Origin of the sequence: Arthrobacter sp. B0490, from assembly GCF_002929355.1 — a bacterium.
Classification (GTDB): Bacteria; Actinomycetota; Actinomycetes; order Actinomycetales; family Micrococcaceae; genus Arthrobacter_D.
The window spans coordinates 53,852-107,742 of sequence record NZ_PJIR01000008.1 but is presented as its reverse complement, the minus strand read 5'-3'; the positions used below and the strand labels follow the sequence as shown (position 1 = coordinate 107,742).

Genomic DNA, 53,891 nt, shown 5'->3' with positions numbered 1-53,891 from the left:
GCGGAACCGGCGGCGTCAAAGCCCGTGAACAGCACGACGTCGGCGCCGGCGTCGCGGAGCCGCCCGACGCCGTCGTCGTACTGCGCCATGAGCGCGTCGATGTCGATACGCGGCCGCAGGATGTCGTTGGCCCCCGCGTAGATCGTCACGAGCGTCGGCTGCAGCGCCAGGGCGGCGTCGACCTGCTCGTCGAGGATCTGGCGCATCTTCTTCCCGCGGATCGCGAGATTCGCATAGCCCCAGGACGGGTCGGCGAGGATGAGCTGCTCGGCGACGCGGTCGGCCCACCCGCGCACGCCGTTGGGCGAGGCCGGGTCCCAGTCACCCACCCCTTCGGTGAAGGAATCGCCGAGGGCCACATAACGCTGGGAGAAGTTCACGTCCCAAAGAGTACCCTCGGTCGCCGGGACAGCCGCGATAGGCTCGGCGGAGCCACCCGTCGATACCCCTTCCGAAGGACACCATGCCCACCGACGCTTCACCGGGACCGACCACCGACACGGTCGCGGACACCGGATCGGGCGGCCGTCGCGCCGCGCTCATCGTCAATCCGATCAAGGCGACCACGGTCGACGTGGAGGGCGCGGTACGCCGCATCTCCGCCGAGGACGGGTGGGAGGAGCCCCTGGTGATCGAGACCACGGCGGACGACCCCGGGCACGGACAGGCGCGCGAGGCTCTCGAGGCCGGGGTGGATCTGGTCATCGCGGCCGGCGGCGACGGCACCGTCCGGTGCGTGGCCGAGGAGCTCACCGGGACCGGGACGATGATGGCCCTCGTGCCGCTGGGTACCGGCAACCTGCTGGCCCGGAACCTCGACATCGCCGTCGACGACCCGGACGCCGCCGTCGAATCCGCGTTCCGCGGGACCGAGCGGACCATCGACGTCGTGCACGTCACGGTGGACCGCGCGCAGGATGCCCACGTGTTCCTGGTCATGGCGGGCATCGGCTACGACGCCGCGATCATGTCGGACACGCGCGACGACCTGAAGGACAAGGTCGGCTGGCTCGCCTACGTGGACGCCGGAATCAGGAACCTGCCCGGCAAGCCCTCCCGTACCACCATCTCCGTGGACGGGGGCAGGCCCTTCGAGCGCCGCCTGCGCAGCGTGATGGGCGGAAACTGCGGGAAGATCATGGGCGGACTGGAGATCTTCCCCGGCGCCAGGATCGACGACGGCCTGATGGACCTCATGACCGTGGCCCCGAAGGGCAGGCTGGGATGGCTGGCGGTCGCGGGCAAGCTGTTCGCGCGCGGCAAGGGCAAGGACCCCTCCCTCGAGTACTTCCAGTGCCGCACGGCCGAGATCACGCTGCGCGAACCGCTCGAGGTGCAGCTGGACGGCGACCCGCTCGGCAAGGCGACGCACATGGCCTTCGAGGTCGAGCCGGACTCCCTCCGGCTGCGGATGCCGCTCGGCTACAAGGATCCTGCCGTCGTGAGCGAACCGCTGCCCTGAGGATCCTGGGGAAATCTCGAGCCGATCCCGAGTTCCCGGCGGCAGGTGGCCGCATCAGGCCAGTTCGGCCCGCCCCTTGCGCCAGTAGCCCATGAAGGCGACCTGCTTCCGATCCACTCCCACGTCGCGCACCAGGTAGCGGCGCAGTCCCCGGACCACGGCCGCCTCCCCCGCGATCCACGCGTAGAAGGGCTGCGTGCCGGAAGGGCGCCCCGGGTTGACGGTGGACTGCACGATCGCCGCCTCGAGCAGCTGCGGTGTCTCCCAGAGGATGGTCCTGTCGATGTCGACGTCCTCCGGCTCCCTCCCGCCACTCGCTGCGCCGGCACCCGAGAGCGACACCCAGCCCGGCACCCGCACCGCGTCGCGGACGGCGGCTTCGAGCAGTTCTCCGTGGGGGCGCTGCCCGCGGGCGAGCCAGGTGATGCCCACCGAGGAACGCGTACCGATGTGCTGGATGTCCTGGCCGTCCGGTACCTCCAGGAACGCGTGCCCGCCGATGTCCGCGGGGAGCGCCTCGAGGATGGCGCTGATCGCAGGGACGGCGGTCTCGTCGCCGGCGAGGAGCACGTGCTGGGCGAGACCCGGGCTCCACTCGATCCCCCCGTAGGCGCCCGCCGTCGTGCACTGCGCGGCGGACGAGTTCGGGCCGATGATGCACACCCGGTCGCCGGGTCGGGCTGCCGCAGCCCACTCGGACGCGGGCCCCCCGCGGCCTTCCCCGTCGAGGTGGAGGACGAAGTCGACGTCGATCTCCGGCCGGGGGCCGGCGCAGCGCGAGTCGCGCACGGTGTAGGTGCGCATCGCTCCGCGGTCCTCCGCATCCAGGCCCAGCCACCGCTGGTACCAGCTGGACGCGGCACCGCCCGCCATCATCCCGGCGATGTCCGGGCAGGGGCGGCCCGCGGAGGGGATGACGATCTTGATCCGGAGGTCCAGGGTGTCCCCCGCGACGCCGAAGGCCTCGAGGCATGCGCCGCCGAAGGTGATGCGGCGGAAGTTCGCGGTGAGGTGCTGGACGGCCGTGACGACGACGTCGAACGCCAGCACCATGGGCTCGGTGTCCGCGGCGGTGCGCCGCGCTGTCCGGGTCACGTCGGTCATGATGCCTCCACTCGTGCAGGAACGGTGTCCTGCGGGTTGGGTCGGTAGCCCCGCAGCGGCCGGGAGCCGGGGACGGACGCCGTGGTCGTGGCGGCTGCCGGGGCGCCGTGGTGCCTGCCGACGGGGATCACCATCGGCGTCCCCGACACGGGGTCCTCGATGACACGGCAGTCCAGGTCGAAGACACCGGTCACCGTCTCCTCGGTGACGACGGCGGACGGCGCGCCGGCCGCGACGATCCGACCCTCCCGCATGGCGATCAGGTGGTCCGCGTACCGTGCGGCGAGGTTGAGGTCGTGCAGCACCATGACGACGGTGGTGCCGGAACGCCGGTTGAGATCGATGATGAGGTCGAGCACCTCCACCTGATGGGTGACGTCGAGGAACGTGGTGGGCTCGTCGAGCAGCAGGATCCCCGTCTGCTGGGCGAGCGCCAGGGCGATCCAGACGCGCTGGCGCTGCCCGCCGCTCAACTCGTCCACGGTGCGGTCGGCGAGGGCCAGCGTGCCGGTGGCCTCGAGCGCGCTCGCCACCGCGTCGTCGTCCTCGGGCGTCCATTGGCGGAACCAGCCCTGGTGCGGGTAGCGGCCCCGGCCGACGAGGTCCGCGACGGTGATGCCGTCGGGGGCCACCGGTGTCTGCGGCAGGAGCCCGAGCACGCGGGCGACGGCCTTCGTGGACTGCGTGGCGATGTCCGCGCCATTGAGGACCACGGTTCCCGCCACGGGCTTCAGCAGGCGTGCGAGCCCCCGCAGCAGCGTCGACTTGCCACAGGCGTTGGCGCCGACGATCACGGTGACCTTGCCGGCGGGCAACTCGACGGAGAGTCCCTCGACGACGGTGCGCTCGCCGTACGCGAGCGTGAGTCCCGTCGCGGACAGGGTGTCCGCCACCCCCGGATCGACCGGTGTGCGTGGAGCCATGGTCAGCCTCCCTGGCCTGAGCGGTTGGCGGTGGCGAGCAGCCACAGCAGGAACGGCGCGCCGAGCGCGCCGGTCACGACGCCGACGGGCAGCGACGTCCCGGGGACGAGGTTCGCGGCGACGAAGTCCGCGGCGAGCACGATCACCGCGCCCACGAGGGCCGCCATGGCCAGCGACGTCCGGTTGCCGAGCAGGCGGCGGGCGATCGGGCCCGAGAGGAACGCGACGGACGCGACGGGCCCGGCGGCGGCGGTGGCGACGGCGGCGAGGGCCACCGCGGCGGACATCAGCCCCAGGCGTGAGGCCTCGACGCGGAGTCCGAGGCCTGCTGCGGCGTCGTCCCCCAGTTCGAGGCCGCGGAGGCTGCGTGAGAGCACCGCGACGGCCGGCAGCAGCACCACGAGGGCGGCGGCCAGGACCGTGACGCGGTCCCAGGTGCTCGAGTTGAGCGAGCCGCCCAGCCACAGCACCGCTTCGCTCGCCGTGCGCAGGTCGGTGCGGGTGAGAAGGAAACTCACGAGGGCGTGCAGCACCGCGGCGAATCCGATGCCGACGAGGATCAGCCGGTAACCGGCCACGCCCCCGCGGCGCGAGACGAGGTAGATCGCCGCGGCGACCAGCAGGGCACCGAGCAGGGCCGAGGCGGACACAGCGGCTCCCGCGGCGCCGAACAGCACGATCGCCGTCACCGCGGCCGCACTCGCCCCGTAGCTGATGCCGATGATGTCGGGGCTCGCCAGCGGGTTCCGCAGCATGGTCTGGAAGACGGCGCCCGCGATGCCGAAGGCCACGCCGATCAGGAGGCCGATCACGGCCCGGGGCAGCTTGTTCTCCAGGACGATGAAACTCGCCCCCGGGATGTCGGCACCGCCGAGGATGCGCAGGAGGTCCGGGACGGTGACGGTGTAGGAGCCGAGGAGGATGTCCACGGCGAAGAGCGCGACGACGACGAGGGCTGCCGCTGCCAGGCGCCTCCCCGTGCTCCTTCGTCCGCGGGCGCGGATGGCGGCGAGGCCCGCCGCGGGTCGCGGCGCGTGTCCGGGCGCCGCGGCGGCGAGGTCGAGGGACGCGCTCACAGGTGGGCCATCCGGCGGCCCCGCACGAGCCAGACGAAGAAGGGCGCGCCCACGACAGCGGTCATGATGCCCACCTGCACCTCACCGGGCGGCAGGACGACCCGCCCGAGGATGTCCGCGCCGAGCAGCAGCACGGGCCCGAGGAGCGCCGAGAACGGCAGGATCCAGCGGTAGTCGGCGCCGACGGCGAGCCGCACCATGTGCGGGATGACGAGGCCGACGAAGGCGATCGGACCGGCGGCGGCCGTGGCGGCGCCGCACAGGATCACGACGCCGAGGGCCGTGACGCCCCGGGCGAGGTTCACGTTCTGCCCGAGCCCGCGCGCCACGTCGTCGCCGAGGGCCAGGCTGTTGAGGACCTTGCCGGTGGCGAGGGTCAGCACGAGGCCTCCGAGGATGAACGGGGCGACGGCGACGATGACGTCCCACCCGCGCCCCGACAGCGTGCCGACCTGCCAGAAGCGGAAGGCGTCGAGTGTCTCCTGGCTCGAGACGAGGACGGCGTTGGTGAGGCTTCCGAGACCCGCGGCCAGGGCCGCGCCGGCCAGGGCGAGCTTCACCGGCGTCGCGCCCTCACGCCCGAGGCCCGCCACGGCGTAGACCACGAGCGCGGCCGCACCGGCGCCGGCGAACGCGCACCAGATGTAGCCGGACGCGCCGCCGAGGCCGAACACGTGGATGCCGACGACGACGGCGAGCGACGCGCCCGCGTTGATGCCGAGGATGCCGGGGTCCGCCAGGGGGTTGCGGGCGACCCCCTGCAGGGCGGCACCGGCGGCGGCGAGTGCGGCTCCCACGAGCAGGCCGACGACGGTGCGCGGGAGCCGGGAGAGCACGACGGCGTGGTCGCCGTTCGACGGGTCGAAGGCCGTGACGGCGTCGAGCACGGTGCCGACGCCGACCGAGCGGGCGCCGATCGTGAGGGAGGCGAGGCAGAACACGAGCAGCACGAGCGCGGTGAGAACGAGCTTCGCGAGGGTCCGGGGGGTGGAGGACCGGCGGCGGGCGGGAGCCGGTCCGCCGGCCGGACCGGAGCGCAGGGGGGCCTGGATTGCCATGGTGCCTCCCTCAGACGGTCGATCGGTCTGAAGTAAGGCTAGCCTATGCTCCGAGCAATTAAGAAACGGGTTTGTTCCCTAATCAGCGGCACCGGGAGGGCCGGAAGGAGCGCCCTCCGGCCCCTCTCCCGCCTACGCGGCGACCGGCGCGGTACCGTTCCCGAAGGGCCGCCCACCCAGCGCCTCCCTGCCGTGCGCGGTCGTCCAGCCGGCGAGATCCGGGCCCTTCGGCACGATCCGGGTGGGATTGATGTCCTCGTGGACGATGTAGTAGTGCTGCTTGATCTGCTCGAAGTCGATGGTGTCCCCGAAACCCGGGGTCTGGAACAGGTCCCGGGCGTAGCCCCACAGGGCGGGCATCTCGGTCAGCTTGTTCCGGTTGCACTTGAAGTGGCCGTGGTAGACCGGGTCGAAACGCACCAGCGTGGTGAACAGGCGGACATCGGCCTCGGTGATGGTGTCCCCGACGAGGAACCGCTGGGAGGTCAGCCGCTCCTCGAGCCAGTCGAGTGCCGTGAACAGCCGATCGTAGGCCGCCTCGTAGGCGTCCTGGGATCCCGCGAAGCCGCACCGGTACACGCCGTTGTTGACCTCCGTGAAGACCCGCCTGTTGACGGTGTCGATCTCCGCGCGGAGCGCCTCCGGGTACAGGTCGGGAGCACCCTCGCGGTGGAAGTCCTTCCACTCGCCGGAGAAGTCGAGGGTGATCTGCGGGAAGTTGTTCGTCACCACGGCCCCGGTCGTGGTGTCCACGATCGCCGGCACGGTGATGCCGCGTGAATAGTCCGGATCGCGCTTGAAGAACGCCTCCTGCAGGCGCTCGATGCCGAGCACGGGGTCGCGCCCGTCCGGGTCGAGGTCGAACGTCCAGGACCGGCTGTCGTGCGTGGGCCCGGGCGTGCCCAGGGAGATCGCGTCCTCCAGCCCGAGGAGGCGCCGCACGATGATGGTCCGGTTGGCCCAGGGGCAGGCACGGGCGGCGACGAGCCGGTAACGGCCTGCCTCCACCGGGTAGCCGTCGGCGCCGTCGCGGGTGATCCTCGTCTCGATGTACTGGGTGTCCCGCGTGAACTCCTCGCCCGTGGTCACGTAGGACCCCTTGGTGCTGTGCTCGGAGGTTTCGGCCTGCTCGGTGTCGGTCATGCTGCCAGTCTAGGACCGCGGACGCGCAGGAGGCCCGGACGAGAACACGTCCGGGCCTCCTGGCGGATCGATCGGGCCGGCCTGCTACTGCGCCGACTCCCGCCCGTACTTCTCGCGGAGCTCGCGCCCCTCACGGATCAGCTTGAGGCGCTTCTCGGCCTTCTTCTCGGCGGCCTTGGTGTCGCGTGGCGGAAGCTGGATGCTCTCCTCCGCTTCGATGCCACCCTGCAGCTGGCGTCCGCGCTCCATCTCGGCGTCGAACTCGACACCGAACAGCAGCGAGATGTTCGCGAGCCAGATCCACAGGAGCAGGACGATCACACCGGCGATCGCACCGTACGTCTTGTCGTAGCTGCCGAAGTTGGCCACATAGAGGGAGAACGCCGCCGTGGTGATCGCCAGGACGAGCAGGGCGATGAAGCCACCCAGGCTCATCCAGCGGAACTTGGGCTGCCTGACGTTGGGGGCGCCGTAGTACAGGACGGCGATCATGAGGACCGCGAAAAGGACCAGGACGGGCCACTTGGCGATGTTCCAGATGGTCAGGGCGGTTCCACCCAGGCCGATGGTGTTGCCGACGGCCTCGGCGACGGGGCCGGACAGCACGAGCATCAGGCCCATCGCCACGATGAGGACGAGGACGATGACGGTGATGAGCAGCATCTGGGGGCGCAGCTTCAGGAAGCCCCGGCCCTCCTCCACCTCGTAGACGCGGTTCATGGCACGGGAGAACGCGTTGACGTACCCCGAGGCCGACCAGATGGCGCCGAGCAGGCCGATGACGAACGTCAGGCCGGCGGCCTGGTTCGAGGCGAGCCCCTCGATGGTGGGCCTGATGGTGTCGAGCGTGTCCGGCGGGGCGAACTGGCCGATGATCTCCAGGACCTGGTTCGTGGTGTTCTGCGCCTGCCCGAAGAGCCCCAGGAGGGAGAGGAGGGCGAGGATGCCCGGGAAGATCGCGAGGACGGCGTAGTAGGTCAGCGCCGCCGCGAGGTCGGTGCACTGGTCCTTGCCGAACTCGCTGACGGAACGCTTGAACACGTACTTCCAGGCCGGCTTCTTCACGTCCTTCGGATCGTCCGGCTTGCGGGGATCGTTCGGATCGGGGGCGCTCTGGGCCTTCTTCGCGGCGTCGCTCTGCGGCTCGCTGCGCACCCTGCTGTTGCTGCTCACGGATACCTCCGGGGTCTGGCCCCGAAAAAGGGGCGTTCCTGCTGCTGTACGTCTGCTCCAACTGCACCATAAGCTTACTTAGTAGTCCAGTTCCGATCGGCGCGTCGTCGGCGGCACCCCCTGCCCAGGAGAAAACCCATGCGCATCGCAGTCATCGGAGCCACCGGCAATGTCGGCACCGCCCTCCTCTCCAGGCTCCGGCGCGCCGCCGTCGACCGCGAGGCCATCCAGCGCTCCGGCTACGACACGTCGGAGGACACGGGCGGGCTCTCGATCACCGCGATCGCCCGCACCGTTCCCGATACGACGCAGGAGCCGTACGCCGGCGTCGACTGGCACGCCATCGACGTCGGCACCGACGAGGGCAGGGAAGCCCTGACCGTCGCGCTCGCCGGAATGGACGCCGTCGTGCACCTCGCGTGGGCCATCCAGCCGAACCGCGACGAGGCCGCCATGCGCCGTACCAACGTCACCGGTACGGCCAACGCGCTCCGTGCGGCGGCCGGCGCGGGCGTGGGTCATGTCGTGTGCGCCTCCTCCGTCGCCGCCTACTCGCCCGCGGACAAGGACGGCCGCAAGGACGAATCCTGGCCGACCGGGGGCGTCGGGACCTCCCAGTACAGTCGGCAGAAGGCCGACCAGGAGCGGCTCCTGGACGCGTTCGAACAGGAACACCCGGAGATCCCGCTGGCCCGGCTGCGACCGGGACTGATCTTCCAGGACCGCGCGGGCAGTGAGGTGGGGCGCTACTTCCTCGGTCCGCTCGTTCCGAAGGTCCTCCTCGGCGGCCTGCGGTTGCCCCTGATACCGATCCCGGCATCCTTCATCTTCCAGGCCGTGCATGCCGAGGACATCGCGGAGGCCTACTGGCGGGTCGTGGTGCGCCGCGCCTCCGGCGCCTTCAACATCGCGGCCGAGCCCGAACTGACGCCGGAACGCCTCGCCGATCTGCTCGGCGCCCGGCGCGTGATCGGGCTCCCGGTGGGTCTGCTGCGCTGGATCGTCGGCACGAGCTGGAGGCTCCGCATCCAGCGCACCGACCCGGGCTGGATCGACCTCGCGGCGCAGAGCCCGGTGATGGACGTCTCGAGGGCGCGGACCGAACTGGGGTGGGAGGCCACGCGCTCGTCCCGGGAGGCTGTCGCACAGGTCCTGGCGGGCATGCGTGCGGGCAGGGGCCAGGGCGGCTCGCCCAAGCTGTACCCGCGCTCGGAGGCGTAGCCCCCCGGGTGGTCAGGGCGCAGACACCCGGGGGACGTGCTCGGCGCCGACCAGCGGGATGCCTTCGGGCAGCTGGTCCGGCATGCCCGGCAGGCCGATCGTGAACTCCGCGCCGCCCTCCGCGAGGTTGCGCACGCTGATGGATCCGCCGTGGGCCTCGGCGATGCGGCGGCAGATGGCGAGCCCCAGGCCGGTTCCCGAGGCCTGCACGAGCCCGTTCTCGGAGCGGTGGAACTCCTCGAAGACGCGCTCGAGATCACCCGCGGGCACACCGATGCCGTTGTCCCGCACGTGGACCAGCGTCCTGCCGGTCGAGGCCTCCACGGTCGTCGCGACGGTCACCTCGCCCGTGCCGTCCGTCCTCCCGTACTTCATCGCGTTGCCCACGAGGTTCTCCATGAGCTGCAGGAACAGCCGCTCGTCGGCGTAGACCGGATCGGACGCATCCACCGTGAAGCGGACGTCGGGGAGCTGGGTGCCCGGCAGGGCGGTCCGCAGGTCGATGATCCCCTCGGCCACCCGGCCGACGTCGATCCGCGACGCGGTGAGCCGCTCCTCCTTCGCGAGGCTGTAGGCGAGCAGGTTGCGGATGAGGGTCCTCATGCGCAGGCTCGCCTGCTGGAGCCGCTCGATGCTGGCCCGCTGTTCGGCGGGTGACAGGTCCGGGTCCTCGAGCAGCTCGAGCCAGCCGTCGAAGACCGTGAGCGGCGTCAGGAGGTCGTGCGCGACGACGGACGCGAAGCGGCCGAGATCGCGCTGGTACACCCGCTCCCCCGTCACGTTGCGCATGACGACCACGGCGCCGCGCTCGCCGGGCAGGGGGACGGCGTCGACGGACAGGTGCGTCACCGCGCCCGTACGGTGGGTGAGGTCGAGATCCATGCGCTCCGTGACGGTCCCCTCCAGCGCCAGGGTCAGGGGGTTGTCCGCCGGGGCCAGGGGCTCGCCCGCCGGGGTGGTGACCTCGTAGTCCCGCCGCCACACCTCGCCGGGCCGTGCGGTGTCCGGCCCGAGCCAGCGCTCGCTCGCCTCGTTCTGGAAGATCAGGCGGTGATCCGGCCCCGCGACGAGGACGCCGTCGTTCATCCGGTCGATGACGAGATCCCGAAGGTCCGCGGCCGCCTTCGCCTCGTCCGTGGCGCGATAGAGACGCGCGATCAGGCGTCGCCGCTCGTCCATGCTGAGGGCGAGGATCGCCGAGAGGGAGAAGGCGATGAACATGAAGGATTGCGCCACATACGCTGCGGTTCCCGGTCCGAGCTCCTGGAACGGCCCGAGGCCCGCGAGGGTGAAGAAGACGAGGAAGGCGCCGCTCACGAGGCCGTGCAGCATGGCCCATCCCGCGCGGAGCCGGAGTCCGGCCCACATGTGGACCGGGATGGTGGCGTACGCGACCGGCAGGGCCGTGGCAGAGCCGAAGGTGGCGACGTAGAGGACGACGGAGACGAGGACGAGGACGGCGTACTCGGCGCGGCGTGCGCCGGCGACCGGGGAGTGCGCCTCGCCCTCGGCACGGGCCCTGATGCCGGCGGCGAGCACGATGCCGAGGGATCCCAGCGCGGTGAGGGACACGGAATGCCGGACAAGCCAGGGGATGAAGGCCGCGACGGGTTCGGTCGCGCCTTCGAGGGCACTGCCGACGACGATGAACAGGGCGCCCACCGAGCAGGCGACGAGGGCCACCGTGCCGAGCCGGAGATAATCCCCGACCGACTGCACGGTGAGACTCGGCACCAGGCGCCGGAAGAGTCGGGCGGCCACGCCCGTCTGGACCATGCTCCCGAAGGCGACCGTGAGCGCGAGCGTCGGGCTGAGACCGGTGGCCAGGTTGACGGAGGCGACGATGGGAAGGGTCGCGGCCAGGGCGAGGGCGAGATCCTGCCGCGTCCGCGAGGCCCAGAGGCCCCACAGGAAGCTGATGCCGGCGGCGGGCCAGACGAGGGCGAGGCTCGAGGACTCGAGATGGGTATGTCGACCGAAGACTGCTGCCACCGCGAGCAGGACGGCGAACACCACATGGAGCGACACCGGATGAAGCGCCGTCAGCTTCCGCGCGACCACGTGCATGCGCCCCACCCCGCCACCTGTTCCGAGAGACCATGTCCTGTCACGATCGGACCAGGACCGGCAGCGCGGCTGAGACCGGCCACCGTTGGACAGCATACGTGCTGCCCCCTCGCAACCCGGGGCACTCCGGTCCGCTCAGGGGCCGGACGGCCCAGCCGGTGCGGCGGACGGGCCGGTGGAGGCACTCCCGCGGGACGACCCGGGCCGCCGCACGCAGCGGGAGGGCACCCGAAGGCGCCCTCCCGCTGCCGACCGGAGGGCCGGCGGTGCCGGCAGGCTATCCGAGGGTCGCCGTGTCGATGACGAAGCGGTAGCGCACGTCGGAGGACAGGACGCGCTCGTAGGCCTCGTTGATGGCGTCGGCGGCGATGACCTCGATCTCGGGCGCGATCCCGTGCTCGGCGCAGAAGTCGAGCATCTCCTGCGTCTCGCGGATGCCGCCGATCCCCGAGCCCGCGAAGGAACGCCGCTGGTTGAACAGCGTGAACACGTGCAGGGGAAGCGCGTCCGCGGGAGCGCCGACGTTGACCATCGTCCCGTCGAGACGGAGCAGCGACAGGTAGGCGTCCAGGTCGATCTTCGCGCTCACGGTGTTGATGATGAGGTCGAAGCTGCTCTCGAGCTGCTTGAACGTGTCCGGGTCGCTCGTCGCATAGTAGTGCCCGGCGCCGAAGCGCTTGCCGTCGTCCTGCTTGCTCAGGCTCTGCGACAGCACGGTGACCTCGGCGCCCATCGCGGAGGCGATCTTGACGGCCATGTGCCCGAGTCCGCCGAGTCCGACGACGGCGACCTTCTTGCCGGGTCCCGCGTTCCAGTGCGCGAGCGGCGAGTAGGTGGTGATGCCGGCGCAGAGCAGCGGTGCAGCGGCCTCGTAGGGGATGCTCTCCGGGACGGACAGCACGAAGTCCTCGACGACCACGATGTGGGTCGAGTAGCCGCCCTGGGTGATCGTCCCGTCGCGGTCCACTCCGGCGTAGGTGCCGACGTTCCCGTTCAGGCAGTACTGCTCCTCGCCCTGCCGGCAGTTGGCGCACTCGCGGCACGAGTTGACCATGCAGCCGACGCCGACGCGGTCACCGACCTTGTGGCGGGTCACCTCGGTTCCGGCCTCCTCGACGACTCCGACGATCTCGTGGCCGACGGTCAGCGGGTACTGCTGCGGCCCCCACTCGCCGCGGACGGTGTGGATGTCGGAGTGGCAGATGCCGGCGTAGGCGATCTTGATGAGCACGTCGGTCGGGCCGACGTCGCGACGCTCGATGGTCGTGGGGACGAGCGGATCCGTGGCGGACGGGGCTGCGTAGGCTTTGACGGTTCTCATGCGGTTCCTCCTGGAGGATGGGGACGGCGCGCGGGCTGCGCACCGCGGGGCTGGAAGGGTCACGGGGCGGCGCGGGTCGGCGCGGTCCGGTGGGCGGGAGCGTCAGGGCGTCCGACGAAGACGAGGCGGGTTGCACGGGCGGGGAAGGGTCGGGGTCCGCCGCGATGAGCGGGCACTGACGGAGGAGCGGCCCGACGACGGCATGCTCCCCTGTCGATGGTACGTGCCGCGGGCCCGGGCGCGCTGGACGAATCCTCCGGCGGTCAGGAGCCGGGCCCGAGGGCGAGCCAGCGCCTGGCCTCCGCCTCGGTCGCGAAGAACCTCGTGGGATAGGGCGGCGCATGGAGTTGCTTGTAGTAGGTGGCGATGACCCGGTCGCCGTCCTCGCCGACGATGGCGAGCGCGGCGACGTCGAGCCGCCCCGCGAACACGTCCAGGGCCTCGTTCGTGAGGGACACCATGTCGTTGTTGCGCGCGAGCATCGGGGGGCGCCGGGACGGTTCCAGGGCGGCGACGGCGGCGACCAGCGACTCCGCCGCCTCGGTCGTCACGCTGGTGCCCGGGTCCCACTCGACCAGCAGGAGGCCCTCCTCCATCCGGGCCGTGAACGGATCCGGGTCCACCGACTCCCGGCTGGTGGTCTCCCCGCCCTCGGCCTTCCCCGTCAGCCATGCGATCGCCTCGGCCTCGACCGTGAAGTACCTGCTGGGGGTCGCCGACCGGTAGTTGAAGGCCGTCAGCACCTTGCCCACCTCGTCGACGCCCACCACGCCCGTGCGCAGCGAGCAGGTGTCCTCGATGAGGAGGCGGCGGGCGTCGAGCGTGATCGCGGCGACCAGCCCGATGTTCACCAGGAGCGGTCGCCTCCCCGCGGGCGACGCCGCCGTCACGGCAGCCATCGTCGATCGCACGTCGTCCGCCTCGATGGTGACCCCGGCCCCCCATCGCAGGCGCAGGAAGGCGCCGTCGTCCGTCAGTGTGTAGCGTGAACGCTCCCCAGCGTGCCCAGGCATCTGCATCCGTTCGAGTCGAGGCCGAGTTCCGATCGTAGGCGCAGGACTGCCCCGGCGATACCCACCGCCCTCCGGGGCGGCCGCGCGTTGTGGCACCGCCCGCATCCGGGGAGGATGGGACGAGCCGCCCGCAGAGACCGAAGGAGCTTCCATGGACTACACGTTCGATGTCCTCGTGATCGGGGGTGGACCCGCAGGGATGGCGGCGGCCACGCGTGCCGCCGAACTGGGGGCGCGTACGGCCGTCGTGGAGCGCTCGGCGCTCGGAGGGACGTGCGTGAACTCGGGCTGCGTCCCCACGCGCGTGCTCGCCAAGACCGCGCGCCTGTTCCGCGAGGTCCGGACGGCGTACGACTACGGCATCGTGGTGGACACGCCGTCCGTCGACTGGGACAAGACCGTGCAGCGCGTGCGTGCGACCGTCGCGCGCGTGCTCGATGCGAAGGGCTACGGGCCCACCATGGGGCGCCTGGGCATCGAGCTGATCGAAGGCGACGCCGAGCTGACCGGTGAGCACTCGGTCGTCGTCGACGGCCGGGAGGTGTCCGCTGCCTCGATCATCCTGTGCATCGGCGGAAGCGGCCGCCGCCTGCCCATCGAGGGCGCCGAGTACGCCGTCCTGCCGCACGAGGTGCTGGACCTCCCCAGCCTTCCCGGCACGGTGGGCATCATCGGCGGCGGCCACACGGGCGCGCAGATGACCACCATCTTCGACGCCCTGGGGTCGGAGGTCCTCCTGCTGGACCTCGCACCGCGGATCCTCATGACGGAGGACGACGACGTCGCAGCAGCGGTCACGGACGCCTTCACCGGCAAGGGCGTGCAGGTGGAGACCGGCATCAGCGGGGTCGACGCCATCCGGGAGGAGGGCGACCGCCTGAGCCTCGTCTGGCAGCAGGACGGCGCCCTACGATCGCGGTCCGTGGACGCCGTGGTCATGGCCGCGGGGTGGCCGGCGAACCTCCCCGGGCTGGGCCTCGAGGCGGCCGGCGTCCGGACCGCCCGCTCCTTCATCCCGGTGGACGAGTACCTGCGCTCGAACGTCCCCCACATCTTCGTGGCCGGCGACGCCAACGGCAGCAGCATGCTGGTCCAGGCGGCCGTCTTCGAGGGCGAGACCGCGGCCGAGAACGCCGTACTGGGCGCCACGCGCACCACGCCGCACCACCTCCTGCCCGAGGGAGGGTTCACGGATCCGGACTACGCCGGCGTCGGCCTCACCGAGACCCGGGCGAGGGAGCGCGACGCCGAGTGCCATGCCGTCACCGTCCCCTACGCCGCGGTCGAGCGTCCCATCATCGACGACCGCGAGCAGGGGTTCCTCAAGCTCGTGATCGACCGGCGCCGGGAACTGATCCTCGGGGCGCACGCCGTCGGGGAGAACGCCGTGGAGGTCATCACCGCTGTGGCCTCGGCGATGGCGGCGGGCACGGACCTCGCGACGCTCGCGCGCGTGAAGTTCGCCTACCCCACGTACAGCGCGGTGATCGGGCACGCGGCACGGGCCGCCCTGCGCAGGTGAGGAGGACCGGGGGCAGGCCCGTCACCCGTCGAAGGCGCTCCCGAACAGGAGCGTCCCCCGCGGCACGGCGCTCCCGAACGCCACGTACTGCACCAGGTCGGGGTGGACCCCGGCGTACGTGAGCCCGCCCGATACGAACCCGTAGCGGGAGTAGACGGCAGGGTCCCCGATCAGGGCGCAGCCCGCGGCACCCGCGCGGCGCAGGTGGTCGAGGCCGCGGGTCACGAGGCGGCGCCCGATCCCCCGCCGCTGCAGGTCGGGGTCGACGGAGATCGGTCCGAGGCCGAACCACGCGCCCCCGGTCCCGGACACCCGCACCGGGGAGAACGCCACGTGCCCCACGACCGAGCCGCCGTGCTCCGCGACGAGCGAGAGCGTCAACGCGCCGGACTTGCGGAGCGCCCGGACGATCCCCGCTTCGGTGCCGGAGCTGAAGGTCCGCCCCTCGAAGGCCCGTTCGGTGAGCCGGTGGATCGGATCGGCGTCGGCGGGCAGCTCGGGCCGGATGACCACGGGGACCGGAGGGGCCGGGAAGGGAGCCGTCATGGACCGAGGGTACAGCGGGGCCCGGGACCGGGTCCCGGCCGGTGGAGCCCGCCGGCGTCCGGCACGGCGGATCCTGCTCGAGGGGCGCCCGCGACCTGGCGCATCGGGTGAGCACCCCTGCACCCGATTCACACGCCGCGGTGTGTTCTCCCCCTCGGACCGCGCTGCTACAGTGGCTCCACCCGAAGGGTACGGTCTCTCATTCCTCATACCCGGCAGGAAGACGACGGCGATGACCGACAGGAAATTCAGCGCTACCGAGAAGTCGACGAGCAAGCACCCGCAGGACTGGGGGCGCGCCATGGCTGTGGCCATCTGCCGCCTCGCGGACATGGCGCGCGAGGCCGGAGACCCGGTACACCACGAGGCCCTCATCGGCGAGGACCTCCGCCTGTTCGTGGAGGACTCCGAGCATGGCGTGGACATCACGATGTCCTGGACTCCCCGCGATCAGGGCACCCCGCTGCCCGCGACCAACGGCTCGACCACGGGGCACGGGCGCGGAGGCGCCGGCGCTCCCGGGCACGGGGCGGCCGATCAGCCCTTCGATCCGACCGCGGGAAACACCGCCGGAAACACCGTGGCATTCGGCCAGTAGTCCAGTGGGGCGGGCGCCGCACAAGTAATAAGCAGACTTACAATACGCGGGGTAGGGTGAAATGGATTCACCCGGTCAACCACGCGGAGGACAGCATGAGCGAACGAAAGAACCCCGATCCCTCGAATGCCGGAAATCCGGATCCGGACGAGATGAACCTCACCGGCCTCGAACCGGGTGGGGGCGTCCCCCCGGGCGAGACGCCGCCGGGCGAGGCGAGCACCACCTGGCAGCAGCCGGACATCGAGGACAAGACGCAGTCGAAGGGCGTCACCGGTCTCTGGCTCGGCGTCATCGGCCTCGTCGTCCTGCTGGTCCTGGTCTTCATCATCGGGAACATCGTCGGCATCTTCCAGATGTTCTAGGCACCCCGGAAGCCCCCTTCCGCTCACGCGGACGGGGGCTTCTCCGTGCCCCGTCCGCCCGGGTCAGGAGGCGTCGGCGCCGTCGCGGAGCTCGTAGTAGTCGATCAGTGCCGACTCCTCCTCCGGCGACAGTTCGATGCTGCTGGCGGCACCCGGCGCGTCGGAGATCTTGCTCTTCGTCCATGCGAGGTAGAGCGCATCGCCCTCGAAGCGCGAGTTCGCGAGAGGCACGAAGTGCTTGCGCGAGTTCAGCAGTCCGAGCGAGACGGTGATCCACGCCGGGATGCCGGATTCCTTCTCGAGATGCACGTCGTTCACATCGCCGAGTTTCTTGCCGTTGCTGTCCCAGGCCGTTGCCGCCTGGAGCTTGTTGATTTCCGACTGGGCCATCGGGTTCCCTTCGTAGGACGAGCTGTGATCCGCTCCCCATTCCAGCCCAGATACGGCCGGAGGGCAATCGGCCCCTGCGTCAGGCCTTGTCCGCGGCCTCGCCGAGCATCGGCAGGAAGCGGTCGAGGGCCCAGACGAGGCTCAGGGGATTGGCGGCCGAGATCGACAGCGTGAGGGTGTTGTCGCTGTCCGCGACCAGTGCCCCGCGCTCGACCGCCGGTATCTGGCCGAGCAGCGGATCGCTCGCGATGGCCCCCTTGGTGGCCTCGTCGGGCACCCAGGTGACGAAGATGTCGGAGGCGAGTTCGTCGGCGCGCTCCGCGGACCACGGGATGAAGAACTCCTCCGAACCCTTCGTGTTCTCCGTGACGACGTCGGCCTGGACCATGCCGAGTTCCGTCAGGAACCGGGGCCGGTTGTCGTTCGCGGTGTAGACGCTGACCCCGTCGGCGCTGCCGGGTGCGAGGGTGCCGTAGATGAACGACTTCCCCTCGAGCTGCGGGTACTCCGCAGCGGCGTCGTCGATCGCCTGCTCCGTCTCCGCCACCAGCTGCTCGGCGTCGTCGGTGCGGCCCAGGGCCTCCCCGATGATGCGGGTGGAGTCCTGCCAGCCGGTGCCATAGGCGATCTCCGGGTAGGCGACCACCGGTGCGATCTTGCTCAGGGTGTCGTAGTCCTCTTGGGAGATCCCGGAGTACGCGGCGAGGATGACGTCGGGGTCGGTGGCCGCGATGTCCTCGAACGCGATGCCATCGGTCTCGGAGTACTGCGCGGGCGCGCCCTCCGTGCCGATGGCGGCGCCGAGCTCCTCGAGCTTCGCGTCCTTCCAGGGGGTGGACCGGTTCTCGTTGCCGCCGTAGGTGTCCGCGGGCATCCCGACGGGGACGACGCCGAGGGCGAGCGACACGTCGGCGTTCACCCAGGAGACGGTGGCTACGCGCTCGGGCTTCTCGGTGAGGGTGGTCTCCCCGAAGGCGTGCTCGATCGTGACGGGGAAGGCGCCGGCGTCCGCCGGGGCACTGCTGCCGCCCGTGATCGCGGCGCCGCCGTCGGCAGGACCGGTGGAGCAGGCGGACAGCGCGAGGACGGAGACGGCGGCGGCGGCGATCAGGCCGCGCAGACGGGAGGGGGCCATGAGGCTCCTTGGCTTCTATGGGGCGTGCGTGGCCTCGCTCGAGGCCTCAGGATGAATAGAAGTAAGGCTAGCCTAAGGACTCGTCGATTACGAAATACTTTTGTTTCGTAATGCCCGGCACCTCCGCCTACTGCGCCTCGCGTGCCTTCCGCGTCTCCCTGTCGTTGGCCTTCTGCAGCGCCTGGACGAGTTCGTCCTTGGACATGCCTGAGCGACCCGGTACGTCGAGCTTCTTCGCGAGGTCGTAGAGGTGCCGCTTCGAGGAGTTGGCATCCACGCCACCGGCGGTCGGCCGGGCAGCAGCCCCGCTCCCGGCGGCCTGCTCGTCCGAGGGCCCCTTCTCCGCCTTCGGCTCCCAGTGGTCCCCCACCTTCTCGAAGCCGTGCTTGAGGGAGGCGAACGCCGTGCGGCGGGCACGCTCGCCGTCGCCGTACTGCTCCTCGGCGGAGTCGAGGGTCGCCGCGAACGTGTCCTGGGCCTTCTCGCCGGACCGCTGCAGCGTGCTGGGAAGCGTCTCCTCCCTGACCTTGCCGTCCTTCGTGAAACGGGACATCGGCTGCTTCCTTCCGGGCGAACAGGTGTCCGGCCTGCCGGGGCGGCCGGGCTCGTACGAGCACGGTACCGCAGGGCGGCGGGCTTCTTGAAGCGGGTTCCGCACCGAAACGTCCGGCGTCGGACCCGTCAGCCGAGGGACGCGAGGTAGCGGACGAGCTCCTGCGGCGCGGACTTCGGCGCCACGGCCTCGACGGCGGCGTTGTAGTTGGTGTTCGTGTTGACGTCGTAGGTCAGCACACGGCCGTCGGCGGTCTCGATGAATTCGATACCGCACACCTCGAGGCCGTTGCGTCGCGCGAACTCCTCGAACTGCGCGATCACGGGGTGGCTGAATCCCTCGCGCAGGCTGAACAGCTGCTGGTCGGGTTCGGGGGCGATCGTGGCGCCGGGCGGCATGATGGGCCGGCCGGTCACCGGGTCGATCGCACAGGCATCGGCGGGGCAGAGCTGGAAGCCGCCGCGCGCGGTGTCGGCCTTGATGGCGTAGACGAACCTCCCGCCCACGATCTCGGCGCGGGTGATGAAGGGCTCGGCGGCCTCGATGAATTCCTGCACGAGCGTGATGCCGTCCTGCGGCTCCTCGAACCCGTCGGAGCCCACGTACTCGGCCAGGTCCTCGTGCGAGTCGAACTTCCGCACGCCGAGGCCCTTGCCGCCCTGGTTGTGCTTGATGATGAACGGCGTCCCGAAGTCCTGCGCGGCCTCGAGGATGCGGTTCCGTCCGACGGCGGCCACCGTGCGCGGCGTCGCGATGCCGGCGGCCCTCAGCGCGGTCAGCTGGTCGACCTTGCTCATCTCGAGTTCGAGCACACGCCGTCCGTTGACGGTCCGGCGCCCGTGGGCCTCGAGCCAGGACAGGACGGATCGGGCGTAGTCCTTCGACATCGCGTGGTCACGCGTGTGGGCCGAGGCGCTGATGCGGGACCAGAAGATGCCCTCCGGCGGCGTCTCGTCGAGGTCCAGCACCCCGTCCGTGAGCAGCCATTCGACCACCTCGACGCCCTCGGCCTCGAAGGCGCGGGCGAACGGCGGGAACCATTCCGGGTTCTCGTGCAGGGCGTAGACCGTGGTCACGGGGGTCCTTCCGTCGGAGAGGTGGGTCCGGCTGCATAACCCGTGTGCCCGGGCACCTATTCCGGGCGACCAGCGCGGCCAGCCGGTCCGGTCCCCCGGCGGGCGCCCTCGTCGACCTCCCCGGAGTCCCCCCCTGCAGGCGCGTCCGATGAGTTCCGCCGCCGGCGTCCGTCTACAGTTCGATCTGGGAATCACCGGCACGTCCTGCGTCCCGGTGCTGCCGGGCTGTCCGCCACCTGCGAGAGGGAACACCATGCGCACACTGATCGTCACCGAATTCCTGTCGCTCGACGGCATCATCGACTCGCCGGGCGGCGGCGACCACCCGCACGCCGGCTGGACCTTCAGGGACATCGAGTTCGACGAGGCGGCGTACGAGATCAAGGGACGCGAGCAGGAGGAGGCCACCGCCCTGCTGCTGGGCCGGGTCAGCTACGACGAGTTCGCGCCCGTCTGGCCGACCATGGACGAGTTCGCCGAGTACAACGCCATGCCGAAGTACGTCGTGTCCAGCACCCTGACCGACCCCGCGTGGAACAACACGACGGTCCTGCGGTCCCTGGACGACGTCGTCCGCCTCAAGCAGGAGGACGGCGGCGCCATCCTGGTGCACGGCAGCGGCACCCTCGCGAAGAACCTCGCGGCCGCGGGCCTCGTGGACCGGTACCACCTGCTGGTGTTCCCCGTGCTGCTCGGGTCCGGCAAGCGGCTCTTCGACGACGCGCCGCAGGCCGCCAAGACGAAGCTGTCCCTCGTGGAGAACGCCGTCTACCCGAACGGCATCTCGCTGGCCGTGTACGACGTCGTCCGCTGACCGGCGGACCGCCCGCGGCGGTCAGTCCTCGATGAAGATGCCGTTGCCCGGTCCGAGCGGCAGATCGAGGAAGAAGAACACCGTCAGGATGGCCACCCAGGCGAGCCAGAACGGCACGACGAAGGGCAGCATCCGGGCCATGAGAGTGCCGAGGCCCGCGTCCGGCTCGTACTTCCGCAGCATGGTCAGCAGCACGATCATGTACGGATTCAGCGGCGTGATGACCTGGGTGGCGGAGTCGCCCACCCGGAACGCTCCCTGGATGAACGCGGGCTCGTAGCCGAGCAGCGCGAACAACGGGACGAAGACCGAGGCCATCAGCGTCCACATCGAGGATCCGGAGATGATGAACAGGTTCAGGACGGATGCCAGCAGGATGAACGCGAGCACCGCCGGGTAGCCGGTCAGGCCGATGGTCTCGAGCCCCGAGGCCCCGGCGACCGCGATCCACGAGCCGATGCCGGACCAGTTGAACAGTGCGATGAACTGGCCGAGGATGAACGCGAGCACCAGGAAGCCCGCCATGTCCTTGATGGCCTCGCCCATGACCCGGGGCACGTCGCGCCCCGTGGTGATCGTGCCGACGAGCCGCCCGTAGACGAGCCCGGGGACGGTGAAGAGCAGGAACACGATGAAGACGATCGAGCTCAGCAGGGGCGAGCGCGGCAGGAACCCGCCCGTCTCGTTGCGCCACGGCGAGTCCGGGATGATCACGGCGACCAGGATCACCAGGGCGACGATGCCTCCCACGATCAGCGCCCAGCGCAGGCCCCGGGCCTCCCGCGGCTCCAGGTCGGCCCTGAGGGTCACGGGCGCCGCGGCCCCCTCGCCGTCCTCGTCGATCTCGTCGACGGGCACGTTCTGCCGGGTGAGGCGGGGTTCGAGCACCCTGTCGATGATGAACCCCGCGAGCAGGATCAGGACCACCGAGGACGCGACGTTGAAGTAGTAGTTGGACAGCGGCGTCACGGGCGACCCGGGGTTGGGTAGGTTCTCGGTGACCGCCGTCGTGATCCCCGCGAACAGGGCGTCGAGGCTCGTCACCAGGAGGTTGGTGGAGTAACCGGCACCCGCGGCCGCGAAGCCGCCGAGCAGGCCCGCGACGGGATGGCGTCCGGCCGCTTTGAAGACGAGCGCCGCGAGCGGCGGGATGACGACGAACGCGGAGTCCGACATGACCGATCCGACGACACCCACGAAGCCCACGGCGTAGGCGAGGGCCCACCGCGGTGCCGAGCCGAAGACCCGGCGGATCAGGGCACCGAGCAGGCCGGACTTCTCGGCCACGCCGACCGCGAGCAGGATGGGCAGCACCGTGGCCAGCGGCGGGAAGCCGAGGTAGTTCGCCCCGATGTTCTCGGTCAGCCACGTCAGGCCCTCCGCGGTGAAGAGTCCCTTGATGACCGTCACCTCCTCGGCGCCGGGCACCTGCACCGTCACGTTCCCGAGTGCCATCCCCGTGGTGACCACCGCGGTGATGCCGAAGAGGATCAGGAAGAGCATGAACGGGTCGGGCAGCTTGTTGCCGATCCTCTCCACGCTGGTGAGGAACCGGTCCGTCGGTCCTGGTCGGGTCGCTGCGCTGGATGACATGCGTTCTCCTCGGCGGTCGGGCGGTGATTCAGCGGGGGATCAGGCGAAGTAGCCGGGCACGTCGATCGCGCCGCCCTGCGTCTCGAACTCCTCGTGGACGGCCGCGCGCAGGGACTCGTCGACGAGGTAGTCCAGGGCCGTGAGCGCCAGCCCGACGGCGCCGTCCAGCGCGCCCTGCTCGGCGGCGGCACTCCCGGCAGCCTCGGCGAAGCCGCGCGTGTGCAGGGCGGTGGACGGCTCCGCGATGCGGATGAGCGGGTGGATCCCGGGGACACGGTAGCTGACGTTCCCGAAGTCGGTGGACGCGGCGAGGGTCTCCGAGACGACGCCGAGGGGCAGCGGGGAGCGGCCCCTCCGCTGCTGCGCCGCGACCCAGCGGCCCGTGAGCGCACCGTTGGTGCGGATGGGCAGCGACGGAGGGTGCTCGTCCCACTGCAGCTCCACGGCCGTCCCCGTCATCAGGGCCGCGCCGCGGGCGACGTCCTCGAGCCGCGCGCTGAGGTCCCTCAGGGTCGCGGGCTGCTGCGAGCGTGCGTAGAGCTTCATCACGGCGCGCCCGGGGACGATGTTCGGGCTCTCACCGCCCTCCGTGATGTTGGCATGCACGCGGTCCGACGGCGGCAGCTGCTGCCGGAGCAGCCCGATGCCCTGGTAGGCGAGGCTCGCGGCGTCGAGCGCGTTCCGGCCCATGAAGGGCTGCGCGGACGCGTGCGCCTCGACCCCCGTGAAGGTGAGGGTCAGCAGGCGACGCCCGAGCCAGACCTGGTCGGCGAGATCGTAGCCGTAGGGGTGCACCATGATGGCGGCGTCGACGTCGTCGAACGCCCCGTGGCGCGCCATGACCTCCTTGCCCGAATGGCCCTCCTCCGCCGGCGTGCCGAGGAACAGGACACGGCCCGGAAGCCGGTCGGCGTGCGCGGCCAGGGCCAGGAAGGCGCCGAGGCCTGCCGCCGCGATGACGTTGTGCCCGCAGGCGTGGCCTATCCCGGGCAGGGCGTCGTACTCGGCGAGGATCGCGATGGTGGGTCCCCGGTCCGCACTCCCCGCCTCCGCCCGCACCGACGTCTCGACGCCGTGCTCCCCCAGCCGCGCCTCGATGCCATGGCGCTGGAGCTCCTGCTGGAGCAGTCCCGCGCTGGAGTACTCCCTGAACGCGGTCTCAGGATGGGCGTGCAGGTGCCGGACGACGTGCCGCAGTCGCTCGGCGACCGCCTCCACCCCCTGCTCGACGGCCTCGGTCAGCTCGGCGGGTGCGCCCGCGTACGGTGACGGCTCCGGGACCGCCTCGGCCAGGAGGGAGCGGGTCCGCTCGTCGATCGATGCCAGGTAGGCCGTGTCCGGCCGTGCGGGTTCAGTCATTTCCGTAGCTTAGGCAACGATCAGCAGCCTGCGCAGTTCTCCGCGTGCGTGCCGGGGACGACGCGCGGGCGTGACCGGAGAAGATAACCTTCCCGAAACATCCGGGCAACACCGCTCCCCGATCATGGAGGAAGCGGCCCGTCGTCTCAGCGGGCAGCACCGAACCAAGGAGCACCGATGACCGCCATCGCCACCCACACCACCGCCCGCATCCTTGATCTCGCGGCCCTCGGCACCGGGACGTTCGTCGAGGCCCGCCGCAGGGACGAGGTGCACTACCGCGGGTACGTCGAGGACACCGCGCCCGCCCTCGGCGTCGCCTGGATCCGCGACGACATGACCGGCCAGCGTGCGATCCTCCACCTCGACGAGTACAGCATCTGGCACATCGGCGGCTGAGCGGGGCCCGATCGGTGCTCCTGCCCGACGACGGGCCTCCGCATCGATTCCCGTCGAGGCCGACGCGGTGAGCCGCCCGGCGCCTCCTAGACTGGAGGGATGACTGCAACCCTCGTGGCGAAGGACCTGTCCGGGGGCCACGCCCACCGCACCCTCTTCTCGAAACTCGACCTGACGGTCGCACCCGGGGACGTCGTGGGCGTGGTGGGCGCGAACGGCGCCGGCAAGACGACGCTCCTGCGCCTGCTCGCGGGAGCTGACACCCCGCTCGCCGGCACCGTCCGCACCACGCCTCCCGGTGCCTTCGTGGGCTGGCTCCCGCAGGAGCACGAGCGCCTCGACGGCGAGACCGTCGCCGCGTACCTCGGGCGCCGTACCGGTACGACGGCTGCGACGACGGCCATGGAGGACGCGGCTGCCGCACTCGGCAGCGGGGCGAAGGGCGCAGACGACGCCTACGCCGTGGCCCTCGACCACTGGATGGCGTCCGGGGCCGTGGACCTCGAGGACCGCATGCCGTCCGTGCTGGCGGATGTCGCCGGGGGCATCGATCCCGCGTCCCTCACCTCCTCCCTCTCCGGAGGGCAGCTCGCCCGGGTGGCCCTCGCGGCCCTGCTGCTCAGCCGCTTCGACGTCGTGCTCCTCGACGAGCCGACCAACGACCTCGACCTCGCCGGCCTCGAACGCCTCGAGGCGTTCATCCAGAACCTCCGCGGCGGAGTGGTCCTCGTATCCCACGACCGTGAGTTCCTCGCCCGCTGCGTCACCACCGTCGTCGAGCTCGATCTCGCGCAGAACAGGGTGGCCGTGTACGACGGCGGCTACGACGCCTTCCTCGAGGAGCGCGCCGTGGCGCGGCGGCACGCCCGCGAGGCGTACGAGGAGTACTCCGACAAGAAGCAGGACCTCGTGGGCCGGGCCCGGACGCAGCGCGAGTGGAGCTCCCAGGGTGTGCGCAACGCGATGAAGAAGAATCCCGACAACGACAAGATCCGGCGCAAGGCGAGCGCCGAGTCCTCCGAGAAGCAGGCGCAGAAGGTGCGGCAGATGGAGTCGCGCATCGCGCGGCTGGAGGAGGTCGAGGAGCCGCGCAAGGAATGGCAGCTGCAGTTCACCATCGGGTCGGCGCCGCGCTCCAGCGCCGTCGTCGCGACCCTGAACAACGCCTCCGTCACGCAGGGCGGCTTCACCCTCGGTCCGGTCTCGCTCCAGGTCGACGCCGGTGAGCGCATCGGGATCACGGGCCCGAACGGCGCCGGCAAGTCCACCCTGCTGCGCCTGCTGCTCGGCCACCAGCAACCCGACGACGGCGCCGCCGCCCTCGGGTCGAGCGTCGCGGTCGGGGAGATCGACCAGGCACGCGGTCAGCTCTACGACGCCCTCCCCCTCGGCGCGGCCTTCGAGGCGCTCGTACCGGAGCTGACGCAGGGCGAGGTGCGGACGCTGCTCGCGAAGTTCGGGCTCAAGGCGGACCAGGTGCGCGCCGTCGTCGGGTCCCTCTCCCCCGGCGAGCGCACCCGCGCCGGGCTCGCCCTGCTGCAGGCGCGCGGCGTCAACCTCCTCGTCCTCGACGAGCCGACCAACCACCTCGACCTCCCGGCGATCGAGCAGCTCGAGGACGCCCTCGAGTCCTACACGGGCGCGCTGCTGCTCGTCACGCACGACCGCCGACTGCTGGAGAACGTCCGCCTCGACGGACGCTGGAGCCTCGAGGGCGGCCGGGTGACGGTCGGCTGAGGGCCTGCTGCCGACCGGTCTGCTCCCGCGCCCCTCCCGGCCGCTTCCGTGACACCATGGACGTAGAAGCGGTATCTACCGCTCTCCGGACGAGGGGTGCCGTACCCGGTGTGCGACAAGACGGCCCGTAGGAGACAGTCATGGCCTGGATCGTCCTCGTGATCTCGGGAGTCCTCGAAGCCGTCTGGGCGACCGCGCTCGGCAGGTCGGAGGGCTTCAGCAAGCTCGGGCCGACGGTCGTGTTCGGCATCGCCATCGTCGTGAGCATGGCCGGCCTGGCCTACGCCATGCGGACCCTGCCCGTCGGGACGGCCTACGCCGTCTGGGTCGGGATCGGCGCGGCCCTCACCGTCGTCTACGCGATGGCCACGGGTACCGAGCCCGCCTCGCTGCTGAAGATCGTGTTCCTCCTCATGATCGTCGGCGGCGTCATCGGGCTGAAGCTCATCCACTGACTAGACGCCGATGAGCCCCTCGACGGATGCCACGAGGATCCGCAGGGACCGGGCGTCCGCCAGGGAGAACCCGCGGGGCCGGTCGGCGACGACGCAGAGCGAGCCGATGTGCCAGCCGCCCGGCCCGAGCACGGGATAGCCCGCATAGAAACGGAGGTGCGGCGCCCCGACCACGAGGGGATCCGACGACACCCGGGGGTCGTGCAGTGCGTCGGTCACGATGAACGGTCCCGCCCCGTCGATGGTGCGGTGGCAGAAGAACGCGTCGTGCGGGCCGGCCGGCTCCAGGCTCCCCGAGGCCGACGTGACGACCCGTCGCTTCCTCGTCCCGAGGGCGAGCGAGGAGGAGCAGCCCGGGAAGCGGCGCGCGGCCTCCGCCGTGATGGCGTCGAACTGCTTCCCGTTGGCGCCGCGCAGGAGCCCGGCCCGGTCGAGCGACTCGGCACGCAGTTCCTCCGCCGCCGCGGCGCTGGCGAGGGGCCGGATCAGATCCGCGGGAAGCACGTCCGAGTCGCTGTAGGACCCGAAGGCCTCCGCGCCCCGCCAGGCCCGATCGGTGCGCAGCGGTGCCCGCCCCGGAGGCGCCGGCCTCTCCTCGACCAGGAGGTTCACCGCACGGGAGATCAGGTCGCGGTCCGTCCGCGGAGCCGGGGACAGGCCGTTCAGGTAGCCGTCCACCAGGATGCCCTCGCCCGTCCCGCCGAGACCGACGTAGACGACCCACACCTCGAAGGCGTCCACGCCCGCGTCGACGAGGACCTGCCGGGTCAGCCACTGCTGGGTTATTGCCTTCACTGCGGATCCGCCCTGATCGGCGCCAGTACTGACCGGGATTCGGCGCGGCCTCCGACCCGGATGTGTCGCTTCTCCAGGTTTCCTCGATGCCCGCTTGAGGTGCGTCGGTGACCTTGCGCCAAAACTGAGCCGGGGCGGCGGCTGACTTGAGATGCGTCATGGAGGATCGAGGGAGGATCGACCCGGTCCGCGACGAGGAGCTTCCGACATGCAGCACGACGACACCCGGACGGCGATGGATTTCGCCGGGCTGTCCGGGTACGAGACCTGGATGCATTACTGCGCCGCGGGCGGACCCACCGACTACCTGGAGTTCGACGCCTACCTGCACGGCCTGCACACGCTCGACGGCGAGGACGCGGACCTGGTCTCGCAGGCCGTCAACGAACTCATCGACGACGTGTGCACCGCCGAGGAGGCGGGGTTCTGCCGCGCCCCCTACTCGTGGCGCCCGCCGGAGGAGGCCTGTCCCGCCGTCGTGCACGGGGACGACGGGTTCGACGACGGGTTCGACGACGGGTTCCCGCTCGGACTCCCGGTGGAGGGCCTGGCGGCACCGCACACGGCGGCGACGTTCGGCTCGCGCCATCTGGTGGGACTCGACGTCGGCGCGCTGTCCTGCAGCCCGGGCATCCCCCTGCCACCCGGCGCTCCCCTGGAACTGCTCGGCGACATCCTCGACAGCGGCGTCATCGGCCGCGCCCTCTCCGGCGACCGGACGTAGCGGCCGGACGTAGCGGCCGGAGGGAGCGGCCGGAGGGAGCGACCGGACGTAGCGCCCGGACGGAGCGGCCGGACGGAGCGGCCGGAGGGATTACCGGCCGGGTTCGCGCTCGAGTGCGGCGTCGTGCTCGGCGTGCGCCTTGCGGATCATCTCCATGAACACGGTCTCGTTGCGGATGAGGCGCTTGTACTTCTCGGGGAGCTTCCTGAGGTCCTCCTCCTCGGCGCACAGCCGCTCGAAGATCTTCTCGCGCTCGGCGATGTCCGTCTCGTAGTTGAGGTCGAGGTATTCGGCGGCGTGGCGCTTGGCACCGGAGATCGCGTTCTTCGCCTTGCCCTTGGGGCTGAGGACGGAGGCCAGGACGGTGACGATCAGGACGCCGAGGATCACACTGAGGGAGAGCCCGGTGCTGATCTCGACGACATCGACGTGCTCCCCGTTGTTGATGAACGGCAGGTTGTTCTCGTGCAGGGCGTGGAGGATGAGCTTCACGCCGATGAACCCGAGGATCACGGCGAGGCCGTAGGACAGGTAGATCAGGCGGTCCAGCAGCCCGTCGATGAGGAAGAACAGCTGCCGCAGGCCCATGAGGGAGAAGGCCGTCGCCGTGAACACGATGAACGTGTTCTGCGTCAGGCCGAAGATCGCCGGGATGGAGTCGAGGGCGAACAGGATGTCGGTCGCGCCGATCGCCACCATGACGAGCAGCATGGGCGTCAGGACCCGCTTCCCGTCCTCGATGGTGAACAGCTTGTCGCCGTCGTAGTGCTCCGAAGCCGGGAGGAAGCGCTTGGCGAGCCGGATGATGAGGCTCTCGCTCTCGTCGTCGTGCCCGCTGGGCTTGAGCAGGTTGCCGGCGGTGATCAGCAGGATCAGGCCGAAGATGTAGAACACCCAGGCGAAGCTGTTGATCAGGGCGGCCCCCAGGAAGATGAAGCCGGTGCGGGCGATGAGCGAGAAGACGATACCGAACAGCAGGACCTTCTGCTGGTCCGCCCTCGGCACCTTGAAGCTCGACATGATGATGAGGAACACGAAGAGGTTGTCGACGGACAGCGCCTTCTCCGTGACGTAGCCGGCGAAGTACTCGGTGCCCATGGTGGGCCCGCCGAAGACCAGCACGCCGACGCCGAACAGGAGCGCGATCCCCACGTAGATCGAGGACCAGACGGCGGACTCGCGAAGGGTGGGCGTGTGCGCCTTGCGCACGTGGAAGAAGAAGTCGAACAGGAGCAGCCCCACGATGCCGATCACCGTGGCGGTCCAGACGTAGATCGGTACTTCCATGGGGTCTCCTCGGGGTTCTGCCGGCCTCGGCCTGTTGTGCTCGCGTGTTCAATTGTGCCCGTCCGAACCCGCAACGCCCCTAGAATGGCGCAGACCGCACGATCATGACGAGGAGATGCGATGAGCCCGATGATGCGCGCCGCGGTGCTTCGCGCCGCCGAACTGCCCGCCCCCTACACAGGGAGCAACCCCCTCTCCCTGGAATTGGTTCCCGTGCCCCGGCCCCGTGCGGGCGAGGTGCTGGTGCGGATCGCCCGCGCCAGCCTGTGCCATTCGGACCTGTCCGTCATCAACGGCTCACGGATCCGCCCGCTGCCCATGGCCCTCGGACACGAGGCCGCCGGCGTCGTCGAGCAGGTGGGCGACGGCGTGGAGGGGGTGCGCGCCGGGGATCGCGTGGTCCTCGTGTTCGTCCCCGCCTGCGGCTCCTGCCGCGCGTGCACCGCGGGACGGCCCGCCCTCTGCTACCGGGGCGCGGAGGCGAACGGCACCGGCGACCTCCTGCACGGGCCCGCCGTCCTGAGGACCGCCGACGGCGAGCGCATCAACCACCACCTCGGTGTCTCGGCGTTCGCCGACTATGCCGTCGTGGCCCGGGAATCGGTGGTGGTGATCGACGACGACGTGCCCTTCGACATCGCGGCCATGTTCGGCTGCGCGGCCCTGACGGGTATCGGCGCCGTGCTGAACACCGCAGCGGTGAAGGAGGGGCAGTCCGTCGTCGTGTTCGGGCTCGGCGCGGTGGGACTCATGGCGGTGATGGCCGCGGCCCAGGTGCCCGGCGCCACCGTCATCGCCGTCGACCCCCTGTCGTCCAAGCAGGACCTCGGGTTGCGCTGCGGTGCCCAGTACGCCGGCGCACCGGCGGACGCCGCCGCGCTGGTACGGGACGCGACGGACGGCGGGGTCGACGTCGTGATCGAGGCCGTGGGCAGCGCGCGCGTCATGGAGACCGGCCTGCAGCTGCTCGCCCGCGGCGGCGCGCTGGTGTCCGTCGGCCTGCCGCACCCGGACCAGCAGCTCACGACGCAGGCGCTCCAGTTCGCCGGTCTCGGCCGCCGCCTGCTCGGCTCCTACATGGGCGACGCCGTGCCCGAACGCGACATCCCGGCGTACCTGGACCTGTGGCGGCAGGGCCGCCTTCCCGTCGAGCTGCTCCACACCGACACGCGCCCCCTGTCGGACCTGAACGAGAGCCTCGACGCGCTCGCGGAGGGCCGCGTGGTCCGGAGGCTCTTCACCCTGGACTAGGGGCCGGCTTCCCGGTCGCGGGGAATTCGGAAGCATGCTTACCATGTGGCAGCACGTCTATCCGAAGGAGAACGACAATGCAGCAACGCTCACTCGGCGGAATCCCGGTCAGCGCCCTCGGTCTGGGCGGCATGCCCATGTCCATCGAGGGCCGCCCGGACGAGGACCGCTCGATCCGCACCATCCACGCCGCCCTGGACGCGGGTGTCACCCTGATCGACACGGCGGACGCGTACCACCGCGACGCCGACGAGGTGGGCCACAACGAGTCGCTCATCGCGAAGGCCCTGGCCGGCTACGGCTCGGACGGTTCGCGCGTCCTCGTCGCCACCAAGGGCGGACACCTGCGACCCGGCGACGGATCCTGGACGCTCGACGGTCACCCGGACTACCTCAAGGACGCGGCGAAGGCCTCCCTGAAGCGGCTCGGCGGAGACGCGATCGGCCTCTACCAGTACCACCGCCCGGACCCGGAGGTGCCCTACGAGGACTCCATCGGCGCCCTCAAGGAGCTGCTCGACGAGGGTGTCATCCGCATGGCGGGCATCTCGAACGCCACCGTGCACCAGATCCGCAAGGCGAACGAGATCCTCGGCGGGAAGCTGGTCTCCGTGCAGAACCAGTTCTCGCCCGCGTTCCGGTCCAGCATGGACGAACTGCAGTACTGCGGCGAGAACGGCATCGCCTTCCTGCCCTGGAGTCCCCTGGGCGGCATCAAGAAGGCAGGCGGACTCGGCGAGCAGTTCACGCCGTTCCAGCAGATCGCGGACCAGCGCGGCGTGAGCCCGCAGCAGGTATGCCTCGCCTGGGAACTGGCGCTCGCCGAGACGGTCATCCCGATCCCGGGCGCCTCGCGCCCCGAGAGCATCGGCGACTCGGCACGGGCCTCGGAGCTCGAGCTCTCGGCCGACGAGATCGCCGTGCTCTCCAGCACCGACTGATCCCCTGCACGGACGCCCGCGCCCCTCCGGAGGCCGGGCGTCCGTGCGCCGGGCTAGCCTCGCTCCACCGGACCGGCGCCGGGATCCATGGCGACCGCGCGGACGGGTGCTCCGTCCGCGCCCTCGAGTGCCAGCGGGAGCACCGAGACCAGCGGACGGTCCCAGTCCACCGCGTCGAGGTTCGCGAGATTCTCGACGATCACACCGCCCGCGCCGAGGAACACCGTATGGAACGGCAGGACGCCCCCGTTCCGCAGGGTGGAGTCGGGGTTGAGGGTGTCGACGCCGACCACCGTGACGCCTGCCGCCAGCAGGGCCTCGGCCACGTCGACCGCGAGGACCGGATGCTCGAGGTAGCGGGGCGAGCCGAAATGTCCGGACCAGCCGGTGTGGAACAGCACCATCGCGAGACCGGCGAGATCCTGGAGCTGGTCGGCGACGGCCTCCCACCGGATCACCGCGTGCGGGTCGGGGGACCCGCACCGCACGATCCGCGCCCGGCCCACGAGCCGTGCGAGGTCGATGCCGTCCACCGCCTCGCCCCCGAGGACCGAGTGCAGTGGTGCGTCGAGGTGCGTGCCGGTGTGCGACCCGGCGTGGAGGGACGCCACCTGGTACCCGTCCTCGGCGACGGTCGCCACCGTGGTCACGGTGACCTCGGGATCGCCGGGGTAGACCTGCATCCCGGTGCGGATCGGCTGGGACAGGTCAGTGATCCGCATGTGTCCGCCCGGTCTCGGGCAGGTCCAGGAGGTGGACGTGCGGCCGCCGCGTGCGGTCGATCCGCCGGGTGGCCACAGCCCAGCCGAGGTACAGCAGGGCGGAGAGCACGAAGGTGGGGATGGTGGCCCCGATCGGGCTGGGGACCACGTACGTCAGCAGCAGGGATGCGCCGGCCCCGATGATCCACACCAGGACGGCCGCCACGTTCACGCCGCCGGTGTACCAGTACTCGCCGTCGCGGCCCCGCAGGATGTCCCGGCCGTAGTGGCGTGAGCGCACGAAGTAGTAGTCCACGATCATGATGGCGAACACGGGGATGAACATCGCGCCGATGACCGTCAGGAACGCCGTGAACCGGTCGAGGAGGGCGAGCCAGGTGGAGCCGAGGATCGAGACCGCCCCCAGGACGATCGCCGTCGGGAGGAACGTGATCCTGCGCGAGGGCGCCATGTTCACCACGGAGGCCACCATGCCGTAGACGACCATGGTGTTGGTGGCCATGACGGACAGGAAGATCACGACGGCCAGCGGAGCCCCGAACGCGGCGACGATCACGGTGGGATCGAACGCGACCGCCTCGCCGCCCTCGAGCACCACGTACCCGATGGCGGTGGCGCCGAGCGTCATGGCGAGCACGGTGGACAGGGTGTACCCGATGCCCGAGCCGATCATCCCTGCCGCCTGGGTCCGCGCGAGGCGGTTGAACTCGGCGGACAGGACGGTCCAGGAGATCGCGGTCGCGATGACGACGTCGAGCGCGGCGACGGGGGTCCACCCGGCGGCGGCATCCTGCGGGATGGCGGAGAAGTCGGCCGGGCCGTGCGCGAGGAACGCGGTGGTGAAGATATAGGCCATGAACGCGAGGATCACGAGGGCGAGCCACGGTTCGACCCGCGCGATGCCCGCGTGGCCGAAGATGGCCAGGCACACCACGAGCAGCTGGCACAGGACCGAGAACAGGACGGGGCTCGAGAAACCGGTGGCCTGCTCGACCAGGAAATTCACGGTGACCCCGGCGAGCATCGCCTGCACCCAACTCCACCCCATCAGGGTCACCACGTTCGCGGCGACCGGCAGGAAGGACCCGCGGAGCCCGAAGGACCCCTTGGTGAGGGACATCGTGGGCAGGCCCGTGCGGGTGCCCATATTGCCGACGAGCACGAGGACCGACCCGCCGATCAACGTGCCCAGGACGATCATGCCGACCGCCAGGCCCCAGTTGATGCCGGGGACGAACAGCGTCCCGGTCAGCAGGGTCGTGACGACGAGGTTGGCCGCCAGCCAGATCATCCCCATGCGCACCGTTCCGAGGGTGCCCCGGAGGGGCCCGTACCCGTCGGAGTTCTGGTCGAGGTGGTCGGACAGGCGCCGGTAGGCGGACGGGCTGGTCGTCATCACGCACCCTCTTCCGGGGCGTCGGCGGGGATCGGGCTGAGGTGCTCGTGGACGGCTTCGACGGCCGTCCCGGAGCGGCGGAACACGATCGTCTCGCGTTCCCGGGTCGTGTCGGAGACGCCGTCGACCGAGGTGGTCGTCCGGACGTCATGGGTGAACACCGCCGTATCCCCGAGGAGCTGCACGCGCGCGTTGCTGCTGATGCACCCGGTCACGCGCCAGCCGTCGGCGAGCCACCCGGCCCAGAGCTGCTCGTACGCGCCCCTGCTGTCGAGCCGCCGCTGCTCGGTGTGGAACACGAAGGTCGCATCCTCGGCGAAGGAGCCGAAATAGGCGCGCGTGTCGGTGGCGCGGAAGGCGTCGACCAGGGCGGTCGCCGCCGTGAGGACGTCTTTGTCCGTCAAAAACTCGTTGGGCATGGGGCCTCTACTGTCTTCTTGTTGTCTCCCAGTGAACATTTGTTGTCTCGTGATCATGAGTGACGCAGACCACGGATGTCAACGGGCGGTCACCTTCGAGCCCCTCCGGGTCGGGCCGCCGCGCCGGGTGCACGCAGGAGGGCGTCGGTACCGATGTGCCTGCCTGCGGCCGGCCGCCGTCGTTCCTGCCTTTGCCAGCCCGAGCGGGCGTTCCATCGGCGTGTCGCCCATCGCCGCGCATCTCGCCGTCGAAGAACCAGGAACGACAGCGTGGTCGGCCTCCCGGCAGGCGGACCCTGCGCGCCCGCAGGTGCGCATTGCTAGGGTTGCTCCCATGTCCTCGAACCCCGTCGCCCTCATCACCGGCGCGTCCCGCGGCATCGGCCGCGCCATCGCCGACGAGCTCGCCTCCACCCACCACCTGCTCCTCGGTGGCCGCGACCTGACCGCCCTGGCGGACCTGTCGTCGTCGTTCCCGTCGGCGGAACCCTTCGCGGCGGAACTCCGCGACGCCGGACAGGTGGCCGCCGCGGTCGCCGGGATCCCCCGGATCGACGTCCTCGTCCACTCCGCCGGGGTCCTGCGCATGGGCTCCGTGGCCGAACTCTCCGACGACGCCTGGCGCGAGAGCTTCGAGGTGAACGTCTTCGCGGTCGCAGCACTGACGCGGGCGCTCCTGCCCGCCCTGCGAGCGGCCCGCGGCCAGGTAATCACCATCAACAGTGGCTCCGGCTTCAGTTCGGGAGCGGGTTCGGCCGTGTACAGCGGCACGAAGTTCGCACTGCGTGCCTTCACGGACGCCCTGCGGGACGAGGAGCGCCAGCACGGCGTACGGGTGAGTTCCATCCACCCCGGTCGGGTCGCCACGGACATGCAGGAGGAACTGCACGCCTGGGAGGGCAAGGACTACCAGCCGGAGGCGTGGATCCAGCCGGACCAGGTGGCCAAGGCCGTCCGGCTCGCCGTCGACGCGACGCGTGAGTCGACGATCGAGTCCCTCAGCATCCGCCCCTCGGGCATCTCCCTCGGCTGAACCCCCTGCAGGCTCGCCTGCGACCCGGATTCGGCTGACACAGAGGCAGAACGGGTGGCCCGCGGGATCGAGGAACACGCGGAACGTGGTTCCGGGCTGGTGCTCGTGCTTGCTCGCACCGAGGGCCATCACGGCCGCTTCCGCCTCGTCGAGGTCGTCCACCACCAGGTCGAGGTGTGCCTGCCGAGGTCGCTCGGAGGAGGGCCACGCGGTGTAGTGCTCCACCTTCTGGAAGCACAGGCTCTGCCCGTAGTCCGCCCGGATCTCGGCCCAGTCGTCCTCCACGTCGCTGGTCCAGCCCAGCATCTCACCGTAGAAGGCCGCGAGCGCTGCGGGGTCGGGGCAGTCGAGGACAGTGGTGGGGAATCGCGCAACGGTCATGAGGCCGAACCTGGTCCCTCCTGCGGAAACGGCCGTCCTCGGGACGGCGCAGCGGCGCGGCAGTGCAGCCAGGGGGACCGGTCAGGGACGGGGAACCACGCGTGGCTTGCCGAACTGCGTCTGCACCCCGGGCGAGAACAGGACCGACTCGGGCGGACCCTCCACGCGGAGCCCCGCCGCGGCGAGGAGTCCGTCGTCGAACTCGGTCAGCGTGGCGGGACGGAGCGGCCACGGGGTGTGGGTGTTCGGGATGTAGAGGGTACGCCCGCCGAGCGTGCTGTGCAGCCCGAAGCGCGCCGTGAGCTCCAGCGACAGCGTGTCCTCCGCCGTCGCTTCCGGGTCCGGCCGCACGGCGAAACGGGACCCCGCCTGGTTGCGGTACCGCTCGACGGCGTACCCGTACTCCTGCTGCGTACCCGTCCCGTGTGCCAGCGGTGAGCACCTCGACCAGACGTAGGGGATGCCGCCGGCCCTGGCGGCGAGCACGACGGCGAGGCGCGAGGCGTCGAGCGTCACGAAGACGACGCCGCGGGTGCCGTCCGGTCCTCGTGAGTACAGCCGCACGTTGATCTCGGTGAAGGATCCGAAGTAGGGCACCGGCAGGCCCCTGCCCAGCCCCGCGCCGATCATCCGGAAGCCGATGAGGCCGACCCACGAGGACCCGTCCACCTCGTCGGGCACGACGCCGGGCGGCATGTAGGCGGCCACCGCGCGCACGTCGATCCGCCAGTGCAGGAACACCGCGTCCGCCCAGTACTGGTCCATGATGACGGGGCGCGGCAGCTCGGGGGCGAGGTGCCACGCCGGGTCCTGGTAGTCGGTGCTCACGGGCATCCTCCGAGTATGCGTCCTCCGGGTGCGTTCCACCCGGTCCGGGCGGCTCGGAGGCCGGAACGCCGCACCGTGCCCGGCCTAGAAGGCATAGCGGATGCGGCAGTAGGGCAGTTCGGTGGCGGCGAGGCGGAGGAACTCGTCCAGGTAGCCGCGCTTCTCGTAGGCGATGTAGCGCACGTTGGCGAAACCGTTCTGGGAGCGCTTGGTCTCCTGGAGGTCGGGCCGCCAGAGGATCTCCTCGGCCTGGGGATGCCATCCCAGGTTGACCTCGTGCAGCTGCTGGTTGTGCGTCAGGAAGATGACCTCCGCGGCGAGCTGCTGCTTCGCCGCCGGCGACAGTGCAGAGTCGACCTGCCGGAAGAGCTCGCGCCAGTCCTCCTGCCACCCGGGAGTGATGATCACCGGGGAGAAGTTGACGTGGACCTCGTAGCCCGCCTCCGCGAAGTCGTTGATGGCGGAGATCCGTTCCCCGACGGGCGTGGTCCGGACGTCCACCGTCCGGGCCAGCCGCTCGGGCATGAGCGAGAAGCGCACGCGCGTGCGTTCCTGCGGATCCCAGGTCAGCATGTCCCGGTTGACGTACTTCGTGGCGAAGGAGAGCTTGGCGGTGGGCAGGTCACGGTAGAGGTCCACGAGGTCCCGCACGTTGTCGCTGAGGAGTGCGTCCACGGAGCAGTCGCTGTTCTCGCCGATGTCGTACACCCATGCGTGCTCGTCGCACTGGTTGGGCTCCAGCTTGATGCCCTGACGTGCCACGTGGCGCTCCAGGTAGCCACTGATCTGGTCGATGTTCGCGAAGACCGTGATGGGATTGCTGTAGCCCTTGTGGCGCGGGACGTAGCAGTAGGCGCAGGCCATCGCGCAACCGTTCGCGGTGGACGGCGCGATGAAGTCCGCCGACCGTCCGTTGGGCTTGGCGGTGAGGCTCTTCTTGACGCCGACGATCAGCGCCTCGGTCTTGATGCGGACCCAGCGGCGCACGTTCGCCTCGTCACCGCTCAGCTCCGGGATCCGCCAGTGACTGGCGACCTCGACGACGTCGGCGTCGGGCCACCGGGCGAGGATCTCCTTGCCGCGCGGGAGTTCGGCGGCGGCCGGTTCCACGTAGATCCGGCTGATCTGGAGCAACTTGCTGGCCTGGAGCATACGACCTCTCGACGGTGGGGCTTTGCCTCGACGATATCCACTGCCACCGACACTTCTGGCCTGCCGGCTCCGGTCCTAGAGTGAGGGGACGGAGCCACCCGGGCGCCGTGAAGGGGGCAGGACATGGCCGAACTCCGTACGCAGCCGACGCAGCAGGACCCGGTGGAGTTCATCGGTACCGTGGCGCATCCGACGCGCCGCAGGGACGCCGAGGTGCTGCTCGACCTGATGGGCCGGGTGACGGGTGAACCCGCGGTGATGTGGGGGCCGACGATGATCGGTTTCGGGCAGTACCACTACAGGTACGCCTCGGGTCACGAGGGCGACGCCCTGGCCGTCGGCTTCTCCCCGAGGGCCTCCGCGCAGGCGCTCTACGGGCTGCTGGCCGCCCCGGAGGCCGAGCACCTGCTGCCGCGACTCGGCCGTCACCGGCGCGGCGCCGGGTGCCTGTACATCACCTCCCTCGCAGGCGTGGAACTCGGGGTCCTCGAGGAGCTCGTGCAGCGCGGCCACGAGTTCATGGTGACGGAGAATTTCACCTGACGGACGGGGTCCGGGGGCCCGGCGGACGATCACCGGCCCGTACCGGAGCTCGTGCGTGACCGGACCTGGAACGGTAGTACACTAACCGTTAGCGCCCTAATGGTGCGGTGAAATCCGGAGGACGAATGACGACGACCCTTGACGACGATCTGCTGCTCGAACGGCAGTTGTGCTTCGCGCTGTCGGTGGCCTCGAGGAGCGTGGTCGGTGCCTACCGCCCGGTGCTCGAGCAGCTCGACCTGACCCACCCGCAGTACCTCGTGATGCTCGCGCTGTGGGAGAAGAGCCCCCGGACGGTCCGCGACCTGGGCCGGGCACTCGCCATGGAGTCCGCGACCCTCTCCCCCATGCTCAAGCGGCTCGAGGCCCAGGGCCTGCTCACCCGCACCCGCGTCCCCGGCAACGAGAGGGCCCTCGCCGTCGGCCTCACGCAGGCGGGCAGGAACCTCCGCTCGGCGGCGCGCCAGGTGCCCGCCACCATGATGGAACGGCTGGGACTGACACGCGAACAGGTCGAGGCCCTCAACGACGCCATGCACTCCATCATCCGCGCCACGGGGACGGAACTCCCCGGCTCGCCGCGCACCGACGCCGTCCGCACGACACCAGGAGAGACCCCGAGATGAGCAACAAGGAACCCCTGTCCTCACGCTTCATGAGCGCCACGGGGAAACTGCGCATGTTCTTCGGGCCGGCCGCGCGTGGCACCACCACCGGGCCGATCGTGTACCGTGACGACGAGGCACAGCGGCGCCGGCAGGAGGAATTGCAGCAGTGGACCGTGGTGCGCAATCCGGACGGGTCGACCTACCTCACCACCAAGCGGGAGCAGTAGCGGCCGCGGGGCTGCCCGCCGGCGGCGGACCGCGCCGCGGGGTCCTTCGGGCGAGCTGCGGAAGTCCTGCGTCGGACTTGGCATGAACAGTGCGCTTCGGATGGCAGACTGTCCCTGACAATGTCGTGTGCCCATGGGAACTACTGGGCGCTTTCCTGACCCAGCAAAGGTCTCTCATGAGTACACAGTGCCCGGCTGCTCCGACGTCCCTCGACGCGGCAGCCTCTCCCCGGACCGCGCTCCTCGCGCCGGGCGGTCTCGCGCAGGACGCCGGCGCCGCGGCCGATCATCTCGCCCTCGAATCGACCGAACTCCTCGACACCCTCGAGCAGACCATCGCGCGCCTCGCCCGGGCGCACGGCGCGTGCGTCCCCCCGGCCGGAGACCGTTCGGCCGACGACGAGGCCTTCGACTGGGTGCAGCAGTCCCTCGAGGACATCGCGGCGACCCTCCGGGGGCTGGCACTCGGACGGGCCGCCGAGTCCTGGGTGGGCAAGACGCCGTAGCGGGCCCTCGGCGGCGCGGAGCGCGGCGGGGCGGAGCGCGGCGGGGCGGAGCGCGGCGGGGCGGAGCGCGGCGGGGCGGAGCGCGGCGGCAGCGGTCCCGCAGGAACGCCGTCGACCGCCCGGCTCGTGAACCGGAGCGGCCGACGGCGCCTTCAGCGCCTGATCAGATGGACTGGCGGGCGCGGATGCCCGCCCTGCCCATCGCGTCGGTGTAGGCGGACTGGATGTCCTTCAGCCACTGCTCCTGGCTGGCGGGAGTCCCCTTGAAGGCGCGCTCGCCGGGGGACCGGACTTCGTAGATCTTGAATCCGCGCTTCGCGATGGCGCGATTCTCCAGCTTCATGAGGCGACGCGCGGCCTTGTGGGCGTCGGCTCCGTGGGCGACGAGCGCGGAGGCGCGCGGCACCTGCTGCAGGAACGTGAGCAGCGGCTTCACGCCGTCGGCGATCTGCTCCATGGTCAGGGCCCGCTCCTTGCCTTCCGGCAGGTACCACGGGTAAGCGTTCCATGGCATGACCGCATCCGGCTGCAGGCCTACTGCCTCGTAGATCCCCGCCATGCGGATGGAACTCGGGTCGTCGTTCTCGAACGAGACGAAGCCCGAGGGCAGCGACGCTCCCGGGCTGGAGAAGAGACTGACGATCTTGCAGCCATCCACGTCGTGGATGGGATCGATGTAGGGGACCACTGATCCGGGCTTCGACTCGGCCAGCGTGTCGCACAGCCGGTTCACGTCCTCTATCCGTGGATCGTAGCGTTGTTCCCATTGCTGGTCCCGATACGTGGGGTCTGCCATGCGCTGTACCAATTCTGCCTCCTCGCGGACGGCGCCAGAGGTGACGCGAACGTGTCCGCAGGCTTCCAGCCTACGCCAGTGTGACTCCGATGCCGGGGGCCTGGCCGATGACAGGCCCTGGACGGGCCCGTCGGTCGTGCCTCGGGGGCGGAGGCCCAGAGGTCGATGTCGGACTCGACGGCGTATTCGTCGATGCTTCTGGGTTCCTCGGCCGTGAGGTCCAGGCGCTCCACCGCGGTGAGGCCGTCCTCGAGCTGAGCGACGCTGGAGGCCCCGATCCAACGACGTCCCCGCCGCCGCCCGCGCATCCTCCGGCACCCCGCCCGGGTACCGGTCCGTCACGACACCGCCGGCAGCAACAACCCACTCACCCCCACCCGCCGATACGGCATCGAAGCATCACGATCATCAGCAGGGTGACAGGTCATCGGTGGCTCCTCCGTTCGGGGAGGGGGAGGCGGGGCCGGCGGATGCTGACGGCACGCGACCGTCGTCGGGCCTGGACGACGGTCGCCACGGAGCGACTCGTGGCGCCCGCCGGGATCAGGAGAGGGTGGACGCGTACGGGTCCCAGTCCTCGGGCAGCGGATCGGCAGCGGTCGCCGTGCTCGAGAGCGAGACGAACTCGCCGGTCTGGATGCTCTCGGAGATCGAGACCATGGCGTCGAGCACGTGGTACGCCGTCTCGCCCTGGGCGCGGTGGGGACGGCCCTCGCGCAGGGCGCGCGCCATCTCGAGCACACCGCTGCCGCGGGTCGACGTCGCGCCGACCGCGGGGACGACCTCCGGCGCGTCGCTTCCACGGCGCGTGAGGAGGAGGTCACCCGTGAAGTTGTTCGGGTCGGGGAACGCGAGCGTCCCCTCGGTCCCGGTGACCTCCACGAAGCCGGCCCGCTTGAGCGGCGAGTCGAAGCTGAAGATGCTCTGCGAGGACTCGCCGTCCGCGAACTGGGCGATGGCGCTGACGTGCGAGGGGACCGTGACGTCGAAGACCTCGCCCGCCTTCGGGCCCGAACCGATGGTCCGCGTCCCGCGTGACCTGGAGCCGAACCCGGCCACCTTCGTAATGGCACCGAAGGTCTGCACGAGGGTCGTCAGGTAGTAGGGCCCGATGTCGAACAGCGGCCCCGCGCCCTCCTGGAAGAGGAAGGCGGGGTTCGGGTGCCAGGACTCGGGGCCCGGGGACTGCATCAGGGTCAGCGCCGTCAGGGGGACTCCGATGTCGCCACGCGCCACGAGGCGCAGTGCGGTCTGCAGTCCCGCCCCGAGGAACGTGTCGGGTGCGCAGCCGAGGCGCATCCCGGCGGCGTCGGCGGTCTTCAGCAGCCCGATGCCGCTCTCCCGGTCCAGGGAGAAGGGCTTCTCGCTCCACACGTGCTTGCCCGCGTTGACGGCCGCGGTGGCCACCTCGACGTGCGCGGCGGGGATGGTCAGGTTGACGACGATCTCGACGTCGGGGTGGTCCAGGGCGTCCTGCACGCCGCCGGAGGACGGCACCCCGAACTCGGTCGCACGGGCGGCTGCCACCTCCTCGAACATGTCGGCGACGACGTGCACCGTCACGTCCGGGAAACCCGTCAGGTTCGTCAGGTACTCCTTGCTGATGACCCCCGCGCCGATGACGGCGATGCCGACGGGCCCGGTCCGCTGCGCTCCCGTTCGAACGCTCATTTTCGTCCTTCGTTCAGGTACGTGAGGCTGTCGGCGACGGCGGTGAAGATGTCGCCCTCGAAATCGTCGAGTTCGACGACGGCGGCGTCCAGTCCGGGGGCGGCGTCGAGGACGTCCCAGACGCGCATCCTGCCGGAACCGACGGCGACCTGCTCCTTGTCGTTCCTGGTGAGCGGGCCGTCCTTGATGTGGACGAAGCGCACGCGGTCACCGAGGCGGCGGAGCAGTGCCACGGGATCCTCACCGCCGACGGCGGCCCAGTAGGTGTCCACCTCGAGGACCACCTCGGGGTCGAGGTGACCGGCGAGCACCTCGAGCGCGGACGTGCCGTCGATCCGCTCCTCGAGCTCGAATTCGTGGTTGTGGTAGCCGACGGTGATGCCGTACCCGGCGCCCTTCCGGGCTGCCGCGTTGAGGGCGTCCGCCGTGGCCCTGATGTCCACCTCCGTCGTCCAGTGGGACCGCTCCACGTGCGGGTCGATCACCGTACCGATGCCGAGCTTGCGAGCCGCCTCGAAGATCTCGTCCTGGTCGGCACGGAGCAGCGGCGCATGGCCGGACGGGGCTGTGAGTCCGTTCTCCGAGAGGGCGGCGGCGAGTTCGTCGGCGGTGGCGACGAAGTTGTAGGGCTCGACGGCGGTGTAGCCGAGCGCGGCGACGCGCCCGATGGTGCCCGGCAGGTCCTCCCCCAGTGCTGTCCGCAGTGTGTAGAGCTGGAGTGAGTACGTCACGGAGAATTCTCCTCGCTGAGAAAAGGGGTCACTGAACCGGTTCAGGCACTACACGAACCTAGGGGATCTGCGGGAGCGGGTCAAGCAAATCCCGGGGCTATTGTGGGAGCCATGGCCAAGGAAACCATTGCCGGTCTGGCGAGGAGGCTGGGCATCTCGAAGGCATCCGTGTCCTACGCCCTCAACGGCCAGCCGGGTGTCAGCGAACTGACCCGGCGTCGCGTCCTCGACCTCGCCGAGGAACTCGAGTGGTACCCGAGTTCCTCGGCGCGCGCCCTCTCCCGGTCCCGGGCGGGCGCGGTGGGGATGGTCCTGTCCGCCGATCCCCTCCTGATCGACACCGAGCCGTACTACATGGCGATGCTGGCCGGGATCGAGACCGCGCTGGCGGCGGGGGACGTGGCCCTCATGCTGCGGATGGTGGGCAAGGATCCGGCGCAGGAGCGCGCCACCTACGAGCGCTGGGCCGGCGAGCGGAAGGTGGACGGCGTCCTGGTGTTCGACCACCTCCACGACGATCCACGTCCCGCCCTCCTCGACCGGCTGGGCATGCCGTTCGTGCTGCACGGCGCGCCCGGATCGGCGGGGCCGGCCGCATTCTCCGGGACGACGACGGACCACGCCGTCGACGCCGCCACGATCGTCCGCCACCTCCACGACCTCGGGCACCGTCGGGTCGCGCACGTGTCCGGGCCGCGCACCTTCCTGCACGAGGAGGAGCGGATCGGGGGCGTGGCGGCGTGTGCCGCTACGCACGGGATGGAGGTGGTCCCGTTCGAGGGGAACTATGCGCTCGGTGCGGGGCACGACGCCGTCGTGTCCCTTCTACGGGATCCCGGCGACCGGCCGATCACTGCGGTGGTCTTCGGCAACGACCTCATGTCCATGGGCGGACTGCTCGCCCTCCGTGAGCTCGGACTGCGCTGTCCCGAGGAGGTCGCGCTCGTCAGCTGGGACGACTCGCTGCACTGCCAGCTGGCGTCGCCGGCCGTCACGGCGCTGTCCCGCAACCCCGGCATGCAGGGGCGGGTGGCGGCGGAGCTCCTGCTGGCGCTGCTGGAGACCGGCACCTTCCAGACCCGGCCCATGCCGGTCAGCGAACTCGTGGTGAGGGCCAGTACCGCCGCGGGATGACCGTGGCCGGTCAGATCCCCGGGTCGCCCGGTCAGGGATCCGCCGGCAGGATGCCCTCGTCGCTGTAGGGGGCGCGGGGCACGGGAGGCAGTTCGTCGATGAGTTCGTTGACCGCGTGCGAGAGGATGTCCGCCTGCTCCGCCGGGAGCGGCACGAGTCCCTGCAGGTGGGCTTCGAGCTCGGTCTGGCCTGCGACGCCGGTGTACTCGAAGTACCGCAGCCACACCTCGTGCAGCATCAGTCCCGAGGACTCGATCGCGAGCAGCGTGAGCCGGCGCTGCTCCTCATGCGTCCGGCGGCCGCTCGTCGACTCCCTCATCCGATCCCCGCAGGGGCACGGATGATGCTTGGGCAGGCAGGGTCCGGTGCGATTCTCACGGTGACAACTTCCGACCCCGCGCAGGGGTGAGTAGGCATCGCGGCTAGTGGCTGAACCGGACGAGGAGCCTGGAACACAGCACTCCTGGCTCCAGTGTATGTCGCCCGAGGCCGGAGCGCGGGTCCAGCCGGGGCTCGCGGAGGGTAGAGATGTGTGAGCCCGGTGCTGCCCGTCGGGTGCCGTGCGCCGGCGGGATACGCGGCGGCCCCGCCTCCCGCCGGAGGCCCTGGCTACAGCGCGATGAGGGCGTCGATGATGTCGCACGTCTCTGTCCGGGTGGTGTAATCCACCCGGACGTCGATCAGGCGGATGGTCCCGGTCGCGTCGGCGACGATCACCGTGGGGAAGGGGATGGCCGCCGTGCGGTCCATGTTGTACCCGGCGACGTCGATGCCGAGCGCCGCCCGCGCATGGACCGACTCGGGGCTGGGCACCGTCACGATGCCCAGGTGTGCTGCCAGCGCATTGCCCTTGTCCGAGAACATCGTGAAGCGGAGTCCCGCGTCGCGGGCCGCACGCATCGCGGTCGAGGGCGCCTGCGGGCTGATCGCGACGAGTCGCGTACCGAAGGCCTCGACGACCGGACGGAGCTCGTGCTGGTAGGTCTTCAGTGCGATGCTGCAGTAGGGACACCACGCGCCGCGGTAGAAGACGATGATGGCCGCTGCAGCCCCGAGGGCCTCGCCGAGCCCGATCCGGTGCCCGTCCCGGTCGTACAGGTGCGCGTCGGGCAGCCGGTCCCCCACCTGCGCGATCCCGCCGGGTAGCCCTGCCCGGCGCAGGTCCTCCTGTTCGCGGGCGAAGACCGCGGCCAGTTCCGGACCGATGCGCGCCTCGAAGGTCGGCGTGAACTCCTCGACCTGCGACGCGATGGTGCTCGTGAATGCCGGTGTCTGCATGATCCAATCCCCTCAGCACAACCGCCGCGGGAGCCTCGAACCCGCGGCTGGACCCATTGTCGTCCACGGTCCAGGAAATGCCCAGCGCCTCGCCGGTGAACGGCCAGGATCGACTCCCGGGCCGGCCCCCGCCGCGGTCAGCCGGAGGAGCCGGGAGGCTGGCAGCGCGGACACCACCAGGTACGACGCCGGCCCGGGTCCCCCGGCACCTCCGCACGGACGAGCACTGTCGTCCCGCAGCGCAGGCAGGGCCTCCCGGCCCGGCCGGCCACCCAGTGCTGCTCACCCCTGCGGGTGTTCCCCGTGGTGACCTGGTGCGCGCCGGGCTGCGTGGCGGAGAAACGGAGACAGCGGGCACCGAGTGCCACCAGGGCGGGTACGTCGACGTCGGCCATGACCGTGTCGGGGTGGAGCCCGCGCAGGAAACAGAGCTCGTTCGCCCACAGATTGCCGAATCCGGCGACGTTGCGCTGGTCGAGCAGGGCCGCGGTCACGCGCTCGCCCGGGTCGCGCCGGAGCCGGCGGGCCGCGTCGTCCGGCGACCAGTCGTCCCGCAGCGGGTCCGGCCCGAGGTGCCCGACGACATCGTGCTCGGCGCGTGTCGGCAGCAGGTCGACGACGGGGAGGTCCAGCCCGTAGGCCGTCGGCCCGTCGGCCACCTCGAGGATCACGCGCGCCTCCGGCAGCAGTCTGCGCGGCAGCCTCCGGCCCGGCGCCGTGACGGTCCAGGAGCCCTGCATCAGCAGATGGGTATGGAGCGTGAGTCCGCCGTCGAACCGTGTCAGCAGGTGCTTTCCGTGCGTGACATGCTGCAAGACCCGCCGGCCGTCCAGCGCGGCTGTCGCGTGCGCCGGGACGCGCAGGTCCCCCCGCAGGAGGGTGCGGCCGTCGAGCGACCGCCGGAGGCGCACGGCCAGGCGGAAGACGCTGTCACCCTCGGGCATGATCCCCTCCCGCCGCCTGGCGCACCGCCGTCGGTCGGCCGGTCCGTAGGAAGGGTAGCGCCCGCCACGGACAGGGGAAGCGGGCTGCGTCGTCCCGGGCCGCCGAAAGCAACGTGGCGCCCACCGCCGGAGGGTGGTTGCGACTTCCGTTCCCGGTGACGGACCGATACTGTGGGGATCTGCCGGGCCCTGCCCGTCACGCGCGGTCTTGAAGCGGGCCCGGTAGCTCTGTCCACCCCGTATTACCGAACAGGCCCCCATGAACAGCAGACTGTCGCCCTCAGAGGACTTCCCCCAGGATCTCACCGCACTCGATCTGGCCGAGGCGGAGGTCCTGAACAGCAGGATCCACCGCGAGCTCGACCATGAGTACGCCGAGGACGGCGAGGCCGCCCCGGAGACCGAGTTCCGGCACGAGGAACTGACCGAGGAACTGGATCGGCGCGACCGGCAGCCCGGAGCCACCGGCGCGGGCGCCGACCTCGCCGCTACGGAGCTTCGCACTTCCTGACCCTGCCGGCGGACCGGCAGGCGGAAAACTCCCCTCGCCCACGTCGGTGAGGTGGTCTAGATTCGAAGGCAACGCAATCCAACGATCGGAGAAGAGCATGAAGAACAAACTTGTTTTCGCGGCAGGGATGGCCGCCGGTTACGTCCTCGGCACGCGGGCCGGCCGGGAGAGCTACGAGCAGCTCCGGTCGAAGGCGCAGAAGCTGTGGAACGACCCGAAGGTACAGGACAAGGTCTCGTCGACCACCGACACCCTGAAGAGCAAGGCGCCCGCGGTCCAGGACTCCCTCAAGGGCGTGCTGAAGAAGGGCGGGAGCTCGAAGGACGGGGCGAAGTCCCCGGACACCCCGGGCAAGGACATCGGGGCGAGCGGGGACCTCCCCCTCGACGTACCGCCGGTCGTCACCGCCATGGACGCGGGAAGCACCGGGACTGCCGGCACCACCGGCCCGAGCGGCGGCGATCCCCGCCACGTCGAGGACACGCCGTTCGGGGCACAGGACGAGGACACCCGGCCCGACCTCAAGGGGTAGGGCTCGCACGAGGAAGGGAGGTCCGGCTCGCGCCGGGCCTCCCTTCCTCCTGTCAGACGCCCTCGCTCACGGCTTCCTCCGCGTCGAGGCAGACCGCGCAGTCGGCCTCCACGAGCATGGCGTTGACGGCGACGGCGACCCGGTACGCGTCGCCTGCGGCGGGTACCAGTTGGGCCGCCGGGTCCGCCGCATTGCCGACGGCCCACACCCGGTCCACCGAGGTGCGCCCGATGTCGTCGGTGGAGACGCAGCCGTCGTCCCGCAGCTCGCATCCGAGGGCGTCGATGAACGGCAGGGCGGCATCGGCGCCGGGCTCGCAGAACACGGCGGCACACGGGTGCTGCGACCCGTCGTCCAGGCGGACGCCGCGCAGCGCCCGGGAGGTGTCGTCGTCCCCCGCCTCGAGCACCAGGCCCTGGACGCGCCCCTCGGCGATCCGCACCCCGCGGGAGCGCAGGCGCCGCTCGTCGTCCTTCGACAGCGGTTCGAGGGCGTGCGGGAAGAACGTCACGTCGTCCGACCACTGCCGCACCAGCAGCGCCTGGTGGAGGGACGTCGGGGAGGACCCCAGCACGCCGAGAGGCCGGTCCCTGACCTCCCAGCCATGGCAGTACGGGCACTGCAGCAGGCCCCTGCCCCAGGCCTCACGGGCTCCCGGCACGTCCGGCAGGACGTCGCGGAGCCCCGTGGCCAGCACGAGGTGCCGCCCCTGGACCGATCGGCCGTCCGCGGTCGTGACGGACCAGCCCTCCTCGACCTCCCGGGCCCCCTCGGCGCTGCCGTGGAGGAATTCCACGCCGTACGGCTCGAGGTCCTGCCGCCCCAGCGCCACGAGGGTCCTGGGCGCCGTGCCGTCCCTCGTGAGAAATCCGTAGGCCGCGTCGGCGGGGGCGTTGCGCGGCGTTCCCGCGTCGATGACGAGGACGTCCCGCCGGGCCCGTCCGAGGACGAGCGCGGCGCTCAGCCCCGACACCCCTCCGCCCACGATGACGACGTCGTACGCCTGTTGCCTCTCCATCCGTCCATCCGATCACGCGGCGCGGCGGGGCCGCCGCATCAGATTGTCCTTGCCATCAGGCTGCCGGCCCTGCTGTTCCCCGGCCGTCGGCCGCGAGGCCCAGCGATGCGACGAGCGAGGCGAAACGCCGGTTCCGGGCGAGGTCCTCGACGAGGACGGCCTTGCCGTCCGCGTCCGCGAGCGGGATCCGCCAGTTGGGGTACTCGTCGCTGGTGCCGGGCTGGTTCTGGGTGCGGCGCTCCCCCACCGCGTCCGCGAGCGCCACGCCCAGCAGCACCGACGGGGTCTGGGCGATGAAGCCGTGGAGCGCCTCGACGGTCTGCCGCACGTCGGGCGATGCACCCTCCAGGAGGCCGCGCCGGCGCAGGAGGGCGAGGAACTTGTCCTGGACGGCGCGGTCCGCCGCCTGCTCCTCGGCCACCGGACGGCTGAGCAGGCCCAGCCTCTCGCGCAGCACCACGTGCTCGCCCGCCAGGTAGCCCGCGCTCGGGGGGAGGTCGTGCACCGTCACGGTGGTCAGGCAGCCCGCCCGGTAGGCCTCGGGCGGAAGGGGGCCGTCCTCGTCCTGCTCGAACCAGAGGATCGAGGTGCCGAAGACACCGCGCTCGCCGAGGTACTCCTGCACCCCCGGCTCGAAGACGCCGAGGTCCTCGCCCACCACGACCGCCCCGGCCCGCTCGGCCTCCAGGACGAGGATGCCGATCAGCGCCTTGTGGTCGTAGTAGACGTAGGCGCCCGCGCCCGGCGCCTCCCCCTGCGGGATCCACCACAGGCGGAACAGCCCCAGGATGTGGTCCACGCGGATACCGCCTGCGTGCCGCAGGATGTTGCGGAGCATGTCGCGGAAGGCGGCGTAGCCGGAGGCGGCGAGGCGTTCCGGGTGCCATGGCGGCTGGCTCCAGTCCTGGCCGTGCTGGTTGAACATGTCCGGCGGGGCACCGACGCTGATCCCGGCCGCGAGCACGTCCTGCAGCGTCCACGCGTCGGCGCCGCTCGGGTGGACGCCCACCGCGAGGTCGTGGACCACGCCGATGGGCATCCCCGCATCGGTGGCCTCGAGTTGGGCCTCCTGCAGCTGTTCGTCGAGGAGCCACTGCAGCCACTCGTGGAACTCGATGCGGGCCGCATGGCGCTCCGCGTACTCCCCGGCACCCGCGGAACCCGGCCGCCCGACCTCGTCCCATTCCGGGGCGCCCGGAGGGTAGGTCTCGGCGAGCGCTGACCAGAGCGCGAAGTCGGACAGCCCCTGCCCCTGGTGCGCGCGGTAGGCGTCGAACGCGTGCTGGCGCTGTTCCGGGCGCGGGTGGGCGAACACGAGTTCGAGCGCCTCGAGTTTCGCCGCATAGGAGGAGTCCCGGTCGAGCAGCTCGGTCGCGGTGTTCGCCTCGGCGAATCCGGCGGCGAGCGCGCCGATCCGCGCCCGGGCGGCGTCGTCGAGCCTCGCGTACTCGGGGATGTCCTCGACGCGCAGGTAGAGGGGGTGGAAGTAGCGTCGCGTGGTGGGCAGGTACGGGGAGGGCTCCACGGGAGGGACGGGCTCTGCGGCATGCAGGGGATTGACCAGGACGAAGCCGCCGCCGTGCCCTGCTGCGGCCTGTGCCAGCCGGCCCAGATCGGAGAGGTCGCCGATACCCCACGATTCGGAGGAGCGGACGGAGTAGAGCTGCGCCATGAGGCCCCACGTGCGGGAGTCCGTCAGCGCCGCCGTCGTGCTGAGCCGGTCCGGTGTGACCACGAGGGTGCAGGACGTCTCCCGCCCGTCCACACGGGCGGAGACCGTGTGCCAGCCGAGCGGCAGTGCATGCGGCAGCAGGCCTTCCCGCCGCTCGAGGTCCTGTCCGTCGACGGTCCGGGCTCCGACGGCTTCGCCGACCGTGCCGGTGTAGTGCACGCCGTCCTCGTCGACGGCCCGGAGCTCCACCTCCGCGCCGGCGGGCACGTGCAGTATCACCGGATCCGTGTCGCTCTGGCGGACGACGACGACGGCAGGGAGCACCGAGCGCCACGGGCCGTCCTCGACGTCCGTCAGCGACTGCCCGACGGCGGCATCGGAGGAGGCGTCGACGCCGAGCGCCGCGAGGACGGCGACGAGGGTCTCCGGTGCGACGCGCGCGGGGCGACCGTCCCACCCCTTGAACCTCGTCCCCACGCGATGCGCCTCGGCGAGGCGCTCGAGGGGCGTGGGTTCCGCGGGGGCTGCTTCTTCGTGCTGCGTCGTATCGGCCATGCCTCCAATCTAGGCATGCAGAAGCAGGCGGTACATTCGGCGCCACGCCCGAGCACGGATTTGACGTCGCCATCCGGCCGCCAAGTGCGGCCCGGCCGGACCGCGATTCCTCCTGGGGAGGAGCGACGCCCTACCAGGTGTCCTTCGTGTAGGTGCTGTTGAGCCGGGCGATCAGCAGTCCGAGCGTCTCGACGTCCTCGGGGTCCCAGCTGTTCATGAGCGCGGTGAAGGCGGTGCGCCTGCCCGCCTGGGCGGTGGCCAGCTGCTGCTGGCCCCGCGCCGTCAGCAGGACGCGCTGGGAGCGGGCGTCCTGCGGGTCGAGCTGGCGGCTGACCAGCCCGAGCCGTTCCAGTCCGGCGAGCTGCCGGCTCACGGAGGGCTTGCCCACCCCGATGCTCGTCGCGATGTCGGTCGCCCGCAGTGATCCTTCGCGCTGCAGCAGGGTCAGGATGCCGTAGGCGGCGGGTTCCATCTCCGGGTGCACGTTCTTGGCGAGCGCGTGGGACGTGGTCCGTTCCCGGCGCCACAACACGCTCGTCTGCTCCTCCAGCACCTCGATGGCGCGGTCGAATTCCACCCCGTCGGTATCTGCTGCTGCGTCCATGGAGGAAGCGTATAGATGCCGAGGGCACCTATGGTCGTATTCGCTGGAAAAGTTCCAAGATTTCGGTGGTCAGGGCAGGCCGTGCGTGCTGACGAAGTCCTGGTGCATCCTGGTCTGGGACAGTGCGGAGAGCAGCTGGAATCCGTGCAGGCCGTCCCATCCCGCCGTCCAGGTGAGGCGCGAGGCGATCTCCCAGACGGTCGGCCCCGACGGGCCTCCCCCGCTTCCGGCCAGGACGGACGCCACTTCCCGTGCCCGTTCGAGCTGGTGGTCGGCGCACGCGGCAGCCCGTTCGCCGAGTCCGGCGAACAGGTAGCCGTGGCCGGGGGCGGCCTCGTACCCGCCGTAGGGGAGGATGCGCTCCACCGACGCCAGGTAGTCGGCCAGCGGATTCGACGGCGTCGCTCCCCCGAGGCCGAGGCCGGGGAACACCGTCGGCAGCACGTGGTCCCCCGTGTAGAGGATGTCCCGGTCGTCGTCACGGAGGCAGAGGTGGCCGGCCGTGTGGCCGGGGGTGGACATCACCGAGACCCGGAAGCCGGCGACGGCCAGGAGGTCCCCGTCATCGAGTTCCCGGTCGACGACCAGCACCAGTTCTTCGGGAGACCGGTCGACGTCCTGCGCCAGTTCCCTGCGGCGCCCCGCCGGGACACCCCAGTCCGCCAGGCGTCCGAGGGCCTCGTCGACGTCGAACTGCCGGACCCGGTGCCGCTCGAGCGCCCGGCGCTCGACAGCGTGCATCGCCAGCGGTGCGCCGGACGCTCCCCGCAGGCGGGCGGCCATCCCCACGTGGTCCGGATGCAGGTGCGTGCCGGTGATGCCGGTGACGGCCCCGGCGCCCACCGCGCCGGGGGCGATCTCCGCGAGCGCGGCGGTCAGCCGGTCCCAGTTCGAGTCCGAGTCCCATCCGGGGTCGATGACGTGGACACCGCCGTCCGCGTCCCGCAGCAGGTATGTGAAGGAGTAGGCGAGGTGACCGCCCGGCATGGGTTGCGCCAGGGCCCAGACGTCGTCCCGCACCCGGTCGAGCGGAGGGAGATCACCTCGCTCGAGGGCGTCGACCTGCTGCCTGCTCGTGCTCCGCATTCGTCCTCCCGGGTAGCCTGCTCCAACGGTAGCCCCGGCCGCACACCCGGCGCGGCAGGGCAGACCCGCGGGGGCGTTGCACCGGGGCTGGGCACCCGGCGCGGCGGCAACGGAGCATCGGCCGGCACGGAACGTCGGCTGCCCGCACCGTCGGCGGTCCGAAGCCCCTCCGGAGCCGACCCCCCGGCGCCCGGGTCAGCCGCCGAACAGGGCCGCCACACGGGTGAGCGTCTGGAAGACGCCGTAGGCGAGGGGCACTCCTACGAGCGCCCAGACGGCGGCGATGCGTGCTCCGGTCATGTCAGGCCTCCTTCGCGAATTCTCGGGGTGCTTCCGGGACGGGTTCGTGGAAGCGGGGATCGACCGGCCTGACCAGGAGGTTGGCGATGAACCCCACGATCAGCAGGCCCACCATGGTGAGCAGCGCGGGCTGGTAGGCGCCGGCCGTCAGCTCCCCCGGGGTGCCCTGCGCGTCGAGGAACGCATTCACGATCAGCGGTCCGGCGATGCCGGCGGCCGACCATGCGGTGAGCAGACGGCCGTGGATCGCACCGACCTGGTACGTACCGAAGAGGTCCCGGAGGTACGCCGGGACGGTGGCGAAGCCGCCGCCGTAGAACGAGATGATGACGAAGGCCAGGACGACGAACAGCAGGGTGGTGGACGATCCGGCCAGGGCGAGCACCGCGTAGAGGACAGCTCCCACCCCGAGGTAGACCATGTAGATGCGCTTGCGGCCGATGAGGTCCGACGTCGTCGACCAGACGAAGCGTCCGCCCATGTTGCCGATGGACAGCAGGCCCACGAAGCCGCCGGCCACCGCGACGGAGACCGCCGTCGTGCCGTCCGCGCCGCGGAAGAAGTCCTGGATCATGGGAGACGCCTGCTCGAGGATGCCGATGCCTGCCGTGACGTTGCAGAACAGGACGATCCACACGAGCCAGAACTGGCGGGTCCTGATCGCGTTCGCGGCGGACACGTTGTCGGTGGTGACGAGCGGCTTGGACTTGAGCTGTGAGGGGTCGAAGCCCTCGGGCTTCCAGCCGTCGGCCGGCACCTTGATGGTGAACGCGCCGAACATCATGTAGACGAAGTACACGACGGCGAGGGTCAGGAACAGCTTGCCGACGGCGTCGCCGCTGGCCACCCAGCCTTCCGCGCCGGAGTTCGGGTCGTACATGCGCAGCAGCTGCGTGGACAGCGGGCTCGCGATGAGGGCGCCGCCGCCGAAGCCCATGATGGCCATGCCTGTGGCGAGGCCCGGACGGTCGGGGAACCACTTGATCAGCGTGGACACCGGCGAGATGTAACCGATGCCGAGGCCGATACCGCCGATGAAGCCGTACCCGAGGTAGACGAGCCACAGCTGGTCGGTGAAGATGCCGAGGGCTCCGACCAGGAAGCCGGAGGTCCAGAACACGGCCGACGTCGCCATCGCCTTGCGGGGCCCGTTGCGGTCCACCCAGGTGCCGAGCACGGCTGCGGACAGCCCCAGCATTACGATGGCGATCGAGAAGATGATGCCGATCTGCGTCAGGGTCGCCTCGAAGTGGGCCGTCAGCGCCGTCTTGTACACGCTGGTCGCGTATGCCTGCCCGATACACAGGTGGACCGCCAGCGCGGCCGGCGGGATGAGCCAGCGGTTGTATCCCGGTGGCGCGATGGTGTGCTCGCGGTCTAGCCAGCTCATCGATAACCTCTCTGTCAGCATGAGTGGCCGACGCCGGCCATCGTTGATACAGGCAATTATGCTGTGCGTCACACCCGCCGGTCGCCATTCCGCGACAGGTGGTCATCCTGGCGCGCCGAGTGGTATACCGGAGGACGGAATAGCCAGCCGGCTTAGTACTCCCACCTAGACTGGCCCCATGGCCATCACAGAGCAGGTTCCCGATACCAGATTGAAGCGCGGCATCTCGGGCCCGCTGCTGTACCTCTTCATCCTCGGGGACGTCCTCGGCGCGGGCGTCTACGCGCTCGTGGGCGTGATCTCGGCCGAGGTGGGCGGCGCCATCTGGGTCCCCCTCATGGTGGCCCTGGCCCTGGCCCTGCTGACCGCCGGATCCTATGCCGAGCTCGTGACGAAGTACCCGAAGGCCGGCGGCGCCGCGGTCTTCGCCGACCGCGCGTTCAAGAAGCCGTTCATCTCGTTCCTCGTGGGCTTCTGCATGCTCGCCGCCGGCGTGACCAGCGCCGCGGGCCTCGCACAGGCCTTCGCCGGCGGGTACCTCACGACCTTCATCGACGTGCCGGCCGTGCCCGCCGCCCTGGTGTTCCTCGCCCTCCTGGCCCTGCTCAACATGCGCGGGATCAAGGAATCGGTCCGCAGCAACGTCGTCATGACCGTCGTCGAGGTCTCGGGTCTCGTGCTGGTCATCGTCGTCGTGGGCATCTTCGTGGCGGGCGGCAACGGAGACATCTCGCGCGTCAGCGAGTTCCCTCC

General features: G+C 70.7%; 56 protein-coding genes, 1 pseudogene and 1 riboswitch (2 of these 58 running past the window's edge). Of the genes and pseudogenes, 21 read left to right on the top strand and 36 right to left on the bottom strand.

Features of this window, described 5'->3' with window-relative positions; genetic code table 11:
* Positions 1-380, bottom strand: partial view of an SGNH/GDSL hydrolase family protein gene (locus CXQ97_RS13295; RefSeq protein ID WP_104181344.1) — the beginning only. It extends 403 nt beyond the left edge of the window; only the first 380 of its 783 coding nucleotides appear in the window; its start codon is at positions 378-380; its stop codon lies off the left edge, out of view.
* Between the two features lie 83 nt (positions 381-463).
* On the opposite strand from CXQ97_RS13295, the gene CXQ97_RS13290 reads away from it, so the two are divergent.
* Positions 464-1,462: a diacylglycerol kinase family protein gene (locus CXQ97_RS13290; protein WP_104181343.1), complete on the top strand. Its 999-nt coding sequence runs from the start codon at positions 464-466 to the stop codon at positions 1,460-1,462.
* A gap of 54 nt (positions 1,463-1,516) precedes the next feature.
* Here the strand turns inward: CXQ97_RS13290 and CXQ97_RS13285 are convergent, their stop codons facing one another.
* The 6 genes from CXQ97_RS13285 to CXQ97_RS13260 all read right to left on the bottom strand — a co-directional run bounded on the left by CXQ97_RS13285 (position 1,517) and on the right by CXQ97_RS13260 (position 7,939).
* Positions 1,517-2,566, bottom strand: coding sequence for a siderophore-interacting protein (locus tag CXQ97_RS13285; RefSeq protein WP_258062565.1), 1,050 nt, complete (start codon positions 2,564-2,566; stop codon positions 1,517-1,519).
* Positions 2,563-3,489, bottom strand: coding sequence for an ABC transporter ATP-binding protein (locus CXQ97_RS13280; RefSeq protein ID WP_104181342.1), 927 nt, complete (start codon positions 3,487-3,489; stop codon positions 2,563-2,565). Before CXQ97_RS13280 ends, CXQ97_RS13285 begins: the two co-directional genes overlap by 4 nt.
* A 2-nt stretch (positions 3,490-3,491) precedes the next feature.
* On the bottom strand, positions 3,492-4,457 hold the full coding sequence (locus CXQ97_RS13275) for an iron chelate uptake ABC transporter family permease subunit (RefSeq protein ID WP_258062575.1): 966 nt from the start codon (positions 4,455-4,457) through the stop codon (positions 3,492-3,494).
* A gap of 104 nt (positions 4,458-4,561) precedes the next feature.
* The gene (locus tag CXQ97_RS13270) at positions 4,562-5,623 is read right to left on the bottom strand and encodes an iron ABC transporter permease (RefSeq protein WP_104181341.1); all 1,062 of its coding nucleotides are present in this window, start codon (positions 5,621-5,623) and stop codon (positions 4,562-4,564) included.
* A 132-nt stretch (positions 5,624-5,755) separates the two neighbouring features.
* The gene (locus CXQ97_RS13265) at positions 5,756-6,766 is read right to left on the bottom strand and encodes a glutathione S-transferase family protein (RefSeq protein WP_104181340.1); all 1,011 of its coding nucleotides are present in this window, start codon (positions 6,764-6,766) and stop codon (positions 5,756-5,758) included.
* A gap of 84 nt (positions 6,767-6,850) precedes the next feature.
* On the bottom strand, positions 6,851-7,939 hold the full coding sequence (locus tag CXQ97_RS13260) for a YihY/virulence factor BrkB family protein (protein ID WP_258062564.1): 1,089 nt from the start codon (positions 7,937-7,939) through the stop codon (positions 6,851-6,853).
* 138 nt (positions 7,940-8,077) lie between these two features.
* Here CXQ97_RS13260 and CXQ97_RS13255 point away from each other — a divergent pair, with 138 nt between their 5' ends.
* Positions 8,078-9,160 (top strand): NAD-dependent epimerase/dehydratase family protein, encoded by a 1,083-nt coding sequence (locus tag CXQ97_RS13255; protein ID WP_104181339.1) that lies wholly within the window; start codon positions 8,078-8,080, stop codon positions 9,158-9,160.
* Positions 9,161-9,172: 12 nt separating this feature from the next.
* Here the strand turns inward: CXQ97_RS13255 and CXQ97_RS13250 are convergent, their stop codons facing one another.
* From CXQ97_RS13250 to CXQ97_RS13240, 3 genes are all read right to left on the bottom strand, one after another.
* Positions 9,173-11,227 (bottom strand): ATP-binding protein, encoded by a 2,055-nt coding sequence (locus CXQ97_RS13250; RefSeq protein WP_104181338.1) that lies wholly within the window; start codon positions 11,225-11,227, stop codon positions 9,173-9,175.
* Between the two features lie 277 nt (positions 11,228-11,504).
* Positions 11,505-12,548, bottom strand: a complete 1,044-nt coding sequence (locus CXQ97_RS13245) for an NAD(P)-dependent alcohol dehydrogenase (RefSeq protein ID WP_104181337.1) — start codon at positions 12,546-12,548, stop codon at positions 11,505-11,507.
* Positions 12,549-12,811: 263 nt separating this feature from the next.
* Positions 12,812-13,561, bottom strand: coding sequence for an STAS/SEC14 domain-containing protein (locus tag CXQ97_RS13240; RefSeq protein WP_104181336.1), 750 nt, complete (start codon positions 13,559-13,561; stop codon positions 12,812-12,814).
* A 151-nt stretch (positions 13,562-13,712) separates the two neighbouring features.
* On the opposite strand from CXQ97_RS13240, the gene CXQ97_RS13235 reads away from it, so the two are divergent.
* Positions 13,713-15,083, top strand: coding sequence for an NAD(P)/FAD-dependent oxidoreductase (locus CXQ97_RS13235; RefSeq protein ID WP_104181335.1), 1,371 nt, complete (start codon positions 13,713-13,715; stop codon positions 15,081-15,083).
* A gap of 21 nt (positions 15,084-15,104) precedes the next feature.
* Here CXQ97_RS13235 and CXQ97_RS13230 read toward each other — a convergent pair whose 3' ends face one another.
* On the bottom strand, positions 15,105-15,629 hold the full coding sequence (locus tag CXQ97_RS13230) for a GNAT family N-acetyltransferase (RefSeq protein ID WP_219815419.1): 525 nt from the start codon (positions 15,627-15,629) through the stop codon (positions 15,105-15,107).
* 232 nt (positions 15,630-15,861) lie between these two features.
* Here CXQ97_RS13230 and CXQ97_RS13225 point away from each other — a divergent pair, with 232 nt between their 5' ends.
* Positions 15,862-16,227: a hypothetical protein gene (locus CXQ97_RS13225; RefSeq protein ID WP_104181333.1), complete on the top strand. Its 366-nt coding sequence runs from the start codon at positions 15,862-15,864 to the stop codon at positions 16,225-16,227.
* A 95-nt stretch (positions 16,228-16,322) separates the two neighbouring features.
* Positions 16,323-16,592: a DUF6480 family protein gene (locus tag CXQ97_RS13220; RefSeq protein WP_104181332.1), complete on the top strand. Its 270-nt coding sequence runs from the start codon at positions 16,323-16,325 to the stop codon at positions 16,590-16,592.
* 63 nt (positions 16,593-16,655) lie between these two features.
* On the opposite strand, the gene CXQ97_RS13215 is transcribed toward CXQ97_RS13220, so the two are convergent.
* The 4 genes from CXQ97_RS13215 to CXQ97_RS13200 form a co-directional block, all read right to left on the bottom strand.
* Positions 16,656-16,982, bottom strand: a complete 327-nt coding sequence (locus CXQ97_RS13215) for a PRC-barrel domain-containing protein (RefSeq protein ID WP_104181331.1) — start codon at positions 16,980-16,982, stop codon at positions 16,656-16,658.
* Between the two features lie 79 nt (positions 16,983-17,061).
* Positions 17,062-18,117 carry an iron-siderophore ABC transporter substrate-binding protein gene (locus tag CXQ97_RS13210; RefSeq protein ID WP_104181330.1) on the bottom strand — a complete coding sequence of 352 codons (1,056 nt, stop codon included), beginning with the start codon at positions 18,115-18,117 and terminating at the stop codon, positions 17,062-17,064.
* Positions 18,118-18,244: 127 nt separating this feature from the next.
* Complete coding sequence (locus CXQ97_RS13205; RefSeq protein WP_104181329.1) at positions 18,245-18,670, bottom strand: ChaB family protein; 426 nt, start codon at positions 18,668-18,670, stop codon at positions 18,245-18,247.
* 128 nt (positions 18,671-18,798) lie between these two features.
* Entirely contained in the window at positions 18,799-19,746 is a 948-nt protein-coding gene (locus CXQ97_RS13200; protein WP_104181328.1) for a RimK family alpha-L-glutamate ligase, read from the bottom strand.
* Between the two features lie 253 nt (positions 19,747-19,999).
* Between CXQ97_RS13200 and CXQ97_RS13195 the strand changes: the two genes are divergently transcribed.
* Entirely contained in the window at positions 20,000-20,560 is a 561-nt protein-coding gene (locus CXQ97_RS13195; RefSeq protein WP_104181327.1) for a dihydrofolate reductase family protein, read from the top strand.
* A gap of 21 nt (positions 20,561-20,581) precedes the next feature.
* Here CXQ97_RS13195 and CXQ97_RS13190 read toward each other — a convergent pair whose 3' ends face one another.
* Both CXQ97_RS13190 and CXQ97_RS13185 read right to left on the bottom strand, forming a co-directional pair.
* Entirely contained in the window at positions 20,582-22,153 is a 1,572-nt protein-coding gene (locus tag CXQ97_RS13190; RefSeq protein WP_104181326.1) for an AbgT family transporter, read from the bottom strand.
* 39 nt (positions 22,154-22,192) lie between these two features.
* Entirely contained in the window at positions 22,193-23,512 is a 1,320-nt protein-coding gene (locus CXQ97_RS13185) for a M20 family metallopeptidase (protein ID WP_104181325.1), read from the bottom strand.
* Between the two features lie 177 nt (positions 23,513-23,689).
* On the opposite strand from CXQ97_RS13185, the gene CXQ97_RS13180 reads away from it, so the two are divergent.
* From CXQ97_RS13180 to CXQ97_RS13170, 3 genes are all read left to right on the top strand, one after another.
* Positions 23,690-23,911, top strand: a complete 222-nt coding sequence (locus CXQ97_RS13180) for a hypothetical protein (protein WP_104181324.1) — start codon at positions 23,690-23,692, stop codon at positions 23,909-23,911.
* Between the two features lie 99 nt (positions 23,912-24,010).
* Entirely contained in the window at positions 24,011-25,648 is a 1,638-nt protein-coding gene (locus tag CXQ97_RS13175) for an ABC-F family ATP-binding cassette domain-containing protein (RefSeq protein WP_104181323.1), read from the top strand.
* A gap of 62 nt (positions 25,649-25,710) precedes the next feature.
* Positions 25,711-25,778, top strand: a riboswitch (guanidine-III (ykkC-III) riboswitch).
* A 10-nt stretch (positions 25,779-25,788) separates the two neighbouring features.
* Positions 25,789-26,103 carry a multidrug efflux SMR transporter gene (locus tag CXQ97_RS13170; RefSeq protein ID WP_104181322.1) on the top strand — a complete coding sequence of 105 codons (315 nt, stop codon included), beginning with the start codon at positions 25,789-25,791 and terminating at the stop codon, positions 26,101-26,103.
* Here the strand turns inward: CXQ97_RS13170 and CXQ97_RS13165 are convergent, their stop codons facing one another.
* The gene (locus CXQ97_RS13165; RefSeq protein ID WP_104181321.1) at positions 26,104-26,898 is read right to left on the bottom strand and encodes a GAF domain-containing protein; all 795 of its coding nucleotides are present in this window, start codon (positions 26,896-26,898) and stop codon (positions 26,104-26,106) included.
* A gap of 208 nt (positions 26,899-27,106) precedes the next feature.
* Between CXQ97_RS13165 and CXQ97_RS13160 the strand changes: the two genes are divergently transcribed.
* On the top strand, positions 27,107-27,622 hold the full coding sequence (locus tag CXQ97_RS13160; protein WP_104181320.1) for a hypothetical protein: 516 nt from the start codon (positions 27,107-27,109) through the stop codon (positions 27,620-27,622).
* Between the two features lie 90 nt (positions 27,623-27,712).
* Here CXQ97_RS13160 and CXQ97_RS13155 read toward each other — a convergent pair whose 3' ends face one another.
* The gene (locus tag CXQ97_RS13155; RefSeq protein WP_104181319.1) at positions 27,713-28,909 is read right to left on the bottom strand and encodes a TerC family protein; all 1,197 of its coding nucleotides are present in this window, start codon (positions 28,907-28,909) and stop codon (positions 27,713-27,715) included.
* A 132-nt stretch (positions 28,910-29,041) separates the two neighbouring features.
* On the opposite strand from CXQ97_RS13155, the gene CXQ97_RS13150 reads away from it, so the two are divergent.
* Positions 29,042-30,160, top strand: coding sequence for an alcohol dehydrogenase catalytic domain-containing protein (locus CXQ97_RS13150; protein WP_104181425.1), 1,119 nt, complete (start codon positions 29,042-29,044; stop codon positions 30,158-30,160).
* 77 nt (positions 30,161-30,237) lie between these two features.
* Complete coding sequence (locus CXQ97_RS13145; RefSeq protein ID WP_104181318.1) at positions 30,238-31,101, top strand: aldo/keto reductase; 864 nt, start codon at positions 30,238-30,240, stop codon at positions 31,099-31,101.
* Positions 31,102-31,154: 53 nt separating this feature from the next.
* On the opposite strand, the gene CXQ97_RS13140 is transcribed toward CXQ97_RS13145, so the two are convergent.
* From CXQ97_RS13140 to CXQ97_RS13130, 3 genes are read right to left on the bottom strand one after another with little or no spacing between them, the layout of a single operon-like run.
* Positions 31,155-31,823 carry a cyclase family protein gene (locus tag CXQ97_RS13140; protein ID WP_104181317.1) on the bottom strand — a complete coding sequence of 223 codons (669 nt, stop codon included), beginning with the start codon at positions 31,821-31,823 and terminating at the stop codon, positions 31,155-31,157.
* The gene (locus tag CXQ97_RS13135; RefSeq protein WP_104181316.1) at positions 31,810-33,219 is read right to left on the bottom strand and encodes a cytosine permease; all 1,410 of its coding nucleotides are present in this window, start codon (positions 33,217-33,219) and stop codon (positions 31,810-31,812) included. The genes CXQ97_RS13140 and CXQ97_RS13135 overlap by 14 nt, the downstream gene beginning before the upstream one ends.
* Entirely contained in the window at positions 33,219-33,638 is a 420-nt protein-coding gene (locus CXQ97_RS13130; RefSeq protein WP_104181315.1) for a nuclear transport factor 2 family protein, read from the bottom strand. Before CXQ97_RS13130 ends, CXQ97_RS13135 begins: the two co-directional genes overlap by 1 nt.
* Before the next feature lie 334 nt (positions 33,639-33,972).
* Here CXQ97_RS13130 and CXQ97_RS13125 point away from each other — a divergent pair, with 334 nt between their 5' ends.
* Entirely contained in the window at positions 33,973-34,671 is a 699-nt protein-coding gene (locus CXQ97_RS13125; RefSeq protein ID WP_104181314.1) for an SDR family oxidoreductase, read from the top strand.
* Positions 34,672-34,722: 51 nt separating this feature from the next.
* Here CXQ97_RS13125 and CXQ97_RS13120 read toward each other — a convergent pair.
* From CXQ97_RS13120 to CXQ97_RS13110, 3 genes and pseudogenes are all read right to left on the bottom strand, one after another.
* Positions 34,723-35,052: pseudogene (locus CXQ97_RS13120) on the bottom strand (VOC family protein); the annotation flags it as partial.
* Positions 35,053-35,133: 81 nt separating this feature from the next.
* On the bottom strand, positions 35,134-35,817 hold the full coding sequence (locus CXQ97_RS13115) for a YqjF family protein (protein ID WP_104181424.1): 684 nt from the start codon (positions 35,815-35,817) through the stop codon (positions 35,134-35,136).
* A 147-nt stretch (positions 35,818-35,964) separates the two neighbouring features.
* Positions 35,965-37,032: a spore photoproduct lyase family protein gene (locus CXQ97_RS13110; RefSeq protein ID WP_104181313.1), complete on the bottom strand. Its 1,068-nt coding sequence runs from the start codon at positions 37,030-37,032 to the stop codon at positions 35,965-35,967.
* Positions 37,033-37,155: 123 nt separating this feature from the next.
* Here CXQ97_RS13110 and CXQ97_RS13105 point away from each other — a divergent pair, with 123 nt between their 5' ends.
* From CXQ97_RS13105 to CXQ97_RS19535, 4 genes are all read left to right on the top strand, one after another.
* Positions 37,156-37,575, top strand: coding sequence for a DUF1801 domain-containing protein (locus tag CXQ97_RS13105; protein ID WP_104181312.1), 420 nt, complete (start codon positions 37,156-37,158; stop codon positions 37,573-37,575).
* 125 nt (positions 37,576-37,700) lie between these two features.
* Positions 37,701-38,201 carry a MarR family winged helix-turn-helix transcriptional regulator gene (locus CXQ97_RS13100; RefSeq protein WP_104181311.1) on the top strand — a complete coding sequence of 167 codons (501 nt, stop codon included), beginning with the start codon at positions 37,701-37,703 and terminating at the stop codon, positions 38,199-38,201.
* Positions 38,198-38,410 carry a hypothetical protein gene (locus CXQ97_RS13095; RefSeq protein WP_104181310.1) on the top strand — a complete coding sequence of 71 codons (213 nt, stop codon included), beginning with the start codon at positions 38,198-38,200 and terminating at the stop codon, positions 38,408-38,410. Before CXQ97_RS13100 ends, CXQ97_RS13095 begins: the two co-directional genes overlap by 4 nt.
* 176 nt (positions 38,411-38,586) lie before the next feature.
* On the top strand, positions 38,587-38,916 hold the full coding sequence (locus CXQ97_RS19535; RefSeq protein WP_146069648.1) for a hypothetical protein: 330 nt from the start codon (positions 38,587-38,589) through the stop codon (positions 38,914-38,916).
* Positions 38,917-39,079: 163 nt separating this feature from the next.
* On the opposite strand, the gene CXQ97_RS13085 is transcribed toward CXQ97_RS19535, so the two are convergent.
* The 3 genes from CXQ97_RS13085 to CXQ97_RS13075 all read right to left on the bottom strand — a co-directional run bounded on the left by CXQ97_RS13085 (position 39,080) and on the right by CXQ97_RS13075 (position 42,114).
* Entirely contained in the window at positions 39,080-39,712 is a 633-nt protein-coding gene (locus CXQ97_RS13085) for a uracil-DNA glycosylase (protein WP_104181308.1), read from the bottom strand.
* A gap of 543 nt (positions 39,713-40,255) precedes the next feature.
* On the bottom strand, positions 40,256-41,383 hold the full coding sequence (locus CXQ97_RS13080) for a Gfo/Idh/MocA family protein (protein WP_104181307.1): 1,128 nt from the start codon (positions 41,381-41,383) through the stop codon (positions 40,256-40,258).
* Positions 41,380-42,114 (bottom strand): sugar phosphate isomerase/epimerase, encoded by a 735-nt coding sequence (locus tag CXQ97_RS13075; RefSeq protein ID WP_104181306.1) that lies wholly within the window; start codon positions 42,112-42,114, stop codon positions 41,380-41,382. The genes CXQ97_RS13080 and CXQ97_RS13075 overlap by 4 nt, the downstream gene beginning before the upstream one ends.
* Positions 42,115-42,225: 111 nt before the next feature.
* Here CXQ97_RS13075 and CXQ97_RS13070 point away from each other — a divergent pair, with 111 nt between their 5' ends.
* Positions 42,226-43,248 carry a LacI family DNA-binding transcriptional regulator gene (locus CXQ97_RS13070; RefSeq protein ID WP_104181305.1) on the top strand — a complete coding sequence of 341 codons (1,023 nt, stop codon included), beginning with the start codon at positions 42,226-42,228 and terminating at the stop codon, positions 43,246-43,248.
* Positions 43,249-43,279: 31 nt separating this feature from the next.
* On the opposite strand, the gene CXQ97_RS13065 is transcribed toward CXQ97_RS13070, so the two are convergent.
* From CXQ97_RS13065 to CXQ97_RS13055, 3 genes are all read right to left on the bottom strand, one after another.
* On the bottom strand, positions 43,280-43,567 hold the full coding sequence (locus CXQ97_RS13065) for a hypothetical protein (protein WP_104181304.1): 288 nt from the start codon (positions 43,565-43,567) through the stop codon (positions 43,280-43,282).
* A 290-nt stretch (positions 43,568-43,857) separates the two neighbouring features.
* Positions 43,858-44,526, bottom strand: coding sequence for a peroxiredoxin-like family protein (locus CXQ97_RS13060; RefSeq protein ID WP_104181303.1), 669 nt, complete (start codon positions 44,524-44,526; stop codon positions 43,858-43,860).
* A gap of 137 nt (positions 44,527-44,663) precedes the next feature.
* Positions 44,664-45,470, bottom strand: coding sequence for a DNA-formamidopyrimidine glycosylase family protein (locus tag CXQ97_RS13055; RefSeq protein ID WP_104181302.1), 807 nt, complete (start codon positions 45,468-45,470; stop codon positions 44,664-44,666).
* A gap of 259 nt (positions 45,471-45,729) precedes the next feature.
* Here CXQ97_RS13055 and CXQ97_RS13050 point away from each other — a divergent pair, with 259 nt between their 5' ends.
* Together CXQ97_RS13050 and CXQ97_RS13045 are read left to right on the top strand one after the other, a co-directional pair.
* A complete protein-coding gene (locus tag CXQ97_RS13050) occupies positions 45,730-45,981 on the top strand; it encodes a hypothetical protein (protein ID WP_104181301.1) in 252 nt (83 codons plus the stop codon).
* Positions 45,982-46,078: 97 nt separating this feature from the next.
* Positions 46,079-46,513: a YtxH domain-containing protein gene (locus CXQ97_RS13045; protein ID WP_146069647.1), complete on the top strand. Its 435-nt coding sequence runs from the start codon at positions 46,079-46,081 to the stop codon at positions 46,511-46,513.
* Positions 46,514-46,565: 52 nt separating this feature from the next.
* Here CXQ97_RS13045 and CXQ97_RS13040 read toward each other — a convergent pair whose 3' ends face one another.
* The 5 genes from CXQ97_RS13040 to CXQ97_RS13020 all read right to left on the bottom strand — a co-directional run bounded on the left by CXQ97_RS13040 (position 46,566) and on the right by CXQ97_RS13020 (position 53,138).
* Positions 46,566-47,531, bottom strand: a complete 966-nt coding sequence (locus CXQ97_RS13040; RefSeq protein ID WP_104181299.1) for an NAD(P)/FAD-dependent oxidoreductase — start codon at positions 47,529-47,531, stop codon at positions 46,566-46,568.
* A gap of 55 nt (positions 47,532-47,586) precedes the next feature.
* Positions 47,587-49,758: a 4-alpha-glucanotransferase gene (gene malQ / locus CXQ97_RS13035; RefSeq protein ID WP_104181298.1), complete on the bottom strand. Its 2,172-nt coding sequence runs from the start codon at positions 49,756-49,758 to the stop codon at positions 47,587-47,589.
* Positions 49,759-49,888: 130 nt separating this feature from the next.
* Positions 49,889-50,362 carry a MarR family winged helix-turn-helix transcriptional regulator gene (locus CXQ97_RS13030; protein ID WP_104181297.1) on the bottom strand — a complete coding sequence of 158 codons (474 nt, stop codon included), beginning with the start codon at positions 50,360-50,362 and terminating at the stop codon, positions 49,889-49,891.
* A gap of 69 nt (positions 50,363-50,431) precedes the next feature.
* Positions 50,432-51,448, bottom strand: coding sequence for an MBL fold metallo-hydrolase (locus tag CXQ97_RS13025; protein ID WP_104181296.1), 1,017 nt, complete (start codon positions 51,446-51,448; stop codon positions 50,432-50,434).
* A gap of 301 nt (positions 51,449-51,749) precedes the next feature.
* Entirely contained in the window at positions 51,750-53,138 is a 1,389-nt protein-coding gene (locus tag CXQ97_RS13020) for an OFA family MFS transporter (RefSeq protein ID WP_104181295.1), read from the bottom strand.
* Between the two features lie 178 nt (positions 53,139-53,316).
* On the opposite strand from CXQ97_RS13020, the gene CXQ97_RS13015 reads away from it, so the two are divergent.
* Positions 53,317-53,891, top strand: the beginning of a protein-coding gene (locus CXQ97_RS13015) for an APC family permease (RefSeq protein WP_104181294.1). Its footprint extends 754 nt past the window's final position; only the first 575 of its 1,329 coding nucleotides appear in the window; it begins with the start codon at positions 53,317-53,319; the stop codon falls past the right edge of the window.

Bases quoted from the DNA above. Each gene is read 5' to 3' on its own strand.
- CXQ97_RS13290 (WP_104181343.1), top strand. From the start codon at position 464: ATGCCCACCGACGCTTCACCGGGACCGACCACCGACACGGTCGCGGAC.
- CXQ97_RS13285 (WP_258062565.1), bottom strand. From the start codon at position 2,566: ATGACCGACGTGACCCGGACAGCGCGGCGCACCGCCGCGGACACCGAG.
- CXQ97_RS13280 (WP_104181342.1), bottom strand. From the start codon at position 3,489: ATGGCTCCACGCACACCGGTCGATCCGGGGGTGGCGGACACCCTGTCC.
- CXQ97_RS13270 (WP_104181341.1), bottom strand. From the start codon at position 5,623: ATGGCAATCCAGGCCCCCCTGCGCTCCGGTCCGGCCGGCGGACCGGCT.
- CXQ97_RS13265 (WP_104181340.1), bottom strand. From the start codon at position 6,766: ATGACCGACACCGAGCAGGCCGAAACCTCCGAGCACAGCACCAAGGGG.
- CXQ97_RS13255 (WP_104181339.1), top strand. From the start codon at position 8,078: ATGCGCATCGCAGTCATCGGAGCCACCGGCAATGTCGGCACCGCCCTC.
- CXQ97_RS13250 (WP_104181338.1), bottom strand. From the start codon at position 11,227: ATGCACGTGGTCGCGCGGAAGCTGACGGCGCTTCATCCGGTGTCGCTC.
- CXQ97_RS13245 (WP_104181337.1), bottom strand. From the start codon at position 12,548: ATGAGAACCGTCAAAGCCTACGCAGCCCCGTCCGCCACGGATCCGCTC.
- CXQ97_RS13240 (WP_104181336.1), bottom strand. From the start codon at position 13,561: ATGCCTGGGCACGCTGGGGAGCGTTCACGCTACACACTGACGGACGAC.
- CXQ97_RS13235 (WP_104181335.1), top strand. From the start codon at position 13,713: ATGGACTACACGTTCGATGTCCTCGTGATCGGGGGTGGACCCGCAGGG.
- CXQ97_RS13230 (WP_219815419.1), bottom strand. From the start codon at position 15,629: ATGACGGCTCCCTTCCCGGCCCCTCCGGTCCCCGTGGTCATCCGGCCC.
- CXQ97_RS13225 (WP_104181333.1), top strand. From the start codon at position 15,862: ATGACCGACAGGAAATTCAGCGCTACCGAGAAGTCGACGAGCAAGCAC.
- CXQ97_RS13220 (WP_104181332.1), top strand. From the start codon at position 16,323: ATGAGCGAACGAAAGAACCCCGATCCCTCGAATGCCGGAAATCCGGAT.
- CXQ97_RS13215 (WP_104181331.1), bottom strand. From the start codon at position 16,982: ATGGCCCAGTCGGAAATCAACAAGCTCCAGGCGGCAACGGCCTGGGAC.
- CXQ97_RS13210 (WP_104181330.1), bottom strand. From the start codon at position 18,117: ATGGCCCCCTCCCGTCTGCGCGGCCTGATCGCCGCCGCCGCCGTCTCC.
- CXQ97_RS13205 (WP_104181329.1), bottom strand. From the start codon at position 18,670: ATGTCCCGTTTCACGAAGGACGGCAAGGTCAGGGAGGAGACGCTTCCC.
- CXQ97_RS13195 (WP_104181327.1), top strand. From the start codon at position 20,000: ATGCGCACACTGATCGTCACCGAATTCCTGTCGCTCGACGGCATCATC.
- CXQ97_RS13190 (WP_104181326.1), bottom strand. From the start codon at position 22,153: ATGTCATCCAGCGCAGCGACCCGACCAGGACCGACGGACCGGTTCCTC.
- CXQ97_RS13185 (WP_104181325.1), bottom strand. From the start codon at position 23,512: ATGACTGAACCCGCACGGCCGGACACGGCCTACCTGGCATCGATCGAC.
- CXQ97_RS13180 (WP_104181324.1), top strand. From the start codon at position 23,690: ATGACCGCCATCGCCACCCACACCACCGCCCGCATCCTTGATCTCGCG.
- CXQ97_RS13175 (WP_104181323.1), top strand. From the start codon at position 24,011: ATGACTGCAACCCTCGTGGCGAAGGACCTGTCCGGGGGCCACGCCCAC.
- CXQ97_RS13170 (WP_104181322.1), top strand. From the start codon at position 25,789: ATGGCCTGGATCGTCCTCGTGATCTCGGGAGTCCTCGAAGCCGTCTGG.
- CXQ97_RS13160 (WP_104181320.1), top strand. From the start codon at position 27,107: ATGCAGCACGACGACACCCGGACGGCGATGGATTTCGCCGGGCTGTCC.
- CXQ97_RS13155 (WP_104181319.1), bottom strand. From the start codon at position 28,909: ATGGAAGTACCGATCTACGTCTGGACCGCCACGGTGATCGGCATCGTG.
- CXQ97_RS13150 (WP_104181425.1), top strand. From the start codon at position 29,042: ATGCGCGCCGCGGTGCTTCGCGCCGCCGAACTGCCCGCCCCCTACACA.
- CXQ97_RS13145 (WP_104181318.1), top strand. From the start codon at position 30,238: ATGCAGCAACGCTCACTCGGCGGAATCCCGGTCAGCGCCCTCGGTCTG.
- CXQ97_RS13140 (WP_104181317.1), bottom strand. From the start codon at position 31,823: ATGCGGATCACTGACCTGTCCCAGCCGATCCGCACCGGGATGCAGGTC.
- CXQ97_RS13135 (WP_104181316.1), bottom strand. From the start codon at position 33,219: ATGACGACCAGCCCGTCCGCCTACCGGCGCCTGTCCGACCACCTCGAC.
- CXQ97_RS13130 (WP_104181315.1), bottom strand. From the start codon at position 33,638: ATGCCCAACGAGTTTTTGACGGACAAAGACGTCCTCACGGCGGCGACC.
- CXQ97_RS13125 (WP_104181314.1), top strand. From the start codon at position 33,973: ATGTCCTCGAACCCCGTCGCCCTCATCACCGGCGCGTCCCGCGGCATC.
- CXQ97_RS13115 (WP_104181424.1), bottom strand. From the start codon at position 35,817: ATGGACCAGTACTGGGCGGACGCGGTGTTCCTGCACTGGCGGATCGAC.
- CXQ97_RS13110 (WP_104181313.1), bottom strand. From the start codon at position 37,032: ATGCTCCAGGCCAGCAAGTTGCTCCAGATCAGCCGGATCTACGTGGAA.
- CXQ97_RS13105 (WP_104181312.1), top strand. From the start codon at position 37,156: ATGGCCGAACTCCGTACGCAGCCGACGCAGCAGGACCCGGTGGAGTTC.
- CXQ97_RS13100 (WP_104181311.1), top strand. From the start codon at position 37,701: ATGACGACGACCCTTGACGACGATCTGCTGCTCGAACGGCAGTTGTGC.
- CXQ97_RS13095 (WP_104181310.1), top strand. From the start codon at position 38,198: ATGAGCAACAAGGAACCCCTGTCCTCACGCTTCATGAGCGCCACGGGG.
- CXQ97_RS19535 (WP_146069648.1), top strand. From the start codon at position 38,587: ATGAGTACACAGTGCCCGGCTGCTCCGACGTCCCTCGACGCGGCAGCC.
- CXQ97_RS13085 (WP_104181308.1), bottom strand. From the start codon at position 39,712: ATGGCAGACCCCACGTATCGGGACCAGCAATGGGAACAACGCTACGAT.
- CXQ97_RS13080 (WP_104181307.1), bottom strand. From the start codon at position 41,383: ATGAGCGTTCGAACGGGAGCGCAGCGGACCGGGCCCGTCGGCATCGCC.
- CXQ97_RS13070 (WP_104181305.1), top strand. From the start codon at position 42,226: ATGGCCAAGGAAACCATTGCCGGTCTGGCGAGGAGGCTGGGCATCTCG.
- CXQ97_RS13065 (WP_104181304.1), bottom strand. From the start codon at position 43,567: ATGAGGGAGTCGACGAGCGGCCGCCGGACGCATGAGGAGCAGCGCCGG.
- CXQ97_RS13060 (WP_104181303.1), bottom strand. From the start codon at position 44,526: ATGCAGACACCGGCATTCACGAGCACCATCGCGTCGCAGGTCGAGGAG.
- CXQ97_RS13055 (WP_104181302.1), bottom strand. From the start codon at position 45,470: ATGCCCGAGGGTGACAGCGTCTTCCGCCTGGCCGTGCGCCTCCGGCGG.
- CXQ97_RS13050 (WP_104181301.1), top strand. From the start codon at position 45,730: ATGAACAGCAGACTGTCGCCCTCAGAGGACTTCCCCCAGGATCTCACC.
- CXQ97_RS13045 (WP_146069647.1), top strand. From the start codon at position 46,079: ATGAAGAACAAACTTGTTTTCGCGGCAGGGATGGCCGCCGGTTACGTC.
- CXQ97_RS13040 (WP_104181299.1), bottom strand. From the start codon at position 47,531: ATGGAGAGGCAACAGGCGTACGACGTCGTCATCGTGGGCGGAGGGGTG.
- malQ (WP_104181298.1), bottom strand. From the start codon at position 49,758: ATGGCCGATACGACGCAGCACGAAGAAGCAGCCCCCGCGGAACCCACG.
- CXQ97_RS13030 (WP_104181297.1), bottom strand. From the start codon at position 50,362: ATGGACGCAGCAGCAGATACCGACGGGGTGGAATTCGACCGCGCCATC.
- CXQ97_RS13025 (WP_104181296.1), bottom strand. From the start codon at position 51,448: ATGCGGAGCACGAGCAGGCAGCAGGTCGACGCCCTCGAGCGAGGTGAT.
- CXQ97_RS13020 (WP_104181295.1), bottom strand. From the start codon at position 53,138: ATGAGCTGGCTAGACCGCGAGCACACCATCGCGCCACCGGGATACAAC.